This window comes from Clostridium folliculivorans, assembly GCF_024341905.1.
GTDB classification, from domain to species: domain Bacteria; phylum Bacillota; class Clostridia; order Clostridiales; family Clostridiaceae; genus Clostridium_AR; species Clostridium_AR folliculivorans.
Genome location: NZ_BQXY01000002.1, coordinates 57,672 through 115,342, shown reverse-complemented (window position 1 = coordinate 115,342; position 57,671 = coordinate 57,672). Strand labels below are relative to the sequence as shown.

General features: G+C 30.5%; 49 protein-coding genes and 2 pseudogenes (2 of these 51 cut by a window edge). 13 read left to right on the top strand and 38 right to left on the bottom strand.

Annotation, left to right across the window (positions count from 1 at the left end; genetic code table 11):
- The 6 genes from OCU55_RS06935 to OCU55_RS06910 form a co-directional block, all read right to left on the bottom strand.
- Positions 1-92: the 5' portion of a phage replisome organizer N-terminal domain-containing protein gene (locus tag OCU55_RS06935; protein ID WP_261851598.1), read on the bottom strand. The gene continues 676 nt to the left of window position 1, outside the view; the window shows 92 of its 768 coding nt (coding positions 1-92); its start codon is at positions 90-92; its stop codon lies off the left edge, out of view.
- Positions 93-758: 666 nt separating this feature from the next.
- Complete coding sequence (gene uppS, locus OCU55_RS06930) at positions 759-1,481, bottom strand: polyprenyl diphosphate synthase (protein WP_261851597.1); 723 nt, start codon at positions 1,479-1,481, stop codon at positions 759-761.
- Between the two features lie 169 nt (positions 1,482-1,650).
- The gene (locus tag OCU55_RS06925) at positions 1,651-1,992 is read right to left on the bottom strand and encodes a hydrogenase maturation nickel metallochaperone HypA/HybF (protein WP_261851596.1); all 342 of its coding nucleotides are present in this window, start codon (positions 1,990-1,992) and stop codon (positions 1,651-1,653) included.
- A gap of 13 nt (positions 1,993-2,005) precedes the next feature.
- On the bottom strand, positions 2,006-4,693 hold the full coding sequence (locus OCU55_RS06920) for an FAD-dependent oxidoreductase (RefSeq protein ID WP_261851595.1): 2,688 nt from the start codon (positions 4,691-4,693) through the stop codon (positions 2,006-2,008).
- Positions 4,694-4,727: 34 nt separating this feature from the next.
- On the bottom strand, positions 4,728-5,399 hold the full coding sequence (hypB, locus tag OCU55_RS06915) for a hydrogenase nickel incorporation protein HypB (protein WP_261851594.1): 672 nt from the start codon (positions 5,397-5,399) through the stop codon (positions 4,728-4,730).
- Between the two features lie 493 nt (positions 5,400-5,892).
- Entirely contained in the window at positions 5,893-6,873 is a 981-nt protein-coding gene (locus OCU55_RS06910) for a DUF5692 family protein (protein ID WP_261851593.1), read from the bottom strand.
- 526 nt (positions 6,874-7,399) lie between these two features.
- On the opposite strand from OCU55_RS06910, the gene OCU55_RS06905 reads away from it, so the two are divergent.
- The gene (locus OCU55_RS06905; protein WP_261851592.1) at positions 7,400-8,854 is read left to right on the top strand and encodes an FTR1 family iron permease; all 1,455 of its coding nucleotides are present in this window, start codon (positions 7,400-7,402) and stop codon (positions 8,852-8,854) included.
- 31 nt (positions 8,855-8,885) lie between these two features.
- Entirely contained in the window at positions 8,886-9,902 is a 1,017-nt protein-coding gene (locus OCU55_RS06900; RefSeq protein ID WP_261851591.1) for a hypothetical protein, read from the top strand.
- 165 nt (positions 9,903-10,067) lie between these two features.
- Here the strand turns inward: OCU55_RS06900 and OCU55_RS06895 are convergent, their stop codons facing one another.
- The 5 genes and pseudogenes from OCU55_RS06895 to OCU55_RS06875 all read right to left on the bottom strand — a co-directional run bounded on the left by OCU55_RS06895 (position 10,068) and on the right by OCU55_RS06875 (position 14,385).
- Positions 10,068-10,223, bottom strand: coding sequence for a hypothetical protein (locus OCU55_RS06895; RefSeq protein ID WP_261851590.1), 156 nt, complete (start codon positions 10,221-10,223; stop codon positions 10,068-10,070).
- 255 nt (positions 10,224-10,478) lie between these two features.
- Positions 10,479-11,546: a DMT family transporter gene (locus OCU55_RS06890; protein ID WP_261851589.1), complete on the bottom strand. Its 1,068-nt coding sequence runs from the start codon at positions 11,544-11,546 to the stop codon at positions 10,479-10,481.
- 494 nt (positions 11,547-12,040) lie between these two features.
- A complete protein-coding gene (locus tag OCU55_RS06885) occupies positions 12,041-12,337 on the bottom strand; it encodes a hypothetical protein (protein ID WP_183277219.1) in 297 nt (98 codons plus the stop codon).
- Positions 12,338-12,559: 222 nt separating this feature from the next.
- Positions 12,560-12,676: pseudogene (locus OCU55_RS06880) on the bottom strand (YVTN family beta-propeller repeat-containing protein); the annotation flags it as partial.
- A gap of 266 nt (positions 12,677-12,942) precedes the next feature.
- Positions 12,943-14,385, bottom strand: coding sequence for a multicopper oxidase family protein (locus OCU55_RS06875; RefSeq protein WP_261851588.1), 1,443 nt, complete (start codon positions 14,383-14,385; stop codon positions 12,943-12,945).
- Between the two features lie 200 nt (positions 14,386-14,585).
- On the opposite strand from OCU55_RS06875, the gene OCU55_RS06870 reads away from it, so the two are divergent.
- The 5 genes from OCU55_RS06870 to OCU55_RS06850 all read left to right on the top strand — a co-directional run bounded on the left by OCU55_RS06870 (position 14,586) and on the right by OCU55_RS06850 (position 19,492).
- Complete coding sequence (locus tag OCU55_RS06870; protein ID WP_261851587.1) at positions 14,586-15,299, top strand: cytochrome c biogenesis CcdA family protein; 714 nt, start codon at positions 14,586-14,588, stop codon at positions 15,297-15,299.
- Between the two features lie 12 nt (positions 15,300-15,311).
- Complete coding sequence (locus OCU55_RS06865; RefSeq protein ID WP_261851586.1) at positions 15,312-15,923, top strand: TlpA family protein disulfide reductase; 612 nt, start codon at positions 15,312-15,314, stop codon at positions 15,921-15,923.
- A 204-nt stretch (positions 15,924-16,127) separates the two neighbouring features.
- Complete coding sequence (locus tag OCU55_RS06860; RefSeq protein ID WP_261851585.1) at positions 16,128-16,286, top strand: hypothetical protein; 159 nt, start codon at positions 16,128-16,130, stop codon at positions 16,284-16,286.
- Between the two features lie 585 nt (positions 16,287-16,871).
- On the top strand, positions 16,872-18,689 hold the full coding sequence (locus OCU55_RS06855; RefSeq protein ID WP_261851584.1) for an urease accessory protein UreH domain-containing protein: 1,818 nt from the start codon (positions 16,872-16,874) through the stop codon (positions 18,687-18,689).
- 317 nt (positions 18,690-19,006) lie between these two features.
- Complete coding sequence (locus OCU55_RS06850) at positions 19,007-19,492, top strand: DUF6803 family protein (protein ID WP_183277213.1); 486 nt, start codon at positions 19,007-19,009, stop codon at positions 19,490-19,492.
- A gap of 118 nt (positions 19,493-19,610) precedes the next feature.
- On the opposite strand, the gene OCU55_RS06845 is transcribed toward OCU55_RS06850, so the two are convergent.
- Positions 19,611-20,984, bottom strand: coding sequence for a sensor histidine kinase (locus tag OCU55_RS06845; RefSeq protein ID WP_261851583.1), 1,374 nt, complete (start codon positions 20,982-20,984; stop codon positions 19,611-19,613).
- Positions 20,984-21,673, bottom strand: a complete 690-nt coding sequence (locus OCU55_RS06840) for a response regulator transcription factor (protein WP_261851582.1) — start codon at positions 21,671-21,673, stop codon at positions 20,984-20,986. Before OCU55_RS06840 ends, OCU55_RS06845 begins: the two co-directional genes overlap by 1 nt.
- Positions 21,674-22,126: 453 nt before the next feature.
- On the opposite strand from OCU55_RS06840, the pseudogene OCU55_RS06835 reads away from it, so the two are divergent.
- Positions 22,127-22,442: pseudogene (locus OCU55_RS06835) on the top strand (four-helix bundle copper-binding protein).
- A 51-nt stretch (positions 22,443-22,493) separates the two neighbouring features.
- On the opposite strand, the gene ubiE reads toward OCU55_RS06835, so the two are convergent.
- From ubiE to glmS, 9 genes are all read right to left on the bottom strand, one after another.
- The gene (ubiE, locus tag OCU55_RS06830) at positions 22,494-23,195 is read right to left on the bottom strand and encodes a bifunctional demethylmenaquinone methyltransferase/2-methoxy-6-polyprenyl-1,4-benzoquinol methylase UbiE (RefSeq protein ID WP_261851581.1); all 702 of its coding nucleotides are present in this window, start codon (positions 23,193-23,195) and stop codon (positions 22,494-22,496) included.
- Between the two features lie 18 nt (positions 23,196-23,213).
- Positions 23,214-23,846, bottom strand: a complete 633-nt coding sequence (locus OCU55_RS06825) for a CPBP family intramembrane glutamic endopeptidase (RefSeq protein WP_261851580.1) — start codon at positions 23,844-23,846, stop codon at positions 23,214-23,216.
- A 15-nt stretch (positions 23,847-23,861) separates the two neighbouring features.
- Positions 23,862-24,743, bottom strand: coding sequence for a 1,4-dihydroxy-2-naphthoate octaprenyltransferase (menA, locus tag OCU55_RS06820; protein ID WP_261851579.1), 882 nt, complete (start codon positions 24,741-24,743; stop codon positions 23,862-23,864).
- Between the two features lie 39 nt (positions 24,744-24,782).
- A complete protein-coding gene (locus OCU55_RS06815; protein ID WP_261851578.1) occupies positions 24,783-26,174 on the bottom strand; it encodes a 4Fe-4S binding protein in 1,392 nt (463 codons plus the stop codon).
- Positions 26,175-26,209: 35 nt separating this feature from the next.
- Positions 26,210-26,731, bottom strand: coding sequence for a FixH family protein (locus OCU55_RS06810; RefSeq protein ID WP_261851577.1), 522 nt, complete (start codon positions 26,729-26,731; stop codon positions 26,210-26,212).
- Positions 26,732-26,844: 113 nt separating this feature from the next.
- Entirely contained in the window at positions 26,845-27,345 is a 501-nt protein-coding gene (locus OCU55_RS06805; protein WP_261851576.1) for a DoxX family membrane protein, read from the bottom strand.
- A gap of 41 nt (positions 27,346-27,386) precedes the next feature.
- Positions 27,387-28,214 carry a polyprenyl synthetase family protein gene (locus OCU55_RS06800; RefSeq protein ID WP_261851575.1) on the bottom strand — a complete coding sequence of 276 codons (828 nt, stop codon included), beginning with the start codon at positions 28,212-28,214 and terminating at the stop codon, positions 27,387-27,389.
- 587 nt (positions 28,215-28,801) lie between these two features.
- Positions 28,802-30,517 (bottom strand): methyl-accepting chemotaxis protein, encoded by a 1,716-nt coding sequence (locus OCU55_RS06795; RefSeq protein WP_261851574.1) that lies wholly within the window; start codon positions 30,515-30,517, stop codon positions 28,802-28,804.
- A 468-nt stretch (positions 30,518-30,985) separates the two neighbouring features.
- Entirely contained in the window at positions 30,986-32,818 is a 1,833-nt protein-coding gene (gene glmS, locus OCU55_RS06790) for a glutamine--fructose-6-phosphate transaminase (isomerizing) (protein WP_261851573.1), read from the bottom strand.
- An 817-nt stretch (positions 32,819-33,635) separates the two neighbouring features.
- Here glmS and OCU55_RS06785 point away from each other — a divergent pair.
- Positions 33,636-33,782, top strand: a complete 147-nt coding sequence (locus tag OCU55_RS06785) for a hypothetical protein (RefSeq protein WP_261851572.1) — start codon at positions 33,636-33,638, stop codon at positions 33,780-33,782.
- 79 nt (positions 33,783-33,861) lie between these two features.
- Here the strand turns inward: OCU55_RS06785 and OCU55_RS06780 are convergent, their stop codons facing one another.
- From OCU55_RS06780 to OCU55_RS06765, 4 genes are read right to left on the bottom strand one after another with little or no spacing between them, the layout of a single operon-like run.
- A complete protein-coding gene (locus OCU55_RS06780; protein ID WP_261851571.1) occupies positions 33,862-35,019 on the bottom strand; it encodes a mannitol-1-phosphate 5-dehydrogenase in 1,158 nt (385 codons plus the stop codon).
- Positions 35,019-35,462: a PTS mannitol transporter subunit IIA gene (locus OCU55_RS06775; protein WP_261851570.1), complete on the bottom strand. Its 444-nt coding sequence runs from the start codon at positions 35,460-35,462 to the stop codon at positions 35,019-35,021. The genes OCU55_RS06780 and OCU55_RS06775 overlap by 1 nt, the downstream gene beginning before the upstream one ends.
- Positions 35,463-37,517: a BglG family transcription antiterminator gene (locus tag OCU55_RS06770; RefSeq protein ID WP_261851569.1), complete on the bottom strand. Its 2,055-nt coding sequence runs from the start codon at positions 37,515-37,517 to the stop codon at positions 35,463-35,465.
- 24 nt (positions 37,518-37,541) lie between these two features.
- The gene (locus tag OCU55_RS06765; RefSeq protein ID WP_261851568.1) at positions 37,542-38,930 is read right to left on the bottom strand and encodes a PTS mannitol transporter subunit IIBC; all 1,389 of its coding nucleotides are present in this window, start codon (positions 38,928-38,930) and stop codon (positions 37,542-37,544) included.
- A gap of 561 nt (positions 38,931-39,491) precedes the next feature.
- Here OCU55_RS06765 and OCU55_RS06760 point away from each other — a divergent pair.
- Complete coding sequence (locus OCU55_RS06760; RefSeq protein WP_261851567.1) at positions 39,492-42,626, top strand: DEAD/DEAH box helicase; 3,135 nt, start codon at positions 39,492-39,494, stop codon at positions 42,624-42,626.
- Positions 42,627-42,790: 164 nt separating this feature from the next.
- Here the strand turns inward: OCU55_RS06760 and OCU55_RS06755 are convergent, their stop codons facing one another.
- The 11 genes from OCU55_RS06755 to OCU55_RS06705 form a co-directional block, all read right to left on the bottom strand.
- Positions 42,791-43,522, bottom strand: a complete 732-nt coding sequence (locus OCU55_RS06755) for a hypothetical protein (protein ID WP_261851566.1) — start codon at positions 43,520-43,522, stop codon at positions 42,791-42,793.
- 141 nt (positions 43,523-43,663) lie between these two features.
- The gene (locus OCU55_RS06750; protein ID WP_261851565.1) at positions 43,664-44,236 is read right to left on the bottom strand and encodes a nitroreductase family protein; all 573 of its coding nucleotides are present in this window, start codon (positions 44,234-44,236) and stop codon (positions 43,664-43,666) included.
- Between the two features lie 255 nt (positions 44,237-44,491).
- Positions 44,492-44,698, bottom strand: a complete 207-nt coding sequence (locus tag OCU55_RS06745) for a hypothetical protein (RefSeq protein WP_261851564.1) — start codon at positions 44,696-44,698, stop codon at positions 44,492-44,494.
- Positions 44,699-44,723: 25 nt separating this feature from the next.
- Positions 44,724-45,467 carry a hypothetical protein gene (locus tag OCU55_RS06740; RefSeq protein WP_261851563.1) on the bottom strand — a complete coding sequence of 248 codons (744 nt, stop codon included), beginning with the start codon at positions 45,465-45,467 and terminating at the stop codon, positions 44,724-44,726.
- Between the two features lie 202 nt (positions 45,468-45,669).
- Positions 45,670-46,668 (bottom strand): LCP family protein, encoded by a 999-nt coding sequence (locus OCU55_RS06735; RefSeq protein WP_261851562.1) that lies wholly within the window; start codon positions 46,666-46,668, stop codon positions 45,670-45,672.
- A 394-nt stretch (positions 46,669-47,062) separates the two neighbouring features.
- Positions 47,063-47,803: an amino acid ABC transporter ATP-binding protein gene (locus OCU55_RS06730; RefSeq protein ID WP_261851561.1), complete on the bottom strand. Its 741-nt coding sequence runs from the start codon at positions 47,801-47,803 to the stop codon at positions 47,063-47,065.
- 12 nt (positions 47,804-47,815) lie between these two features.
- Positions 47,816-48,499, bottom strand: a complete 684-nt coding sequence (locus OCU55_RS06725) for an amino acid ABC transporter permease (RefSeq protein WP_261851560.1) — start codon at positions 48,497-48,499, stop codon at positions 47,816-47,818.
- Between the two features lie 8 nt (positions 48,500-48,507).
- Positions 48,508-49,305: an amino acid ABC transporter substrate-binding protein gene (locus OCU55_RS06720; RefSeq protein ID WP_261851559.1), complete on the bottom strand. Its 798-nt coding sequence runs from the start codon at positions 49,303-49,305 to the stop codon at positions 48,508-48,510.
- 418 nt (positions 49,306-49,723) lie between these two features.
- Positions 49,724-50,830, bottom strand: coding sequence for a DEAD/DEAH box helicase (locus tag OCU55_RS06715; RefSeq protein ID WP_261851558.1), 1,107 nt, complete (start codon positions 50,828-50,830; stop codon positions 49,724-49,726).
- Positions 50,831-52,114: 1,284 nt separating this feature from the next.
- The gene (locus OCU55_RS06710; protein WP_261851557.1) at positions 52,115-52,969 is read right to left on the bottom strand and encodes a YjjW family glycine radical enzyme activase; all 855 of its coding nucleotides are present in this window, start codon (positions 52,967-52,969) and stop codon (positions 52,115-52,117) included.
- On the bottom strand, positions 52,959-54,485 hold the full coding sequence (locus OCU55_RS06705) for a YjjI family glycine radical enzyme (RefSeq protein ID WP_261851556.1): 1,527 nt from the start codon (positions 54,483-54,485) through the stop codon (positions 52,959-52,961). The genes OCU55_RS06710 and OCU55_RS06705 overlap by 11 nt, the downstream gene beginning before the upstream one ends.
- Before the next feature lie 378 nt (positions 54,486-54,863).
- On the opposite strand from OCU55_RS06705, the gene OCU55_RS06700 reads away from it, so the two are divergent.
- The 3 genes from OCU55_RS06700 (at position 54,864) to OCU55_RS06690 (ending at position 56,613) form a co-directional block, all read left to right on the top strand.
- The gene (locus OCU55_RS06700; protein WP_261851555.1) at positions 54,864-55,118 is read left to right on the top strand and encodes a hypothetical protein; all 255 of its coding nucleotides are present in this window, start codon (positions 54,864-54,866) and stop codon (positions 55,116-55,118) included.
- 297 nt (positions 55,119-55,415) lie between these two features.
- Positions 55,416-56,171, top strand: coding sequence for a threonine/serine exporter family protein (locus tag OCU55_RS06695; protein ID WP_261851554.1), 756 nt, complete (start codon positions 55,416-55,418; stop codon positions 56,169-56,171).
- A gap of 4 nt (positions 56,172-56,175) precedes the next feature.
- Positions 56,176-56,613, top strand: a complete 438-nt coding sequence (locus OCU55_RS06690) for a threonine/serine exporter family protein (RefSeq protein WP_261851553.1) — start codon at positions 56,176-56,178, stop codon at positions 56,611-56,613.
- 653 nt (positions 56,614-57,266) lie between these two features.
- On the opposite strand, the gene OCU55_RS06685 is transcribed toward OCU55_RS06690, so the two are convergent.
- Positions 57,267-57,671, bottom strand: partial view of a glycoside hydrolase family 95 protein gene (locus tag OCU55_RS06685; protein WP_261851552.1) — the final stretch only. The gene runs 1,875 nt beyond the window's last position; 405 of the gene's 2,280 nt are visible here — the last part of the coding sequence; its start codon lies beyond the right edge, outside the window; the stop codon is at positions 57,267-57,269.

Here is a 57,671-nt window from a genome sequence, read left to right as displayed (position 1 = left end):
ATTGTATCTCTTTCTGGCTTCATATCTATTATTTTAAATTTAGTATCCTCATACATATCAACCCTGAATTTTACATATTTTCTTTCTCTCATATATCTCATTCTCCTTAACAATTTATTTTTAAAGAGTTCCTATGTCGAAACTTAATCTATACCTGTTTGAAAATCCCGGCTCCTGGGGATTTTCAGGCATGTATAAATTAATAGTTGAGCTAGGAACTATATGGATGTACCACTTCGTAATAAAACTTATTATTTTTAAATTCTCTCACCAGAAGCCGTGAGAGTTTTAAAAATAGATTTAGGTTCGAAGTGGTACATCTATATTTTGTTTTCTAATAGATATATATGCCGTAGTAAGAAAATTTTAGGGTTAATTATATATTTTTTATCATAATTAAACAACAAAAAGGATTGAGTTAATTATTTTTAACTCAATCCTTTTTGTTTTTAATATTAAGAAATTTAGATCAGCCATTAGTTTCAGCATCTAATCAAACTCAATAAAACTAATAGTTTCTCCAGTTCTTTTACCTACCAAAATAACTAATTTGCTTTGTTTTCAAAAAAACTGCTAAGGAGTCCGAAGCTGAATACACTTCTTTATACACTAACAAATATATTTTATCTTTATGACTTATTGGATCTTTTGGGATTATCTTATCTTCGTCCGTTATATAATATTTAAAACCCTTTAAGATTTCGTTGTAATATTAGGACATTTACTAATTAAATCATTTGTTACAGTATTAACACCTTTTAATGAAGTGAAGGAATTGTAATTTTATTATAATATTTAATGGCATCTATTAAATGGTTATGGTTAAAATCAGGCCAAAAATCATTAGTAAACCATAGCCTTGCTTCAGCAGATTGCCAAAGTAGGAAGTTGCTTATCCTCTTTTCTCCACTTGTTCTTATGATCAAATCAACGTCAGGCAACCCTGCAGTATACATATAATTGCTAATTAAAGCTTCATCTATTTTATCAGCATTAAGTGTTCCCTCATTAATATCTTGCATCATTCCTTGCATAGCATCTACTATTTCTAAACGTCCTCCGTAATTTAATGCTATATTTAGAACTAACCCAGAATTATTTTCAGATGCCTTTTCTGTTTTTTTAATTTCATTTAGCAATTCTTTAGAAAGATTATTCTTACTACCGATATGACGTACATTAATATTTTCTCCTACCTCATTACGCAACTTAGCAAAGAATTCTACGAAGAGTTTCATTAAAAATGCAACTTCTTCATTAGATCTATTCCAATTTTCACTAGAGAAAACATAAAACGTAAGTACCTCAACCCCTAGTTCAAAGCATTCTTTAATTGTGTTTTCAATTGGTTTTGTACCAGCTCTATGGCCCAAAGTTCTAGGAAGACCTTTTTTTCTAGCCCATCTTCCGTTTCCGTCACAAACTACTGCTATATGTCTTGGTATACTATATTTTTCTTTATCTATTTGATTTTTCAACATTAGACTCATTTCCTGCCTTTTTTCGAATATAAATATTTTATTCTATTATTGCCCAACAGGAATATATTGTCAACTTTCTAAAATGCAAAAGAAAGCAAAAAAAAAGGATTGAGTTATTTTATTATTTAAGAATTTATAACTCAATCCTTTTTCATCAATGAGAGCCTTTTTAGCAAGCAACAATTTCCTTAATCATAAACTCTTTTCCACATAAGATCTCCCATTCTCTACCTCCACACTTAGGACACTTATTATTATTCTCGATGAGATTAAAAACCTTATTACATTTCTTGCAAATAGCATTGCCAGGTAATATATCTATTTTCAATTCAGTCTCCTGTAATAAGGTTCCTTCCACTGCAGCTGGATAACAAGCTTCTAAATATCTCGGGATCATGGATGAAAGCTCCCCAATTTGGATAACCAATTTATCTATTTTGGTTAATCCATTTTCTTTTGCGAAATTTTCCACAGTTTTTACCACTTCAATCATAACTCCCACTTCATGCAAAAAAATCACCTCTTTATTCTTTCTTCGAAAAAATTGATCCTAAGGATTTTTTTGCTTTTTTCACAGCAATTCTGCCTTGACGTTTTATCGCATGTTTAATAACTATTGGCTTCATTTCATTGAGTTCTGCACCAGCGCTATCATATTTTCTTGAAAGTGAAATTGCATCAAATTTACACTTTGTAGTGCAAACACCGCATCCCACACACTGATATTGATCCACAACTACAGCTCCACAACCAAGACACCTTTCTGTTTCCTTCTTTATTTGTTCTTCAGTAAAAGTATTACGTAAATCTTTAAATGTTTCTTTTGTTTTACTTCCATCTACATGAAGTGCTCTTTGTCTAGGCAGACTATCATAACCATCCATATTTAAATTTTCTTTATCTAAAGCATGATATTCTCTTTCTCGACTTATGGACAGGTTATCACCATGTACATAACGATGAATTGAAATAGATCCTTGTTTTCCTAAAGCAATAGCATCAATAGCAAACTTAGGTCCTGTCACTGCATCTCCACCAGCAAATACATCCTTATCTCCAGTTTGGAAGGTAAGTGGATCAGCTTTTACAGTTTTATTAGGTTTTAGTTCCATCATAGAATCCTTTAATAATTGCCCCCAGTCTATTCCTTGCCCTACTGAAATTAGCACATGATTCGCTTTAACAATCTTAGTTTCTTCTTCATTGAACTTAGGATTAAACCTTCCATTTTCATCAAAGACAGAAATACACTTTTTAAATTCTACTCCTGTAACCTGCCCATTTTCATGAAGAATTGCTTTTGGTCCCCAAGAATTGTTGATGTCAATGCCTTCAGATAATGCTTCTTCTATTTCTTCCTCTAGTGCAGGCATTTCTTTTCGACTTTCTAAACAATACATATCTATCTTCGAAGCTCCAACTCTCTCAGCGGTTCTAGCTACATCAATAGCCACATTTCCACCACCGATTACAACTGCTGAACCTTCCATTTTTAGTTCTTCTCCTAGATTCACCTTTCTTAAAAAGTCCACACCAGTTATTACTCCCTCAGCTTCTTCACCCTCGAGTCCAAGTTTTCTGCCACCTTGAGCACCAATTGCTACATAAAATGCTTTGTAGCCAAAGTTTCTAAGTCCATTAAGAGTAACATCTTTACCAACTTCAATACCTGTTTTAAACTCCACACCTAACTCTTTTAAAACTTGTATTTCTGAATTTACTATTTCTTTTCCTAATCTAAAGGATGGAATTCCAAGTGTTAACATACCTCCAAGCACTTTTTGCTTTTCAAAAACTGTTACTTGATATCCTTCCACTGCTAGGAAATAAGCGCAAGAAAGTCCAGCTGGGCCTGCACCTATTACAGCTATTTTTTCTTGTCTTTGTACCTTTTTTTCAGGTACAAACCTATGTTCAGCTTTCAAGTCCTGATCAGCAATGAATTTTTTAATTTCGTCTACTGCCAGTGGTTCATCCACTCCTGCTCTTGTGCAAGCAGATTCACACTTTCTAGGGCATATACGTCCACAAATTGCTGGAAGTGGATTTTCTTTCTTTATAAGTTCTAAAGCATCTCTATATCTGCCTTGAGAAGCCATTTTGATATATCCTTGGATAGCTATGTGAGCTGGACATTCAGTTTTACATGGGCTTGTTCCGCTCTCAGCAACAACTTTACGATGGCGATAATTAACATTCCATTTTTCTTTTCCCCATTGCGTATCGTATGGAGTATCTACTTCCTTAGGAGCTGCAATAGGTTTCTTTGTACATAAATTTTGCCCTAAAGTTAATGCATTAGCTTGGCAATTTTCTACACATTCTCCGCAAGCAACGCATTTATCTGTATCTACTTGTGCAATATAGTTTGACCTTGAAAAATCAGGATTTCTGAAAAGGGTTGTATTTCTTAAACCAAAACAAGAACATCCGCAGCAATTACAAATGGCAAGTGCTTTTCCAGGTCCTGAAAGATTAGGTATCTGGTGAACCAACCCTTCCTTTTCTGCTTTCTCGCAAATAGCAATAGCCTCTTCTCTAGTAATACTCCTACCTCTTCCTGTACGAATATAGTAATCTGCAGCTGGTCCTAGCTGAATACACATTTCCTCAACTGTATGTCCACACCCTTCACCTTTAACTCTCATAGATGTACGACAGGCACAATCAGCAACAGAAAAAATTTCGTGGGTATTAAGTAGATATGCTATTTCTTCATAGGAAGCTTTTCTTGTATCTCCTTCAATAGCACTTTCAATTGGAATAACTCTCATTACTCCCATTCCCACAGGAAGGTTTCCTGCCATCAGTCCACTTAATCTTCTTGTATATTCTTCAAAACATTCAGCGATTACTGGATATTTTTCTACATTTTCCTTATTTGCAACCATATATTCCATGACTCCAGGAACAAAAAGTTCAAGGAAGTATTTATTAGCACCATTTTCACGTTCAAATTTAATTGAACCATCAACAGCCATTTTATCTAGAACTTTTTCTACTTCCTCTTCAGACTTGCCACAAAGAGCAGCAATTTCCTTTAAGCTTTTAGGTTTACGTACCTCTAAGTGAAGTGCTACTTCTGCCATTTCATTTGTAGTAACTGGCTCAAGAATTCTATACTCTGGATCTGTCGGTTTTACTTTTACTATTCCACCAGTAATCCCTGCAGCAATCTTATTTGCCAGTTGAAGCACTTTTTGCTTGACCATATAATTACCTCCCAAATTAAATATAATTAATTTTCTATTTAGATTGCCAATCCTTTACTTCTGTACGTAGCCATTCAGCCCACTCTTTAATTCCTTCTCCTGTTTTAGCTGAGATTGGAATAACCTTAATATTAGGATTTAATTTCCTTACTCGATCCTTTACCGCCTCGAAATCAAAATCAAAATTAGCTATTGCATCTATCTTGTTAATTAATAAAACATCAACAATGGTAAACATTAATGGATATTTAAGCGGTTTATCATCACCCTCTGGCACACTCAAAATCATTGCATTTTTTGATGCTCCAGTATCAAATTCTGCTGGACATACCAAATTCCCCACATTTTCTAAGATAACAAGATCAACATCTTCAGTGCCAAGCCCTAGTAGTCCTTGCTTAGTCATACCAGCATCAAGATGACACATTCCACCAGTGTGTAGTTGTATTACCTTTGCCCCAGTTTTTGCAACAGTACTCGCATCAACCTCTGAATCAATATCCGCCTCTAAAACACCAATTCTCATTTGATCTTTCAAAGCCTCTATTGTCCTTAAAACAGTTGTTGTTTTACCTGAACCAGGCGAAGACATTAAATTCAACAAAAAGGTTTCGTCTTTTTTCAATTCTTCTCTAAGTAAATCTGCTTGTCGGTCGTTATTTTCGAAAACACTTTTCTTAATTTCAAGAACTTTATATGCATCCATATTATTTACCCTCTCATTTTCTTAATTTTTTTACTTTATATTTACTTTAAAAATATAATAAATTAACTTTTAACTTATGCTATAGTAAGCTAGTTTAAAATATAATCTAACTAGGTAATTAAGGTACAATTAATAATTAATAGAATAATCAACAAGGTTTTGTAGAATAGAACTGGGATATCTATCCCACTTAAACAGATAAACTACTTCAGTCCTTGAACTCAAACTAAAGATTTTGAAGAATCTACGAATCCTTATTTTGATAAATTTAAATATGAAGTAGTTTATTTATAGATTTCCTTATATGTTTTAATGCAGTTTCAATTATTTTTATTGAAATTTTCTTTAAAGCAATATTTTAAAAGCTAAACAAATGTCACTTTAATTTCATTGCTGTAACCTTCTGTAAAATAATTCCAAATCGCTTTATGATTCTATTATAAAATGTTTTCAAAGTATATCAATAGACAAAAATGCATGTTTGTCTAAATATCTATTCAGCAAGTACTTTAATTTCTTTGTATTCTTTTAAATCTGTATAAAGTTCCCCAAGATAAGGATTTCTTTTTGTTTTAACAACTTTATAAATCATGTAAACAAATACTGCTATATTAGCAACTAATGCTGCAAAGCTAAATCCAAATAGTGGTACTGTATTATAAGATGAGGAAACAGCGAATGCTCCCTTATCAATGAAATATGGAAAGGTCTGTGCAAACATACACCATATTGCTAAAGTTTGTGCACGATGTTGTAGCCATGCTCCTTTTCCCACAGTAAAGGAACAAATTGTTGGAGCTAATAGCAAAGCAAATCCACAATACCAAGCATGCCCTGGAAGACAGTTATAGGTATAAGCAAAATTCCATAAATCATAAGCTATTATCCAAAACCATAGCATATCAGGCCACAACATATCTCTGCTTCCGTCTTTATCAGTCTGTTTTTTTATGCAAATGCCAAGCCAACCGGTTATAGTTATAATGTTTAAAATACCTGCTACACCATTCATGAAATTCCAGGAGCCACCAAGTACATACATAGCTTCATCAGCTAATCTACCTCCTCCGGCATATTGAATACCAACTTGAAAATCACGAGATACTGCCTCCAAAATATTTATAGCAAGAATAAGTGGAGGAAAACATAATGCCCACTTTTTATCTGATAATCTCCATTCCTTACCTGTGGATTTATTCTTCCATTTAACATGTCTTATACACCAAAATCCAATGCATCCTGCTGTAGACGAATACACCTTTGCTAAATGAAACCAATCTGTATAAGTTGTATCACTTAATAGTGTAAACCATAATATTGAAAGTGCTATTGGTAAGACAATAAAACAAAAAAATCCAACATATTTCCATCTACGAGCTATTTCATTAAAGCTAAAAAGTGCAATAAAAACTATTATCCAAACTCCCCATACACTTAATGCAGACGCACCATCTGCATAGTTAAAAACAAACACAATACCTTCCCCCCTAATATATATTTAATTTTATAGAGATCCATACTCAAACATTAATTTATACATGCCCGAAAATCCCTAGAAGCCGAGATTTTCTAACATAAATTAAGTTTTGATATAACAACTCCTTAGTAAAATCTATTTCACACCTCAAGCAATTATTCTTCAATAAAAATAAAAATGAAAACGTCAACATATGACACTTTCAAAAATTGAATAGTCATCTAACTCTACAAACCTTTTTATCTCATTCTACATTTTTAACAACCAACATTGTTTAAAAATTAACCATTGAACTCTAGAATATTCTAGTATATAATGAAAAAGTATTTTAATTGATAGCAATTCGCATTTTCTTCGTATCAATGTACCTTACCAAGCTTTTTAAAAAATAATTTCAATATTTTATGACCTGCTACTGGATGTAATCTTCCTGGAAGATTACCTAAATCATGTTTTTTAATTCACAAAATTAATTTATTCTATGTGAATACTTAAAGTACTAACGATAAAGGGGGCGCAAGATTTGCGTAAATTATTTGTATTATTATTATCATTATTTTTAATATTTCCACTATTCTCTGTTAAAGCATTTGCTGCTGATACAAAGACTGAATTTTCAAAAGGAAATAAACTAATAGAAAGCTCTATTGAAGCCGTTAAAGCTGGAGATCTTTCTAAGGGAAAAGATCTTTATGATCAATTTAATGATACATGGGTTGAATTTGAAGATGGCGTAAAAGAACAATCAAAGCAAGCTTATGGCGATATTGAAGAAAAAATGGGCATGGTTCGTTTTCTATTCACACAAGACCCAATTCAAAAGGACAAGGTTCTAACAGCACTTGAAGATTTAGAGAAAACAAATACTGCATTTCTTCAAGATGGATATAAAAATAGTGATTCAAAAACTAAAGGTAAATCTGCCACAGTTAAAGACTTAGTTAGTCTTTTAGAAACCTCGAAAAATCAAATTCAAGATGGTGATATTACTTCTGCTATTGAAACCATGAACACATTCAGTTCTTCTTGGCTTGATGTTGAAGGCATAGTTCTTACTCAATCCAAAAAAGTTTATGACGATGCTGAAAAGGATATGGTAAGTGTTAAGGCATATCTTACAGTAAGCCCTGTTGATAAAGATAAAGCGTTAAAGATAATCGATAGAATGCATGGATATCTGTCCTTACTTTCTGGTGATACTTCATATGGAATAGTAGATGTAATTACTATTATCCTACGTGAAGGACTGGAAGCCATTTTAGTTGTAATTGCTTTATTAGGATTTTTAAATAAATCAGGTCAAGAAAGCAAGAAAGTATGGGTTTATGGTGGTGTTGGCGTTGGTCTTATAGTAAGTATTGTACTAGCTGCATTAGTTAAACTTCTATTTACATCAGGGACCTTTGGGAATAATAACTTCTTAATCTCAGGCTGGACAGGAGTATTTGCGGCCGTAATGCTTATTTACGTAAGTTATTGGCTGCATAGTAAATCCAATATAGCATCACGTAAAAATGAACTTAAAGATAACAGTTATAAAACATTAAAAAATGGAAGTTTACTTTCCTTAGGCTTCTTAGCGTTTCTAGCCGTATTCAGAGAAGGAACAGAAACTGTTTTATTCTACATAGGGATGGCTTCATCTATAAAATTATCTACTTTATTTTTAGGGATTCTGATTGGATTTGCTATTCTTATATTACTATCAGTACTCATAATTAAAGTTGGTTTAAAAATTCCAATGAAGCCATTTTTCCTAGTTTCTAGTCTATTAGTCTTCTATTTAGGATTAAAGTTTACAGGCATGGGGATTAATGGACTTCAACTTGCAGGTTTATTGCCAGCAACAACAAGTGATACTCTACCAACAATCTCTGCTCTTGGTGTATATCCTACTTGGGAAGGATTTATACCTCAAATACTGTTAGTAGTAATTGCAATAGTAGTAAGTCTATTTAATAAATTTAAAAAACAATAAATTTAGCAAACGAAAGACGGAGGATTTATTTATGAAATCAGCAAAAAAATTATTATTATTAATTGCATTGGGAAGTTCTATAGCATTACTTGGATGCACAGCTCAAAAATCACAAACTAAAGATTCTGTGCCAAAGCCTCAAGTGACTGCAACTGCTAATCAGGAACTTTCAGTTGATAAAGCAGCAAGCGATATGAGAGATATTATTAAAAATATGAAAGCTGAAATTACAAATAAAGAAGAAGATAAAGTAGCTGAATCTTCCTCAAAGTTACAAGATTCTTGGAAAACCTTTGAGGATAAGTTCGAAGAAGATCTTAAAGACAAATACCTAGATTTATACGTTAAAATTGAAGACCCATTAGGAATTATTGATGCTGGTTCCAAGATAAAACCATTAGATACAAAGGTCTTAAATAAATCATTAGATAATCTAGATACTCAGTTAGCAAAGTTACAAAGTGAAAATGCTACTACTATAGGTCTTGAAAATATGAGATCAATTTTAAAAGAACTTAGTGGTGAACTTACTAATAAAGAGGATACTAAGCTAGTCAAGACTTCTGAGGGTTTAGAAAAAAATTGGAGTTCATTTGAAGATGGAATAAAGGAAAACTATCCTTCAATCTATGAAAAAATTGAACAACCATTAGGAACAATTCAAGCTGCTGTAAAAGTAACTCCACTTGATGCAAAAGTTCTAAATACATCAATTGTAGAATTAGATAAAGTTCTAGAACAGCTTCAAAAATCAATTGCATTCTCATCTGGCCCACAAGACATGAAAACTGCTTTAACTAAAATTAAAAAATTTATTTCTCCATTAAACGAAGAAAAAGTTACTAAATACACTGAGAGATTAGAAAAATATTGGAGTAGCTTTGAAGATGAAGTTAAAGCAAAGAACCAACCACTATACGAGAAAGTAGAAGCTCCTTTAGGAACGATCCAAGCAGGAGTAAAAGTAAAACCATTAGATGAAAAAACTATAAATTCTGCTATTGAATCTTTAGATAAGACTTTAACTGAAATAAAAAATATGAAGTAATATAATAACTTTGATTAGTATTATATAAATTTCGGCCTATTAAAAATGTAAAGAAAAGCATACAATGATTACTTATAATCTTTGTATGCTTTATTTAATCTAAAAATCAGCATATGGCAAATTTATTGATATCCTTGTTATACCGTTTCATTGATTCTGTTCATTTTAAACTACTTCTTTAGGATAGTTCACTCCTACTTGTGCAGCACTTAACCACGTCATGAATATTATTCCCCCACCAATAAGCATAGCGATTAAGATTCCGCTATGAGCTTCAGCAGTTGCTGATCCTAATGTGGTAAATATTCCTGTACCAACCATCATTCCAGAAGTAAGAAGTAGTGCTGTATTTCATTTTGATTAACAAAAAATCTTTACTTCGATATCTTTAAACTAAAATCATCAATCATCTTTTATAAAAAAATAAGAGCCATGCAAGACTGCTAGGTAAATTTCGCAGTATTACATGACCGTATAAATTGTTTATTTAAACTAAATATTGTTTTATAAATTAAACTAAGTTTATATTGTTTTATTTAGAAACTCAATAATATCGCTTTCTAACTTAGATAATTATTAGTGTATATGTCTATGATGAATATCCGGTACATGCGGATGCTCATGTTTAAGTTCTTCATGTTCATGAGCATGTGAATGATATCCACTTTCTGGCACCTCGCCTGGAAGATGTATATGATTATGATGTTCATCATTATGACAGTGCCTATGCTCGTGTAAAATATGCTCATGCGTATGTTTGTGGTTGTGATCTTCTTTTAGTAAAAAGAATGTACCTAATATCATAACTGGTAATGCAACATAAAACATAGCATTAGGTATATCATGATTAAATAAAAATGCTAAAATCACTCCAATAAATGGTGCCGTTCCAAAGAAAGCACTTGTTCGTGCACTTCCAAGATTCCTCATGGCAAAAACAAACAACACAATGCTGAGCCCATAGCTAAAGCACCCAAGTATCATAGCCAGTAAAACAACTTTTAATTGAGGAATGTGATACTTTAATAAAAATGTTAGAAATAATGAAAATAAACCTGCTCCAAATCCTTTAAGTATAACTATTGTATAAGGATTTTTCGCTGAAATGTTTCTAGTAAAATTATTATCAATTCCCCAGCATACACAAGCTCCAACTACTCCTAAAGCCCCGAGTGAAAATCCCCATTGATTGCTGAAGTCCCATGAGAGGGCAATGCTAGCAATTGTAATACATATAACTGCAATCCACACCCTCTTGCCTATACTTTCTTTAAAGAAAAATAAGGCAATCAGAGTTGTAGCCACTCCTTCAAAATTAAGCAATAATGCTGCAGTTGATGCTGGAGTAACCTTTAAGCTCGTCATTAATATTATTGGTGCGATAACTCCACCGAAGGTTATAGCTCCTAAAAGCCAAGGAAGCTCTTTTTTTGAAAGTGGTGCTTCACTTTTTTTATCTTTGCTTATTAAATTGAGTACTATTTGATATATTAATAATCCTGTTCCACTACCTAAATAAAGAAAAGCAGCCAGTGGTATCGGATCTATTTGTCCTAGAAGTATTTTTGCCAGAGGTGCACTAGCACCAAACAAAAGTGCAGCAAGCAAAGACTGAACTATTGGAAAAACTTTTGCTTTATTCATAAAATAAATAGCCTCCCATTTTAAGTTCTACTAAAAATATTTATATATTGCATCATTTAGTCTTTTTATCCCCCCAAGGGGGATATGTTTATTATATCACTTATGATTGTATAATTAAACAATTAACCAGATACTAATTTAGTAACTTCTTAATAAAGTGTCGAATATATTAAAAAAGGATATTTATTACTTAATAAGAGCAAAAGTTTATGATAATTTATAAGGTTCTATATGGGGATACACTGTACTCTATAGCTCATAATTTCAGAAATTCCCTTTACAACAACGTTATTATGCTACTGTTCAAAATGGTTAATCAAATTTATATGAATAAATCGACAATCAGGAAAATGAATTAATAAAAAACATTAAAGTATACAACTTAGAAAACCAACAAACAAATTTTCTACCTATTTAATATGTAAAGAAAAGCATACAAAGATTGCTAATATCTTTGCATGCTTTTCTTAATCTAAAATAAACAAATTGCAAATTTATTCTATAGTTTTCTTAATATCAACAGCTTCTTTATCACTGTCATTTGAACAACAACTTTTCTTTTTGTGGTTTCCCATCATCATCGGCATCATTGCAAGCATCATTATCGGACATAAGAATGGAGCTATCTTACCAAGTACTCCAGCAATGCTAGGGCTTAAACTTGCAATAAAAGGTAACATGAATATTATTACTATAGGCAACCCACAGCAAATAATCATATGGAGTAAATGTTTATTACCTCCGTGCTTATGATTCGATTTATTTTCATTACCTGTATTGTGACAACTCATAGTAATCCATCCAAAATTTAAATTATTAACTATTCTTAATATACTTATATTTTAACGTATCATTATAAAGATTTTATGAAGAAACAAAAGTTTACTTTCAGCATGAACGTAGTATAATACCCAAAATAAAAAGACTAACTAATTTAGTTAATCTTTTTATTTGTAAACCATCCTATTAGATTAATAGCGTAAACTGGCACTTTCTGAAAATCTCTCTTAAAATTACTTTTTAAAAGTTATTCCATTTGGTTCCGAATCAACTGAAACATTGGTAATTACTTTATTCGATGCATTATCTATTATACTTACACTATTATCATACATATTGGTTACATATACATATTTATTATCTGCGCTTACAACTACACCATGTGATCCTTTTCAAGTCTCAATGGTAGCCACTACCTGCTTAGTTGCCAAATTAATCTTTGTACAAAAATTCTTAACCTTGCTGTACATCTATTAAGAAGCTTGCAATATACCTCACTTTCGCTTTATTTTATAAAATAATTTACAGAAATATACTGCTATGATTAATACTAAATCTCTTTTTGTATGTACATAAAAAGATAAGGCTTTATTTATAGCCTTACCTTCAAAAGATATTATTCTACTTTAATTTGTCCCATCATTCCAGACTCTTCATGCTCTAATATGTGGCAGTGGTACATGAAGGTTCCTTTATTATTAAATTTAACTATAATGCTCACTTTTTCATTTGGTTTTATATAAACTGTATCTTTCCAACCTGTTTCACCTTCATCTGGTTCTTTTCCATCTCTCGATAGTATTTGAAATTGCACACCGTGGATATGAAACGGATGTCCCATATTATGCATCATTGCCTCTTCACTAGTTATATTCCATATTTCAGTATCACCTTGTTTTACAGTTTCATCAATTCTATTCATATCAAACTTTTGACCATTTATTGATACCATATTTCCCATACCTTGAAGGTCGAAGTTTCTCACCTTTGTAGCTTGTGATTTTTCAATCTTATTGACTTTTGTTAAAACATCAGGGATTTCTGTTGTATCATTTCCATCTTCCTTAACATTAAAACTCAATATTTCAGTTTTATCATTTATAAGTGATACTTTGGTTCCTTTATCATATTTAGAAAAATCAATAATTATTTCTGCTCTTTCACCAGGAGCTAGAAAAAGACTTTTTTGCCTTACTGGACTTTCTAAAAATCCTCCATCAGATGCGATCTGGTAAAAATCATCTTTATTGTCCAAATTTAAATTGAAGTTACTAGCATTAGATCCGTTTACTATTCTAAGTCTAATTTTAACTTTCTTTACATCTAGGTACGGTTTCACTGCTCCATTAACAATAACATTATTCCCAGTTGCTCCATCCATCATATTAGTATCGTATTTAAAACTTCCATCTTTGTTAAAGCTTCTATCTTGAATCACTAAAGGAATATCGTTTATTCCATAATCCTTAGGTATATTTAAACTTTTAGATACTTCATCATCTACATAGAATAGTCCAGCTAATCCACTATATACCTGTGTAGCTGTGGTACCGCTAAAATGTGGATGATACCATAATGTTGCAGCCTGTTGATTTATAGTAAAGCTAGGATTCCAAGTTGTTCCTGGTTTTATGGCTTGATCTGGACCACCATCATTTTCACCATTAACCTCTACCCCATGCCAATGTACAGTTGTAGCTTCATTTAGTTTATTATTTACATGAATATTTACTTGATCTCCTTTATTCACCCGGATTACTGGGCCAAGAAAATTTCCATTATACCCCATAGTTTTAGTTTGAGTTCCTGCTATAAATGATGTTAATCCTTGCTGTGGCTCTAGAGTAAAATCGTCTATCTTAGGGTCAGGGTTCTTATCTTCTAAAAGTGCAGGAATAGGAAGGCTATTATTAATTTTAGCTTTTTTGTTTATATTATTAATTTCAGTAGTACTCATTTCTTTATTTTTATTAATCGGATTTGCAAATATAATAAAACCTGCAGCAGCCACCCCAGCAACTACCGCAGCAACCGTGGATATATTTTTTGTCTTAATCATATTAACCCCCTCAAGTAATTATAATTTCTATTTAATAATTATTATAAATTAATCTTATGAAGGAATTATGAAGATATAATTAACTAATAATATAATTTAATATATTAAAAAATACAATCAATTGAAAAACATTCTTCATACAATCTTCACAGCAATCAACTATAATAAATTGTTATTATTACTAAAAGGAGTTGAAGCGCTTGAACGAAATACCATTATTCTTAGCTTTTTCTGCAGGCTTACTATCTTTTCTTTCACCATGCGTCTTGCCATTAGTACCTGCCTATATAAGTTATATGACTGGAACATCAATCAACGATGTTACTATAAATACTAATAAGTATAAAACAACAAGATTTTATAAAATCTTTGGCTTTGTATTGGGCTTTTCAATAATCTTCGTTATTATGGGGGCATCAGCAACAACCTTGGGAAACTTATTGATACGGAATCAGAGCTTATTTAGAAAAATAGGCGGTTTCTTGATGATAATCTTTGGTCTACATACAATAGGAATAATAAAGATTAAATTTTTCTATTATGAGAAAAGACTTCTGTCACTTTTTTCATTTGGCAGAAATTTTAGTTCTATACTAATGGGAATGGCTTTTGCTGCTGGATGGACCCCATGCGTTGGCCCCATATTATCATCAATATTGATTTATTCAAGTAATCTTAATACCGTCTATCAAGGGATAGTTCTGCTAAGCGTATACTCTTTAGGTCTATCAATCCCATTTATATTAACTGCTATTGCTATTGATAAGTTTATGAAACTAAAAAATAAGCTCTTAAAATTCACTCCAATTATATCAATAATAAGTGGCTTATTACTTATAGTTATGGGCATTTTGGTATATACAAATAATTTAAACACGCTTAGCAAATATTTAAACTTTATTAATTTTTATTAAAGGAGCCTAAAAATGAAAAAATTACTTTTTCCTCTATCTATAGTTGTACTTTTTAGTTTAAGTCTATATACAGTAATTAATTATAATAAGAATAATTCTGCTAAATCTAATTCTTATAGTATAGTTGATAATCAGAAAACTTCTGATAATAACAACAATTCTATATCTAAAACTCCTAGCACAAACTCTACTAATGGAATTTTTAAAGATCCAAATGGTGATAAGGCAATTGACTTTAAATTGAAGACTCTTGAAGGAAAAGAGGTTTCTCTGAGTGATCTTAAGGGTAAAAATGTTTTTATTAATTTTTGGGCAACATGGTGTCCTTACTGTGTACAAGAGATGCCCGAAATAGAAAAGCTCTATCAAGAGACAAAGAACTCTGATTTAATTATTTTAGGAATAGACATTGGCGAAGATAATGATACTGTCAGAGATTTTCTAAACAAAAACAAGTTAAATTTTAATATATTATTTGACTATGACGAATCTGTTGCTACAAACTATAATATTACAGCGTTACCAACTTCTCTTTTTATAGATAAAAATGGCAACATAATAAAAAAGAAAATTGGCCCGATGACACTTGAGGAAATGAAATCATATGTTAATTTATTAAAATAATGATTAATATTTTTAATACTAAACGTGAATAATTTAGCACTCAACAAACAATCATGTTACTTAAGTTTACTTTTTACGTAAAGTATTATTATTTTAAACAATACTTTCTTATCTTCATATTATCTTTATATTCTCTTCATACTCTCTTTATAAGAATCGAGTATTATTGTCTTAAGTCATTACAGTTATGAGGAGGAGAAAGAGATGGGTTTTTTAAAATTTCTATTTATCAAAAAATATAGAAAAGATTATTCTATAAAGTTAGTTGAGAGAATTAACTTTGAAGAGCAATCCATAATAAATACTTATAATAATCTTTATATAGAATCCAATAATAAAAATGTAGAAATAAAAGCTTCGTAATTATTGCTTTATTCTAATATAGATAAAGTTATACACCACTTACCATAAATTTATCTATATTATTATATTATATCTTATAGGGACATCCCCGTGTCTCCTATAAGGCATTTTATTTTTAACACGTCACAAAATCTGCCATTTAACTTCACACTTCAAATTCTAACAATCCGTTTGAGGCTTAAAATTATTCATTACTTATCTACCACATCCATATTAACTTTTTTATGAAAAAATTTATGAATGGTGTATTCATTCGTCAACAAAATACTTTTCATATCATATACCCTCTTACTATTACTATTTAAAATAATGTTCATAAGGTGTCACCTCGCAATCATATTCTATTAATTAACTACCTTATCATAGCTTTTTATTGTTGAATTTTAAATCACAATTAACATTTTATTTACAATTAAGTAATTATATAGATTTCATCTTCATAAAAAACACATATTAATTTTGTATACTTGAATTATATTTTTTAATAACTACTTATACATTAATTAAATTTATCAAGTGGTTAAATTTAATTAATGTAATAAGTAAGTTAGTTTAATCTCTAATAAACCAATTAGGAGGATTTTAATGAGTACTAGGCGTGAGAAAATTAAAGTTTATGAAATGACTTGTACATCTTGTGAACATAGGGTTGAAAAGGCCATCAAAAAATTAGACGGTATTATAAGCGTAAAAGCTAATTATAGCGGAGAATTCGCAATTGTAGAATACGAAGAAAATCTTTGTACACTGTCGCAAATTAAAGCTTCAATAAAAAAAGCAGGATATGGAACGGAAAAATCAAATGATTATAAGTTTATAGGAACAGTGATAATAGTGGCTGCAATAGCTTTTCTTGGGGTAAGAACTAGCGGCTTCGATATGGATTCTAAGCTTGCTAATGCTTCTTATACAGTTTTATTTCTAGTTGGCATTCTTACCTCTATACATTGCGTTGGAATGTGCGGAGGAATTATGCTTTCTCAGAGTATAAAAAATGATAGCGAAAGCAAGTTTGATGCTATAAAACCTGCTCTTCTATATAACATGGGAAGGGTTGCTTCTTATACTATATTAGGTGGAATAATTGGAGCTTTAGGTTCAATATTCTCACTTTCTATTACAGCTAAAGCTATGATGCAAATAATTGCCGGTGCATTTATGATAATGATGGGCTTTAACATGGCTGGTTTTAAATTTTTTAGATCCTTCCAGATAAAATTGCCTCATACAGCATGCAAAATAAAAAATAAGTCTGGTTCACCTTTTATAGTGGGATTATTAAATGGCCTTATGCCTTGTGGTCCACTTCAAACAATGCAGCTTTTTGCACTAGGTACAGGAAGTGCCTTTAAAGGGGCTCTATCTATGTTAATCTTCTCATTAGGTACAGTGCCTTTAATGCTTACTTTTGGTGCCTTATCTGGATTATTAAGTAAAGGTTATACAAAGAAAATTCTTAAACTTAGCGGTGTATTGATTATAGTACTTGGCTTAATTATGGGAAATAGAGGATTTATCTTAGCTGGTATAAACATTAATCCTTTGACAGCACTATCAGGAGGCACTGCCACTTTATTAGGAGGAAGCTCTAAAGATTCATCTAATTCAAATGTTGCGAAAGCAACGATAAAAGACGGGGTTCAAACTATAAATATGACTGCAAATACTAACGGTTACACTCCTAATGCATTTTATGTACAAAAAGGAATTCCAGTTAAGTGGGTAATAGATGGAAAAGAACTTAACTCTTGTAATAATTCAGTTGTTGCACAATCATTAAATGTTGAAAAGAAATTAAAAAGCGGAGAAAATGTTATTGAGTTTACCCCTGGTGATAAAGATATAAACTTTAGCTGCTGGATGGGTATGATAAGAGGTGTCATTAAGGTTGTAGATAAACTAGATACTGTTGATACATCGAAATCAGATCCTTCACTACCACCTCCAAGCACCGGTCCTAGCTGCTGCGCTGGTCCTGTAACTGATGGCTCAGCTGCTCAAAGTAGTAGTATATATGGTAATGATTTAACTAAAGTACCTACAGAAACATTAATTAATAAAGCATCAGGAACTGGCAAAAACCTAAGTGCTAAATTTAATGGGATTGGTTATGAATTAAAGCCTGCAATATTAGTAACTAGCAGTAATTCAACAACTAAACTTACCTTTGATATGACTAAATTTGATAATCCAGAAGGAACATACGAAATTTTAGATACGGTAACAGGTAAAAAATTAAGTGAATTTACATTCAAGAAAGGAATAAATGTAGTTGAATTTGTTCCTAACGCAACTACTAGCTATGCTATTCTTAAAGATAATCAGTTCATAGGAATAATAGAAGTAGTTGATGATCTTAAGAATAAAAATCTAGAAGAAATTAGAAGTAAATATTTTAATTAGTCTATAATTTAAACTAGTTTTGTAAAAGAATGCCGTAACAAGGCATTCTTTTTTCTTTAATAACAAGATATTAAAGAAATTAGGTTTTGTTTAAATATAAACAACACTGCTATTTTTAACATTTGTTTTCTTAACTCTTTCATATTAACCCTCTAGATATAAAATAACTACCACTACATATTAATTTAAATATCAAAGATAATTTTGTAAAATATGCAATATTTCCCACAATAAACTATATATTAACTATTTTCTTCATAACTTCTTTATAATTTTATGTTAACATGTTCTCATAGAATATTTAGGAGGTATAAATTATGAATATGACTCATTACATGTCCTTATTAGCTGACAATCAGCCTTGGAATCTATTAATTTTTATGGCTGTACCTGTAATATGTGCTGAAACTCTTACAATAACAGAGTTTTTCATCATATTTAATAGGATACAAAGTGGTGGTATAAGAACTTTAAACAAAGTTGTTTCAATTTTCGATGGATTTTATTTTACCGGAATCTTTATTTATCTTTTTATAAACGCAGTAATTCCATTAACCCAAACAGGTGGATGGCATACATGGGTAGACGTAGTTGCCGTTGGTTTTTACTTAAGCGGTGTTGTCTTCCTATTACCTTTAGCTCTTTTAGAACTAGGATTAATATTTAAAAATAAATCTGATAACGAAAAGATGAAAATACATTTCATACTAGTAGGTGGATTCCTAGTTGTTGCACATATAGCAATGATATTTGGTATGGTTAATCCAGAGATCATTAGTAAAATGAGCCAAATGAAAATGTAATATAAACTAATCCCCTATTATATAAAAACCGGTTTAATACCGGTTTTTTGTATTATTTTATTTTCTTCAATAAGTATGTTTATTTCTTTCTAACAAATATGTACATTAAACTTTATTTTTAAATACTAAGTTTATCAAAATAAATACTAAATTTAGTTCCCTGATTTTCTACACTCTCTACTTCTATGTTTGCAAAATGAAGATCTAAAATATTTTTAACTATGGTTAGACCTATGCCGCTACCTTCAATTTCGTTTCTACTCTTATCACCTCTGTATAATCTTTCAAATATAAAGGGTAAGTCCTCTGCTTTTATCCCAATTCCATTATCAAAAATCTCTATGATGGCTTTTTTATCTCTTGTGTACATATTTACATCTATATTTCCATTATCCTTAGAAAATTTAATAGCATTTGAAATAATGTTTATAAATACCTGTCTTAACTTATCTTTATCTCCAGTTATATAATACTCTTGATTTTTCTGAATAGTATATTGAAGTTCAATTCCTTGATTTTTTGCTTTCATATAAAAGTCTTCACATACACTTTTTAATAATTGATGCAGATCTACAGTTTCAAAATTAATTTTTGTACTCTCAGCCTCGAATTTCTTTAGCAAATCTAGGTTATTTAAAAGTTTACCAAATCTAATAACTTCATCATTTAAATACCTAAGCCTATCATCTGTAACTTCAAAAACTCCATCAATCATGGCTTCTAAATTGTTTTGCAGTACATTTAGCGGGGTTCTTATTTCATGAGATATGTCAGATACAAGCCTTTTTCTAAGCATATCTTGTTGCTTCAACTTTTCTGCTAATATATTCACGCTACTTCTTAAGTTCTCTAATTCCTTTATATTACTCTTTGTGACATACTTGGTATCAAAATTCCCCTTAGATAAACTCACAGACATGTTTGAAACTTCCTTAATAGGTTTTGAAAACTGCTTTGAAAAGTAGAGACTTATCACAATTATTATTATCAAGGTTATTAAACCACTAACGATAATACTTTGATTTATTGATAGCTTGAAATTAACATCTTCTTCTGATAAGAGAACCGATGAATATTGACCTATGTCTACATATCCTACTACCTTACTATTTACCTTTATTGGAAATCTCTTGGATGTATAAACACCAGAATCCTTTACGAGCATAGTATTTAAATGTAAATTATTTTTAATATCATTAGCATTCATTCCCCATACAGTTTTTTCGTTATTATCAAGAAGGGTTAGGCAATAATTGCCCATAAAAGCTTCGTGCATCATTTCAACGCCTGAGTCTTCATCCCACTTTCCCTCTCTCTTATATACTTCTTGGAAGTATGCTACAATTCTTTCATATCTTTTATTTTGGGTATCTACCATGTAGTCATCGAACTTTTTGGTTATAGTTAAATTCACAAACATTGTTATTAATAATATTGCTGCAAGTGAACAGATAAAAAACATAATACTAAGTTTTCTTCTTATACTTTTCACTAATTATCACCACCAAACTTGTATCCAACCTTAACTACAGTTATGATATATTTAGGTTTTTTTGTATCTTCCTCAATCTTTTTACGTATATTTTTTATATGAACATCTATTGTTCTGTCATATCCTTCAAAGTCTATACCACCAATTTTCTGAATTAACTGTTCTCTTGACAATACCTTTCCTTTATTAATAATTAGTGCATACAGTATATCAAATTCATTTGATGTTAGTGGAACTTCCTGCTCATTCAGCTTTACTAATCTTTTTTCATAATCAACAATTAAATTTCCATCACTATAACACAAACCGGATTCGTTATCTTCATAGGCGATTCTTCTAAAAAGAGCATTTATCCTTGCAGTTAGTTCTCTTGGACTAAAAGGTTTTACTAGATATTCATCTGCTCCTATCTCTAATCCATCAATTTTATTATCTAAGCTACCTTTAGCAGTAAGCATAAATATATGTATGTTTGAAGTTTCTCTTATTCTTCTACAGACTTCCTCACCACTTATATCAGGTAACATTAAATCAAGAATTATCAATTTAAAGTCATTCGATTTAAACAATTCAATCCCTTTCAAACCTCTTGTAGTTCCATAAACATTATATCCTGCCTTTTCTAGATAGGCTTTTAAAACATTCAATACATTTTCTTCATCTTCAATAATTAAAATATTATTATTCATCGTCTAACCTCGTATAATTTGTTATTATTATATGTTCATAATTTAGCATAAACTTATGAATTTCATGTGAAAATACTTAATTTTCTTTTTAAGATTAAAGCCCTCCAAACTTGGAGAGCTCCAATAAATACATATGAATATTAAGAAAAAAAGGTTTTTGAAATCTCCATCACCAAATTTTTTAATTGAGTTGGATAAATTCCAAATATAACAAGTTCTATCATAGATAGCGTTAATACTACTTTTGTACTTACAGTTACTTTAATTGATTCAAAACTTCTGGATTCATCTCCAAAGTACATTACTTTTACAATTTTAAGATAATATTATACCGATACTACACTCATTCCAATACTAAAAAAAGCACCCATAATTGTTCCTTTTCGTATAAAAATTGTTATTTAAAGCACAATACTTTTGTATATAAATTAAATTTAAAGGAGTGTATTTAAAATGGCAGTATCAACATTGGTAACAAACAACTACCAAAAGTGTATTGATGAATGTAGTAAATGTGCTCAAGCATGTTATGAATGTTTTGATGCATGTATAATGAGCCTGACTTAAACGCAAGAAGAAGTTGCGTAAAGCTTCTTGTAGAATGTGCGAAATGTCAGTAGGACTTATGTTTATTAATGGACAATTTGCAAAAGATCATTGTAAAATGTGTGCTACAATTTGCGATGCATGTGCAAAAGAGTGTTCTATATTTAAAGATGAGCACTGTCAAAAATGTGCTGATGAATGTAGGAGAATGGCTGGTATGTAATAATTCATAAATAGGATAGTTAGGAACTTAACCATGTTCCTAACTATCTTTTTATTTAATCCCATAATGTATAGATGAAATTCCAAGTGATAAAGACTTATAGCCAGTATTTTTAAAGCCATTATTCTGAAACTGCAACTTAAGCTGTTCTTTTGTCATAAAATTATTTACAGAATCTCTAAGGTAGTAATATGCTTTTTTGTCACCTGTCCCTATATACCCTATCACTGGTAGTACATTATTAAAATACAAGCTGTATACCTTATTTAAAATCAATCTATTGGGTTTTGAAAGCTCTAAGCATATTACTTTGCCATTTGGCTTTAAAACTCTATACATTTCTGATAATGCCTTGTTTGTGTCCTGAATATTTCTAAGTCCAAAGGCAATAGTTATACAATCAACAGTGTTATCTTCAAAAGGCAATTCTAAAATACTTCCTTTTATTAACTCAAACATGTAATCCTTAGCTAGATATTCAAGTCTTTCCTTTCCTACGTCAAGCATTTCCTGACTAAAATCTATCCCTATAACAGAAGTATTTTTACCTACTGCTTTACATTCATAATCTATCATTTGACCTGTTCCACAGCACAAATCTAGTACTTTATCATCTTTTTTTATTCCGCTTAATTTTATAGCTTTTTTTCTCCATAACTTATCAATATTCAAAGTTAATATAGAATTTAGCATATCGTATCTTTTAGCAATAGATGAAAATATGCCTTGAACATCTGCTTTAATTTCAGCCATAATCCTACTCCTTTCTCTCTACATTAAAGGCAATAAAACAAATATGATTAAATCCCAAAGTGCATGAGATATTATAATAGTTGCAATATTTCTTTCCTTCTTATAAATCCATCCCCAAAACATCCCGCATACTAAAGCTGCGACAACAAGCATGAAATTAAATGTTATTATATGTACACCAGCATATAGTAATGTTGCAATTACATATCCCTTATTTTCTCCAAACTTTTTTGAGAGAGTATTTTGTATAAAACCCCTCCAGTATATTTCTTCTCCTGGCCCAATGATAAATAGTAACAAAAATCCAATAAAAACTGAACTTCCTTGAGATCTATTACTGTAAACAGATGTTATTTGTGCATCTTTAAAAGGAAATAAATATCCTGAAACAATATTACCAACATAGAAAATAAAATACAGAATTATAGCTGAACCTATTCCTACGAGAATATTTCGAAGAGTCAATTTTTTCAGTGACAGTGACAATAGCTTTCTATCTGCAACTACAGCAATACTACCTAAGAAGAGAATTGCTATACTCATTTCTCCCCAGAAGTTGAATGGCTTAACCACAAATATTACAAACCATACTAACGGAACAATAATTAATGAACTTATGGCCAGCTTTTCGCTTCTTTTGAGTTCTCCCATAATATCTCCACCTTTCTATAGTATTGCAATCGAAACTAACATAGATAAAATTAAAAGCACTCCAAATTGGCTTTGAAGCTTTGCTGTTTCTTTATCAAGATCTGCAATTATTTTATTTTCATTATTACTTGATGTTAACTTTTTAATATTTTTAGCTGCCTTAGGTATTGTTAACAAACAAATTAAACTTAAATAAGGAATATAATTATAAAAACTTATTAGTGGAATAGAAATATAAGCAAATACAATTAAACTAATATATATCCTATCTGCATTTTTTCTTCCAACTACAATTGACAAGGTCTTAATACCAGCTTTGCTATCATTTCTTATGTCTCTAATATCATTGGCATGTAATATAGCAGTAGTTAGTAATCCTACAGGAATTGAAATCAACAAAGGCTTTAAACCTAGTTCTTGTGCCTGAACGTAATATGATCCCAATGTCATCAATGGTCCAAAAATTACAAAAACTAATGGTGCACCTAATCCTCTATATTTTAAGGCCAATGGTTTTCCAGTGTAGAAATACCCACAAATAGCACCTACTAGTCCAATAATCAGAATCATGCTGCCCCTAAAATAGCCTAAAAGCAAACCTACTATGCATCCTAATACTAAAGCAATAATACCTGCTTTTTTTACCTCATTAGCCGTTATAAGTCCCTCAACAACTACCCCGCTAGAGCAATATGAGTCTTTTGTATCTACTTTGTTTATAAAGTCGTCATGATCATTTAATAAATTTATAGATGCCTGTAATAATATAATTCCAATAACTGAAAAAATAAAATATACTATGCTAAACTTAGATTGGTGAATAGCAAGCATTGCACCTAAAGTTACTGGAATTACTGAGCCTGTTAAAGAAAAAGGCCTTGCAGCCCTAATCAACATTTTAGACTTTGTATTTATGACATTCACTCCTTTAATTAATTACATACGCATCGCCATAGGCAATGAGAATAGTAATATATTAGCTATTGCAAGTAATATCAACAGAACAGTATATACTACTGTAACGCTTGTCTTCTTTTCTTTATAATTGTTCTTTGCAATTTTATATGCAGTGTATATGGAGCCTAAGGTTCCAATTGCTATCAATATAAATTGCAATGCTTGTATTGTTAGATTGTCAAGAATTGCAGTTGATGCATCATGCATCTCAACTCCGAATAACCCCATGAATGTATATCCTATAGATTTTCCTTCAGCTAATAGATGGAATAAGTTATGAGCTATATGTGCTGCTAAATCTAAAGGTATTAGGGCATAACCAAATTTAGTGAAATTAGCTTTAACTGAGTCACCATTAAACAATTTAGCTATATAACCTGCTAATGCTAATAAAAGTATTGGTATAGCCATAGCAACTATGAAAGTTATAGTAAAGGTCACAAAATAACTTTGTGTCCCTGTAACCTTTTCTAACCATGTTAACATGCCATCCCATATCTTAAGCATAGTAACATTTTGTACGAAAACAATACCCATGATTACAACAGCTAAGAATGAAACTTCTAATTGAGGTTTTCTTATGAACCACAATTCTTGAGTCGGCTTTCTAAAGGATATCTTAATAGAATTATTAGGACAATTTTTAACACAGTTACCACAGATGTTGCAATTAGAGTTACTCTCCATAGTCTTAGGAAATTCAAACATTGGACATCCTGGTGCCTTATCAGTACCTTTGTAGCAAGCTGCTACTGTACATTTTGAACATTTCTCTTTAGTTCCTCTAAGTTGTAATATTCCTGCTCTAGAATAGTTTGAAGATAACCCACCTAGGAAACAAAGATATCTACACCAGGTTCTACGTTCAAAGAATGCTCCACAAAATACAACTCCTAAAGTTATTAATAATAACAGCGTTCCAGAACCTCTAGGATTCTCAACTATACCGAATACGTGGTCACTCCAAGTAATAGCTAAGAACATTGCATCTATTAACCATACTCCGTATTTTTTTAAAAATTTAGGTATTGGTTTTTTACTTCCAACAAATTTTTGAACAACATCACTTAATGCTCCAAACGGACATATTGCACACCAAAACCTTCCTGTAAGGAACAACAATATAGGAAGTATTGGCCACCATAATACCCAAGTTCCTGCTGTTCCGAAATTATCATGAGCTTTATCTGGACCAACTAATAGCTCAAATACAATAAATGCAAACACTGCTCCTACCAAGAGCTGAAATATACCTGGATACCACTTGCTCCTAATGAATTTAGCAAACCTCTTATTATCTAATAAATTCTTCCCTTCATGTTCAGGTGAAGATTTCTCCTTCTCATTAGTAGCTTTATTTACATTATTCATAGCACTACCTCTTTTCTCCTACTTCTACTTCAAAACTATTTTGCCTGCTTCTTTTTTATAGCTGCAACAATTATTATTAATGCAATTGCTCCTAAAAATCCACCTATAATAATCCAGTTAGGTCCACCACTAACTACATTAATATCAAAATCAATGGTTTTCTTTTCGCCTTGTACTGTAATTTCAGTAGTTACAGTCCACTTACCTTTATCGGTGAAGTTTATATCTCCCATGTACTGACCTTTTTCATTTTTCTCTAACTTAACTGTTATTGGTTCATTACTATTCATTTTCATTGAATCATCTTGTGGCATCTTAGCAATTATAGTTACATCTGCATTATCAATCTCTTTATCATTACTATCATGCAGAGTAATCATTATTTGATCTTTACCAGTCTTTGCTTCTTCACCTTTAAAAGAAAGCTCCGCAGTTATCCCATCGGTACTTTTAGACGTACCCTTTCCCATATTCATTTCATCTGCCAAAGCAGCTGTAGAAGAAACTAGTACAAAAATTAAACTAAATACTAAACCTCTTATTGTCTTCTTTCTCATTATTATTTGACTCCTCTCCCATATACAAGCAAACTAATTAATTTATCTATCTATTAACTAAAAACAGCTCATATTTATTCAATTATAATTTACTTAATATGTTTATAACTTATTTATACAACTCGCTTTGTAAACTTTTGTTTTACATATGGAACAATAAAGCGATCAAGACCTATTAAGTATGCATTAGCCCCAACAGCTATAAGAATAATAGCCACTGTATAAAGAATTGGATTTGTGCTAGTTGTACCTGCCAATAGATAATTTAGATTCATAAAGGCACCAGCAAATAATCCTATGATAGTAGCAGCACCTAATATTAAGCTAACTCCTACAAGAAGCTCACCAACTGGTACTAAATATGAAAAAACTTGCGCATTCGGTAGAGCTACGTTTTGCACAAATGCAGCGTACCAGCCTTGTACTGCTGGATGTTCTCCAGTTGATTTTGCTACAGCGCCCTTTAAAAATCCTGTTATAGCCACACCAGATTTGCTACCTACCCAAGTTGGGTCTTTAAGCTTTTCAATAGCTGGAACTATCCATTGAATTCCAAGCCAAACACGTAAAATAGTCCATACAATTGTAAAATATTTATTTTTTAAAAATTTCATTATTACTCACTCCTCAAAAATATTATTTATAAAAATTTTTACTAAGCTTTTTTTACTTTTGAATCATAAGATTCAATAACGTAATATAAAAGATTTGTTAATCCTTCTTTATATATTGATGATTCTATGCCTTCAACATCCAACTCAGCTTTCACAACAAATTCTTTAGCATTATCTATTGTTATATTATTTCTAATAGCATTGGGATCTCCATCTAAGCAATCATCCGTAATTTGATATACCATTCCTAAGTTTAAGCCATACTTTTCTAAAGCTATAACATCTTCTTTTTCAGCATTAGCTACAAGCGCCCCTAACTTACAACAAGCACTCATAAAGACTGCCGTTTTTCCTTCAATTATCCTAAGGTACTCTTCTCTAGAACCTTCGCTATATTGAGCTTGTTCAATTTCTGCAACACACATTTTTTCTACAACTTGTGTCATCACCTGTTCTCCATCTCTGGTTGTCATACTAGCTAAAATGTTGAAAGCTTTTGCAAATAAAGCATCTCCAGCTAGAACAGCTATTTTTCTTCCATACACTCCATTAAGGGTTTTCTGACCTCGTCGGAATAAGTCATTATCGATTATGTCATCATGTATCAAGCTGGCACTATGAATGAGTTCAACAGCTACACATAAATTAATTAACTGTACTCTCTGCTCTATAGTCATATCTCGTTTTATAGCTTTAGCAGAAAGTAATATAAGCATTGGACGAAGGTACTTGCCAGAATTTTTAAAAAAATATTCAAAAACTTCTTTTGATGCTCCTTTTATAATGTCCTCGTCTATATTTTTTAAAATATTCTCTACTTCATTTAGCTCTTTCCTTACTGCATTACTTGCTTCAATAAACCTTAACACGACTTCATCACCTCTCTTTATAATTTAAACTCTATTACATTTAGGGATATCTTAAAGTTTTACTATAATTAATATTTCTCTGAAAGTATAACTTGCATGTATGTAGATAGTATGTAGATGTTATGAAGATGTTGTAAAGATGAACTAAATGTATAAAAAATATATACATTTGTGTAAAAGAAAAAATCCTAGACTGATTGATTCAGTCTAGGACTTTTCTTTTTCCGTAGATTATGCAAAAAACTATTAATAATTAGTGATTAAAAGTTGTTTTACTAAATTTCAATAGTTGCTTTTAAATAAAACATCATTTTTATGTAATTTACTACTTACAGCATCCACATGATGATTTCTTCTTAAATTTTTTATATATGGTGAACGTAGAAAAACTTACTACTCCAATAGTAACTAAAACTTCAACAACCAATGATGTCACCTCCAAATGATATTATTTATTTTTAGATATTATTTTTGTTTAAGTATCTAAATTAATCTTTATAAAATACATCTTACTATTTTTTTATAAAGATAATATGAAGAATTTATCCAAGATATATCTAATGTGCTCTAATTATTTGTATTTGCTTCTAAATTTTAAATCTTTGAACTAGAGATTTAAGCTCATCAGATAGAAGAACCTGTTTTTGAACTGAACTTAAAACATCTTGAGTCGCATGATTTGTCTCATCAACGCTACTTAGTATCCCTTCTGAATTTTCTGCGGATTGTTGAGCGGTTGCAGATACAGCTTCAATAGCATTACTAGTTTGTTCGATTGAGCTTAGTATATTGGATACACCAGTAGCAATTTCTTCCGACATAGCTTTAATAAAAGCGGAATCATTTTCGTACTTCAATGCAGTCTCTAAGAATAATTCATAGTCTGGGTTTACATTGTTATCAATAAATTTTAATATATCCTCAACATTACTTGAAAGATTGTTAAAGGCATTATTAACTTGACTTATTACCTTTTGTATATTTGAAACATTCTCCGACGATTGTTCTGCAAGAATTCTGATCTCATCAGCAACTACAGCAAATCCTTTGCCAAGATCACCAGCTCTTGCTGACTCAATAGCTGCATTTAAAGCTAGGAGATTAGTCTGAGATGCTATACTTGCTATTGAGTCTGCCATAACCTTAATTTCTTCAACAACCTTTCCATCTTCTATTGCTCTTAGTATGTTTATCTGTTTCTCTTGATATATCTTTTTTGACATATCTATTGCTTTCAATCCTTTGTCTTTTATCTGTACCGCACGAACTTGAATTTGTTTTGAAGCATTATCTCCTTCTTTGGCCTTTTGAGAGAGTTCAATTGAATTTGAAGCTATCTCTTCAATTGAAGCATTTACTTGTTGGGCAGTTGAACTTAGAGCTTCAGTACCTCGTGATATGTCTTTTGTCGATCCATTTATGTTATTTATTTTTTTAGATACTCCTCCTATTGTAGTATAAATCTCCTCACTTAAATTATTTATATTATCCGAGCTCAATATTATCGCTGAAATTAGGTTGCGTGTATTTTCAGCTGCCTTATTTAAAGCAATAGATATCTTTCCTATTTCATCTTTTGAATTAATATCTATCCTTTTTGTTAAATCTCCACTTCCTAGTGAATCTGCAAATATTAACACTTTGTTTATTTGCTTAGATAGTAATGTTGATATTAGCAAACCAAGTGCTAATGCAGATATAAATCCAAATACTACAATACCAATCATTAAATTGAATGAATTTTTAAATATTGAGTTATTTGAGTTATTTGCGTTTTTAGCTTCTTTAAGATTAGTATCAATTATTGCATTAATACTATCAAATGTTTTATTCCTTAATTCCGTTACCATATCGAAAGCCATCTGTGCTTCGTCGTACTTATCAGAATCAATCAATTCTATAAATTTTTTACGCTCCATCATATAATCTTCATGATACTGATTAAATGTTGTTATCATTTCTTTCTCATCATTAGTTAATCCATCTTCATTCTTAAACTTCTCAGATAGAGCCATATCTTCTTCTGTCAACTCTTCAATTTCTTGTTTAATTTTTGATTTCTTCTCTAAATCTTTAGTTGTTAAAAGAGATATTAAGTCTGAATGTATTTGCAAAAAATTCTCTTTTAGTTCATCTATAGATCTTAAATGAATTAAATTGTCTTCATACATAGAAGTCGAATTAGAGTTTATTTTCTTTATTTGTGATATTCCTATCCCACCAAGTACTCCCATAATAATTGAAATTAATAAAAAACAACTTATAAGTTTCTGTCTTATCTTCAAGTTCTTCAATAAATTCATATAATATCCTCCCTGTCGTATTTTCACGCTTGTCCTAACTCATCTCATATAATTACGACTTGATTTTATCACTTTACTATGAAGAAATTGTAAATATTTCACGATTTCATGCAAAAACTACAAATAAATAGAAAAAGACTTAGGTAAATGTTTTACTAATTATTCCTAAATTCCTTATTTTTTAAGCAACTGCTAATCATTCATTTCTAGCATTTTAGTATAACTCTAAGCCCTTATTCGATTTCCGCATAATATGATTGAGTTACAAAAATAACTTAAAATCTATAATTTATTCTAAGTTCATATAAAAGTAGGCCATAGCTTAAATATAGTATAACTACATTAAGCTATGGCCTTAAGATTTTTATTATTTATTTAAGCAATACAACAATCTTTAATTTAACGACTTAGTTTCATTTTTAACGACTTTCTTTCAGTTAAACAATTCATGGGTCTTCATATTATCTATTACTCAACAGTAACTGATTTTGCTAAGTTTCTTGGCTTATCAACATCGCAGCCCTTTTGAACAGCTGTGTAGTAAGCTAATATTTGTAGTGGTATAACTGAAAGTACTGGTGCAAGTATTGACATAACCTTTGGAATGTAGATTGTTTGGTCTACAGTCTTTTCGATTTCTGTTTGTCCTTCCATTGCTATTCCTAGTACGTTTGCCCCTCTTGTCTTAACTTCTCTTATATTACTGATTTGTTTGTCATATAACTCACTTTGAGTTGCAAGAGCTATTACTGAAGTGCCTTCTTCTATTAAAGCTATTGTTCCATGCTTTAATTCCCCACCTGCATATGCTTCTGAATGGATGTATGATATTTCCTTAAGCTTTAATGATCCTTCCATTGCTACTGCGTAGTCAAGACCTCTTCCTAAGTAGTATACATCGTTCTTGCTGTATAAATGATCAACGAATGATTTGATTGTATCTACATCGTTTAATATTTCAGCAGTTTTTTCAGAAAGATTTAATAAACCATCTTTAATCTTTTCTATTTCAGTCTCTCTTACAGTGTTCTTAGCTTCAGCCATGTATAAAGCTATTATATAAAGAGCTATAAGCATAGTTATATAAGCTTTTGTTGAAGCAACAGCTATTTCAGGACCAGCCCATGTATAGAATACATCGTCTGCTTCTCTTGAAATTGAACTTCCTACAACGTTTGTTATAGCTATTATTCTAGCACCTTCTTCTTTAGCAAGTCTTAATGCTGCTAAAGTATCTGCTGTTTCACCTGATTGGCTGATGCAGATCATAAGAGTTCTGTCTGTTATAAGTGGATTTCTGTATCTGAATTCAGACGCAACATCTATTTCTACTGGTATCTTTGCTAATCTTTCGATTACGTACTTACCAACAACACCTGAATGATAAGCTGTTCCACAAGCTATTATATAAACTCTATCAAAGTTTTCTATTTGTTCTTTTGTTAAATGAATACCATCAAGCTTAATCTTTTCTCCCTTAACAACTCTTGAAGTTAAAGTATCTTTTATAGCCTTTGGTTGTTCATATATTTCTTTAAGCATGAAGTGGTCATATCCACCTTTTTCAGCAGCATCTATATCCCAAGTTACGTGGAATATTTGTTTTTCTACTTTATTCTTGCTTTCATCATATATTGTTATTCCATCTTTAGTCATAACAACGAATTCTTTATCTTCTAAAAGATAAACGTCTCTTGTCATATTTAATACAGCTGGAATATCTGAAGCTATGAAGCTTTCTTTTCCGTCTTCACCTACACCAATTACTAGTGGACTATCTTTTCTTACAGCTACTATTTTACCAGGATCGTTCTTAGCAACAACTCCTAATGCATAGCTTCCTTCCATTCTCTTAGTTGCTTTTATTACAGCATCTTCTAAGTTTCCATCAAAGTAGTAATCAACTAAGTGAGGTATAACTTCTGTATCTGTTTCTGATACAAACTTGTATCCTTCTGATATTAACCATTCTCTAAGAACTATATAGTTTTCGATAATTCCGTTATGAACAACTGCTATAGTTCCGTCCTTATTGCTATGAGGATGTGAGTTAACATCAGATGGTTCTCCGTGAGTTGCCCATCTTGTATGACCTATACCAATGCTACCAGAATACTCTTTGTCTGCAACTTTGTCTTTAAGGTTAGAAAGTCTTCCTCTGCACTTTTCGATCTTTATTTCTCCATCTTCAATAACAGCTATTCCTGATGAATCATAACCTCTATATTCAAGCTTGCTTAATCCTTCAACTAATATTGGTGTTGCTTTCTTTTCTCCTAAATATCCTACTATTCCACACATAAAAAAATCTTCCTTTCATATCAATTATTCGTTTAATACAACCATAATTATATGAGTTATTTTATCCATGGAAGGCTTAATATATTTAATATTTCAGCTCAACCTTAGAAGCAAAATTTTAATATTTAATTTTTTAAAAATTAGGCTTTTCTAAAGCTGAAGCTAAGGATTCCTATATCGAAACTTAAGTTGTACTTGTTTGATAATCCCGGCTTTTGGGGATTATCGGACACGTATAACTTATATAGTTGAGTTAGGAATTCTATATAAAGATATATTTAAATATCTTGATACCTGACTGGATTTGTTCTAAAAATCACTTTTTAGGTTTACCAGGCTTTAACGGTAGTATCATACCGTGAGGCACCCGCTGAATATCCGATACTCCTCATCCTCGTCTGGTTAAACACTGCACGTCCCAAATGTTTAACCCCAAGCGCTTAATTTAATACTTAATTAAATTTCTATCCTCCTTTTTAATGTATTTCTATAATTATGGTCTCTTCAGCCTTCACAATTTTATATATTATACTATATAGTATTTAAAGTCAATTTCTTTGTTACATTTTAAACAAGCCTCTATGTATTATTATAAATTTATCATTTTTTTGTACTATAAATAAAAATAGGCCATCCATTTTACACCAAAAAATTCTTGATTGATAAACAAAATTTCACTGGTATAGTCAACTATAATTATATATAATCACAACAAATTCACTCATTTTTTGTGCAAAATAACTTAATTTTCAATCATAATATTCAATATAGTTTTAATATCATTGTTGAAATTAAGTGGTTATGTAGGAGATTCTATATGAGCGAGCTATTAGAATTAAATGATTTTTTTAGGATAACTAACCGCTTAATTTCAACACAGTGTTCACCCCTTGTGTTGAAAGAAGTAACAAATAGACCTACAGGAACTATAAATATAGTTTCTGTAGGTCTATTAATGATATAGTAGATTAGAAATCTATAGTATCTAACTAAAGATATTATGGATATACGTCTATATCTATATATAATTATTCATTATTTAACTACTTTTTTAATTTCTTTAATTCTTCGTACTTCTTTGCGATTAAATCAACTAGTGGATTATCTACTTCTAAACCAGTAAATTGAACAATAGCTTCTTTCACACCCTTAGTGTTTATAACATTTTGAATCTCTTGTGCTTTATCATCATCTTTAGCATCAAATAAAAGACCAGCTGCTACACCAGTAACTATATTGCCACACTCTAAATTTAACTCATAGCAAAGCTTTAATGGAGTTATTAATCTATCGTTAGCTGATAACTTTCTTATTGGATCACGTCCTACACGGAAAACTTCGTCTTGAAGATAATGATTTTCAAATCTTCCAACAAGCTTTTTAGAATACTCAGTAAGTGCATTGAAATCCATTTTATGTTTTTCACTTAAAGCTTTTACTGCTTCCTTATGGAAGTCTACAATTACAGATCTTATATACTCATCTTTTATAGCTTCATGTATGAAGTTATATCCCATTAAATATCCTAAATATGCTGTAGTTGCATGAGCTCCATTTAAAAGGAATAATTTTCTTTCAAGATATGGTGCTAGATTTTCAACGTATTCAGCACCTTCTACTGATCCATTTACCTTTACCTTACCTTTTTCAATATCCCATTCATAGAAATCTTCAACTGCAACGTCTATAGGTAGTTCCTTTTCGATATTTACATTAGGAACGATTCTATCAACAGCACTGTTCGGGAAGCCTACATAAGTATCTAAATACTTAACTAATTCTTCACTAGCATCTTCAAGTATAGCATTCTTAATCATGTCAGTAGCCATTATTGCATTTTCACAAGCAATTATGTCAACTTTCTTATCAGTTGTTGCCATTCTCTTTTCTAATAAGCCTTTTAAAAGCTTTCCAGTGCTACCTAGGTTGTTAGCGCCTATTGAAGTAGTGATCAGATCTGCTTCTACTACAGCCTTTTCTAAGTTTTCAAGATCTTTAAGATGTATTGCATCTACACCATTAATCTTTTCTTTATTTTCTGAAGTACTTAAAGTAATTACTGTATATTCTTTATGTTTATTTATTTCGTCAACTAAAAAGTCTGAAATATCCACGAAGGTTACTTGATAATCTGATTTTGATAATAGGTATCCTATAAAACCTCTACCTATATTTCCAGCACCAAAATGTACAGCTTTCATTACATTTCACCTTCTTCTTTTATTATCTCCATTATTGCTTGTGGAGTTTTAGCTTCTTTTAGTTTTTCTACATTTTCTTCATATTGTATAGTTAATGCTATTTGGGAAAGTATAGCCATATGTTCATCACCAACACCTGCTATTCCTATTACCATATATGCAGTATTTCCATCACCAAAATCAACACCATTTGGGTATTGTAATATAACTATTCCTGAGTTTAATATTTGTTTTTTGTATTCGTTCATTCCATGTGGAATAGCTACTCCATTTCCCATGAATGTTGAAACTTCATCTTCTCTTTCTCTCATTCCTTGGATATAATTTTCATTAACATATCCGTTCGCTACTAGTAATCTTCCTGCTCTTTCTATCGCCTCATATTTACCTTCTGATGGGAGATTTAATACAATATTTTCTTCGACTAAAACGTTTTTGTTCATTCAAATGTCCTCCTCTTTATTCACGATATTAACTAGATAGTTTCTTATATCAGCTATTCCACCTAGTTTTAATATATTTACAAAATTTTTATCTTCTATTAATGCAACGCTTATCTTACCTAAAAGTTGTAGGATATAATTGCTTTCATCTTTTCTAGCTATAAGTACAATAAAAGTACCTGTCTGTTCTGTAGCAAAACCAATACTGGTCATGCTTAATGGTTCTGTAATTCTATATACGCCTACAAAAGGCCTTATCATTTTATCACTTCTTGTGTGAAGCAATGCGATATTGCTTCCTGGTACAACAACATTTCCTTTTTCTTCCCTCTTCATTATACCAAATTTTATTGCTTGTTTATCATTAGTAAGTTCACTTTTATATACATCATCTGAAATAAAATCTATTAGTTCAATAATATTATCAGCGTTTGTTTTATTCAACCTAAAGTTCTTCAGAAGATCATCTGCAAGTTCATAATCTAAGCTTGTGACTTCCTCTTTTTTTAAAGAACTTGAAAGTGTTGAAGTTCTTTGCTCCCCATTTACCTTAAAATCAAATATAAAATTACTTATTTTCTCAATATCTGTTTTTGACATAAATGGTGATACAACAATAACTTTCCCTTTAGAATGAGAATTAATAGCTACTGTAGATATGATTAAATCATATAAATCCTCTTCAATTTTATTATTCATATTATTTATAGATGAAACAGTGAGTTCTCCTATATCAGGAAAAAGTGAGTTCACCTTGCTGGAAAGTATCCTAGCTGTAGCTATTCCGCCAGGACATACTATTAAGGCATTTATCTTCCTAGAGGCTTCTTGCTTCCTTTGAAGTGCAACATCTATATGCATAGCAATATATCCGACTTCATCAGAAGGAATTTTCAAGTTATATCTTGAAAAAATGAGCTTACACCTATTTTTTATTATCTTAAATAGCTCACTATAGTGCTCCTTTATTTCATTTACTAACGGATTTATTACCACAAGACCTATATTAAGCATGTAAAAAGTTTGCTTAAAATGCTGTGATAAATCCTTTATTAGTTGTGTATCTCCGGTAATATCCGCTTGTATTTTCTTTGATACATCAGCTACTAACTCTAAAGCAATATCTTCGTAATTAACATCTGATTGCATAAAATTATTACTATTATTTAGAAAATAATTATATTCACTTAAATACAAAGTTAAATAAACCAGTTCTTCCTCAGGTAAAGTTATTCCATTTTCTCCTAAAGCTTCATCAATAATTTTTATTTTTTCATATGCTTCCGAGTTAATTATTTCATTTTTCATTTTCTCTGGCAGTTTAATACTGTCACCAGATTCTGTTCTTCTTATTGCCAAAAGCAACTGTATAAACAATGTGAAATACTTCACATCATTTACTCTTATATAACTAAACTTAGAACCATTGAATATTGATTTCACAAGATTTATAAGCTTAGTTCCAAATATTATCTCGAAGAAAGCTTGAACTGTTTGATCAACCTCTTCATCATATAATATTGCTAAAAGATCTTCATATGGCTTAAGTTCTAATAAAAACTCAACTAGCGCTATTCTTATATTCCATTCAGATCCTTCAATACTTATGCCTTGATTTCTTCTTCTTAATAAACATAAATTTTTACTAAGCAATAACTTCTCAATATTATCTAAATCTAAACTTATACTTCCCATAACAACATTGAATTTATGACTAAAATAACTTGCTTTTAATGGCTCCTTTGTTATAAGAAGTTCACAAGCCATTATTATCTGCCTTTGTTCTTTACTAAATAGCCATTGCATAGGAACTTGATTTAAAGATATTTTCAATTCTTCAATACTCTTCTTATTACCTGAAATAGATAATTCCATATCTTCATGCGAAAATATGGTAACACTGTACTTCTTCAGTTCCTTATTTATCGCTGTGATCTCTCTTAGAATTGTTCTCGTGCTGACATCTAATTGTTTAAGAAGGCTCTTTATATTTAAAGAGCCTTCATTTAAAATTCTACTTAATATAAACTGCTGTCTAGGGGTGAAATTTTCCATTAATTTAAACACCTAGTTTTTAGTTTATTTCTTTAACTGACTTATAAATTCATCATATCTAGCACGATCTAAGAAATTTTTCACAGTTAGGATTCTATCAGTTTTAGCTGACTTTTTAGCTCTTTCGTATAAGTTTTCCTGAGTAAATACTACATCAGCATTTCCTGGAATACTGTCTACAGGTGAGTGACTAACATCAACACCAGTTATTCCTGCATCTTTTAATGCTTTCTTAAGTATTGATTCACCCATTGCTGAAGATCCCATACCAGCATCACAAGCAAATACTATTAACTTAACGTCGCCAGTTGTTGCTTCTGCTATTGTTTGACCTTTGCTTTCAGCTTTCATACCTTTAACTTTAGCTTGAGCTTCTTCGATGTCTTCACCTTGTGGATCTCTCTTTATTATTACAGAAGCCACTAAGAATGATACTGCTGTTGCTACTGCAACACCTGCTAATACTGGTAATTGTCCACCTTTTGGAGACATTGCCATTAAGGAAATTATACTTCCTGGTGATGGAGCTGCTACAAGACCAGCATGTAATACTACAAATGTTAAGTCTCCAGCGATTCCACCAGCTATTACAGCTAATAATAAAAGTGGTTTCATTAATACATATGGGAAGTAAATTTCATGTATACCACCTAAGAAGTGGATTATGATAGCACCAGGTGCTGATTGTTTTGCAGTTCCCTTAGCATATAACCAGAATGCTAGAAGTATACCAAGTCCTGGACCTGGGTTTGGTTCCAATAAGAAGAATATTGATTTTCCTGCTGATGCAGCTTGTTGAATTCCTAAAGGAGATAATACTCCGTGGTTGATAGCGTTGTTTAAGAATAATATCTTAGCTGGTTCAACAACTATTGCTATTAAAGGAAGTAAGCCAGCGTTTGTGATTCCTTGAGCTATATTACCTAGACCAGTTGAAACTCCTGCAACAAGTGGTTCTATGTAAGTGAAAGCTAATAATGAAAGTCCTCCACCTAATATACCAGATGAGAAGTTGTTAACTAACATTTCAAAACCAGTTGGAACTTTTCCATCTACTAGTTTATCAAACTTCTTGATTAACCATCCACCTAGTGGACCCATTACCATTGCTCCTAAGAACATTGGGATTGATGCTCCTACTACAACACCTGCTGTAGCTATAGCACCTACTACTCCTCCTCTTGTATCATACACAAGTTTACCACCTTGGTAACCTATTAGTATTGGAAGTAAGTAAGTAATCATTGGACCAACCAATTTTGCAAAGTATGCATTTGGCATCCAACCTGTTGGGATAAATAATGCTGTGATTAAACCCCATGCAATAAATGCTCCGATGTTTGGTAAAACCATTGAACTAAGGAAGTTACCAAATCTTTGAACTTTGGCTTTTGCTGATGAATTATTTGCCATTATGAGACCTCCTATAAAATAATTTTTAATAATTTTTATTAATGTTTGATTGCTATGTACTTATAATAAAACATTAAGAAGTCGTTTTCAATTTAATTAACTTCAATTTTGTGATACGTTTTCAATGACAATTTTAAAATTGCGAAAACTGGCTTAAACACTTGCCTCACAGGATGTGTCTCTATTTTTATATTTTTTTGACAAAGAACATTTACGACAAATTTGAAACCTAAATTAAATAAACTTATATTTTTTATGTATAGTTTAGTTACTATTATATATAGTTTACATAAGCCTTAAGATATAAACTGACATATAGTGGATAAAGTTGCACCAATCTGACTTTATTGACTAGATTTAATGAACCATATTTGATTTTATTGGCTTTCAATAAAATCATAAAAAGCTTTTTGATTACTATATGTATATCTTTATATCCATAAAATCCATAAAAATATGTTATAATATTACCTGCTTCATAGAACTACGTATGCACAGATATTAATAATATCACATAATTGCTAAGGATGCCAAAAATACTCTGCAAAATGAGGTGAGAGAATGGATATTATGACTTTAAAACAAATAATTTTCAAACCTTCTTCTAATTTAATGAAAACCAAAGGAAATGAAATATTCAAAAAAGATTTTGTCAAAAAAGTTAGAGGAAAAAGAATAGATTCTATTTATCATATATATGGTGATATAAAAAATAAGGATAATGCAACTGAATTTAGTACGCATATAAAAATAGATTTAGCAAAAGGAACTGTAATAAATACAAGATGCAACTGCAGTCTTTTTAAGGATTTTTCTCAAAACAAACCACTGTTTATGTGTGATCATTTAACTGCTACAGCATATAAATTTATAGACTCTCTAAAAAAACGAAATGAATCACATACTTATTCTGATAAGCAAACTGATATAGATACTAAGGAAAAGTCGATTCTCACAATGCAGATTTCACTTATTTCTAAATCATTTAAAGAATACTCAACATACGAGGCTGAGTTTCGTATTGGGTTAAAACATAAATATTTAATTACTAATTTGAATCAATTTATTTCATCTATACTTAATAAAAATTATATCTATATAGATGATCATCTCAAATATGACCTCAAAGAATATGAGATTAATCAAAATCATAGAAAGCTTTTACACTTTTTAAAACAGAAACTACAAAATTCATCCGTTTCACTTAATGGGCGGTCTATTTTATTAGATTCGTCTGAATTAAAAGATTTTTTTAAGGCTTTAGTCAATGAAAAAATACAATTTAAATACAAAAGCATAGAGTACTCCCCTACTATATTTAATGAAGATTTGCCCCTAAGCTTCACTTTGAAAGATGATAATGCACATTTTATATTGACAACCCATAAAAAGTTGCCAACTATGCTTGATACTAAAGCTAATGTATTTTTCTTTAATGGCAATATATATTTGCCTAGCAAAAATCAAACTTGCAATTATTTACCTTTTTACAATAGATTTATCGAAGAAGATAGTTTAACCTTTGTTAAAACTGAAGAAAACTACGACATGCTAATTTTAAAAATCACTAGTATATCAAAAGATATAAGTTTAAGTGAAGGAGTCAAGAACTTTAGCTTAAATTATCTAAAATTTGAATTTCTCATTTTCAAAGCTAATGCAACTATATGTTGCAAAGTTTACGGTCTATATTTTGATAATAAAATTGATATACTTGTTGATAAGAAAAATAGTTTAAGCAACATACGGGATTATGCTAAGGAAAATAAAGTTTTAATGAAGCTAGAAGCCCTACGATTTATATGCAAAGAAGATAAGTTATTATTTATAGGTAATGATCCTGATCTCTTTGATTTATTAGCCAACACAGAAAATAATATTCATAAACTTGGTAAAGTTACGTTCGGTAAAGGTTTTGAAACGGTTAAAATATACAATTCAACTAATGTAAAGATTGACTTCTATGATGAAAATTCTTATATAAAAATAGTATATCAAATTGGAGATATGTCTGTATCAGAACTTAATTCTGCCCATGAGGCATATAAATCCGGCGACAACTTCTACAAAGATAGCAATAATAATTTTCTAGATTTTAGAGATGAAGGAATTTTAAGATTTTTCAATTTGCTTGATTTGCTATCAAATGATAAAACTTCCTATGACGGAACCTTATATATAGATAAAGATAAACTTCCATATGCAAATCATCTACTTAATAACAGCAACTATGTGATGAACAATTTTTCAAAACAGTTGCAAAACATAGAACAGAATTTATTTGATTTTAAAAATAACACAGTGCTTGTACCTAGAGAACTTAAGGCTTCATTGAGAGATTATCAAATTAAAGGTTTCAAGTGGCTTAGGGATCTATCTAACTTAGGATTTGGCGGTATTTTAGCGGATGAAATGGGACTAGGTAAAACTGTGCAAACCATAGCTTTTATAACTTCAGAAATAAACAAAAAGTTTCTGATTGTTACCCCTACTTCTCTAATATATAACTGGAAGGATGAGCTAGAGAGATTTTCTCCTGATATTAAGTTTGAGATAATACATGGAAATAAAAACAAAACTGAAAACTTATCTGAACTAATAGAAAATAATACAGTGATTTTGACTACCTATGGTACTCTAAAAAATAATGTTCAGAGCTATATAGACTCTTACTTTGACTACTGCATAATCGATGAAGCTCAAAATATAAAAAATTCAGCTTCAAAAACCAAGTTAGCAATTAAAAGTATTAAAGCAAAGGTTCATTTTGCTTTAACTGGAACTCCTTTAGAAAATACTTTAACAGAACTTTGGTCTATCTTCGATTTTGTAATGCCAAATTATCTTCTTTCCAAAGAAAGTTTTGAAAAGAAGTTTTCAGCTAATGATTATGAAAGCATTGAACTTCTAAAAACACTTATCAGTCCTTTTATCCTAAGAAGAACTAAACAAGAGGTTATAGATGAATTGCCTGATAAGGTAGAAAAAACACTGATTATAGAAATGACTTCAATGCAGAAATCAATATATAGTTCTTATATAAAGGATATAAGAAAAAGTCTAAGAGATGCTTCAAAAGGAAAGATTGAAATATTCTCATATTTAACGAAGCTTCGACAGATTTGCTTAGATCCTTCACTACTAATACCTAATTATTCAGGAGGCAGTAGTAAATTAGAAGCAGCTATTTCAATTATTGAAGACCAAATCGAATCTAATGGTAAGGTTCTTCTATTTTCGCAATTCACCTCTGCTCTAGCAAAGATAGCTGATGATCTTGAGAAACAAAATATAGCTTACTACTATATAGATGGCTCAACTCCTGCAAAGGAGAGACTGAGACTAGTGAATGAATTTAATCAAAGTGATAATGTTAGTGTATTTTTAATTTCTTTAAAAGCTGGCGGAACTGGACTAAATTTAACTTCCGCAAACCTAGTTATTCATTTTGATCCCTGGTGGAATCCTGCAGTAGAAGATCAAGCCACAGATAGAGCACATCGAATAGGACAGAAAAATATTGTTGAAGTTATTAAATTAGTTGCTAAAGGGACTATAGAAGAAAACATACTAACTCTTCAGCATAATAAAAAGCAATTGATAGACTCAATATTAACTGGAGAATTAAAAGATAGTGATTCTTTTGATAGATTGAGTAAAGAAGATTTATTAAGTCTTTTCGATAGAACTGAGTAGAAAATAAATCGTAATTAAATTCAAAACAGGATGTACCACTTCGAACCGAAATCTATTTTTAAAACCCTCACGGCTTTTGATGAGAGAATTTAAAAACAATAAATTTTAATAAGAAGTGGTACATCCATATATGTTATAAATAGAGTAAAAATTCGTAATTACACTTACTGACTGCAGTCTGTGATTTTCTCTTCTTTTTTACCAAAAGTGAGGATTCCCATACTAATCAATTTAATCTTATTCTCATATAGAGAAAGAAAACTCTCAATAATTGCAAAGACATCATCATTATCAATTCCTAAGACATTTTGTTTAATTATTATACTATATGTGTCGTCATAAATTGATTTCACTGGATCTATGTCTATAACTGGAGATATCGCCGGAGCAACATTTTCTTTTACTTTACCTGTTGAGTCAAACAATAGATCTAAATATTCTTTGGATCTTCCAGAAATATCAATTATATATTTTTCTTTTAATGGCAGACTTATAACTTCTATTTTATAGTTATCTAGATATCTAGTCTTAAATAAATAACTACTTGTAAATATTTCATGATCAAATATCTTTTCCAAATAGCCGTTTGAATAAGTGTAAATTACACCGATTGCATATCCCCTTACTTCTAAGAAACTCCCCCTCACTAGTATTTCATCTCTTCCATCACCATTAAAGTCGCCTAAAAATATCTGAAAGTAATATCCGCTAAAAGGTATCTTAACTAAAGATGGCCGCTTTTTTCCGCGTGGTTGTACTATTAACTCTATATTATTTGTAAATGTTGTTTCTACATAGGGACATTCACCGGTTAATATAATTTTGTCCCTCGAAAAATACCATGTAACATCACCTTCTTTTATTGCAATTATTTGTCTGCTTCCAAAATCGTTCATAGGTTACCACCTTAATATTTGTATATTATATATTAATATATTTACATTAATAGGTTACTAAATTTCTCCTATTTATCTAACTACTATAATATATTCAATACAAAATTAATCAAATCGAATCCCAATCCTTCTTTACACATTCTACTTCTCAATCCATTTTGTAAGATCTTTGCCGCTTTTCCTAGATGTTGGTTTCTTATCCATATCAGCATATCCAATATATATGAGTGCAACCACCTCATCTTTTGGCTCTAAGTCGAAAAACTCCTTCATTTTGCTGTCATAACAAGCCTTTCCTGTTTTCCAATAAGCTGCTACACCTAAGGCATGTGCAGCTAAAAGCATATTTTCTACCGCAGCATATGTTGCACCAAGCTCTTCAGTCCTTAATGCTTTTCCGTTTTCAGTTACTTCTGTAGCAACAGCTATAATTACTGGAGCTCTAAAAGGTTTATTTATTTCTTTCTCTAGTTTTTTCTTTCCAACTTCACTTTGTATATCTACACCTGAAGATAGTACAATATCTTCCATTACCTTTGAAAGTGCTTTCCTTCCATCTCCGCTTATAACAAAAAATCTCCAAGGTTGAGTTAGATATCTATTTGGAGCATGTGTCCCAGCTTCAATTATATTTTCTATTACCTCCCTTGGTACACTTTCTTCCCTCATTTTGCCTATAGAGGTCCTTGTCTTTATTGCTTCCATTACATCCATCTATTATACCTCCAATTAAATTTAATAAATTTATATTTAAGCTTTACTAATACAATCATTTCTTAATAATTATCATCAATACATTTTACTAAGTTTAAATTTTCATTATACTGATTTTTTAAAAATAATATATTATTTAATAACTGATGTACTTTATAATTCCAGCTTAAGAGTCTTAGCATTAAACACAAAAAACTGCTCATCACTTTAAGCAGTTTTTTACCATAATTATATTTGATAACAAAATTATAATTTTTAATCAAGTGACTTCTTACCAAAAACTTTATAAAGCACCTTATCATACACTTCTAATTTTTCTGCAAGCATATGCCAATTCTTATGTTCCGCATTAGCAACTTGAATCTGATTTTTTTCTATAGCAGCCACTCTTTCCTTTACATCTTTCACTTCCGCAAGCAATTGCTTCAATAATTCTTTTACTTCATCTTGATTCTGTTCCATAATATTTTCCTCCTAAAATCTTATTCTAATCATATTGTTCGCTTTGTTGAAAAGTAAAATCTTTAGAAACAGCTGTTACATCCTTACATACCACAGCTTTCAACTTTTCTTCAACACTATCTACAATATGTTTTAAAAGCTCATTCTCATCTACTAATTCATCTTTTGCTATGCTTAATATTAATGTATCTAGCATATCTTTTATAGCTCCATTTAAATTCACTCTTAAAGAATAGTTTCCTAGATACTCTGTGTCATAACCACCTTTTTCAAGATTTGACCTTTCACTTTCAGTTCCAATAGTAAGATTTATATCAATAGCTTCGGAGTCATAAAAGAATAATAACCCCATAGTATAAATATTTTCTTTATTATAGTTCAAATTTATATTTTTAATAAAAAAATCACTTATAGCTTTAATTAACTCTTGCATATCTTGCTTTATTTTTAACAGATCATATCTAATATAAACAGGAATATACTCCTTATTTAAATCAGATATTATTCCAAACTCACTTAAGATTCCATCTTTGTCATAAAAGGTCTTTATATTACTTAAATCATCATGTATCTTTACATCATATAAATGTCTATAACCATTGTTCAATATTTCATAATCAGGTGAATAGCAAAAGATTAAATTTTGTTTTTCAGTTTCATTATCAAATTCAAACTTATTTTCTACTAAAACTTTTGCTTTACCTTTCACATTTTTATTAATCAATATAATTTTATCAGAATCTGTATATACATTGTATAGCTTTTCCATCCAAATACTCCACTTCATTTTAAAATTATCTCTTAAATTATACCAGTAACCAGTTAAATATCCAATATATCTATGTATTTTATACTATTGAGTACGAATAAGTAAAAAATCAGCATAGTGTTTTCAAGCTAATTAACTTAAATCATATAAGAAAAGTCCTAATATAGAGATAATTCTATATTAGGACTTTATTTTTTATATACTATTGATTCTTAGCATCTTTATCTTCAAATACATAGTTTTGTATTCTCTTCTTTAGTGCATCTTTATCATATTTAAAGTAGAATGTTCCAGTAGTAGTTCCTACGCAATTATCTAGCCCTTCTATAGGGAATATTTGCTGTTGTATATTACCAATACCACTCTTTAATACTCCAGTTCCTAAATTAAGTATATCTGATACTCCAAGGCTTGTTTCTAGATATGGTGATATTTTTTTTATTACTCCAGGTAACTCAGTTGGGCTTATTGTTTTCACCTTATTGAACATTGCTACTAATACATCTCTTTGTCTATCTGTTCTGGCAAAATCACTATCAGTATATCTTATTCTACAATAGCCAACAGCTTGTACACCAGTTAAACGTTGCATTCCTGGTGCTGTAAGAGTCTTTCCAGGTTTGTTAGCTTCTCTCATTACTGACTCAATATACTTATTAGTTTCAGTAAATTCACTTTGCTTTACATTAATATCTACACCACCAAGTGCATCAATTATATCTGCTAATTCCCCAAAATCAACAACTACATAATCTGTGATATTAAGTCCAAAGTTTTGATTTATAGTTTTTATTGATAATGCACCACCACCATATGCAAATGCAGCATTTAACTTGTCCATGCCATGCCCATCAATACTAACATAACTATCTCTCATAATCGAAGTAAGTTTAAGCTTATTATGCTTCTTATCAACAGTTAGGACCATAGTTGCATCTGATCTTCCTGTATCTCCTTTTCTTCTATCAACACCAAGTAAAGCTATATTTATTATACTATCATCATACTTTTCTTTTACATCCTTGTCTATGCTTCCTTCAATATCTGATTTTGAAATTGTATCTTTCTTTATACCTGAGAAGGTACTATAAAAATACACTGCACCAAAACCTATTGCAAATAGCAAAATAGCTGTTATAGTTATTAAAGTTATTTTTGTAGATTTTTTCATCCTCTTCTTTTTCTTTTCTCTCTTTGCCATCTTTATTCCTCCAATTATACTGTTATTGTCAAATTCTCATAATTATTTATGGACGTCAAAGCTCACATACAGTATTCTATCACAAATTTATTTATTTTTCACAAAAATAATACTATTTCTGATTAAATAGTACATGTTTTTCACTTAAACTACCACAATTGCTTGCTTTGATTATGTTATTAAATTATTATGAACATTTATCTTTGAATAATCAAAAGATTTTTGCGTTCACTATTATAATTTATACTAAAACTCTATTATAGTATTAACAAAATGGTTAAATACTTTAATTTTATATTTCCAAATTTGCATATTCTAGATAAAGATGTACCAATAACACAAACCAAAAAAGCATCATGAAATATATTTTCACAATGCTTTTTTACTTAGAACTTTAAGTCAAAATATTTAAAAATCTATTCATTCTTTCGTTCTTAGGATTTTTGAAAATTTCTTCTGGATTTCCCTCCTGAAGTATTTTCCCCTCTTCCATAAACACAACTTTATGTGCAACTTCTTTTGCAAAATTCATATTATGAGTTACAACTACCATTGTCATACCTTCTACAGCTAGTTCCTTCATTACTTTAAGTACTTCTGCTTCCAATTCTGGATCTAAAGCTGAGGTTGGTTCATCAAAAAGTATAATCTTAGGATCCATTGCCATAGCTCTGGCGATTGCAACCCTCTGTTGCTGACCACCTGATAATTCATATGGATAACTGTTTTCTTTTTCACTCAATCCTACCTTTGCCAAAAGCTTCCTAGACTTTTCTTTTGATTCTTCTTTAGAACGCTTTAAAACAGTTACTTGTCCTTCCATTACGTTTTGCAACACATTCATATGTGGAAATAAGTTAAATCCTTGAAAAACCATCCCGGTTTGCTTCCTAAATGAAATTATTTCCTTTTCAGAAAGCTTGGCATCCTTCCGAAAAACCATAGTCATATCCCCTAACGTAATTTCACCTTCATTGGGAATCTCTAATAGATTCAAACATCTAAGCAATGTTGTTTTTCCTGATCCTGAAGGACCTATAACAGCAGTAGTTTTGCCTTCTTCAATATTCAAATTGATAGATTTCAATATATGATTATTTCCTATAATCTTATCTAAATTTTTTATATCAATCATTGTACTCCTCCATTACTTAGCAACATATTTTTCAAGTCTTACTTCTATTCTTCTTTGAATTGCAGAGAGTACAGTACAGAATATCAGATAAACTACAGCAGCCTCAGTATAAAGCCATAATGGCTCATAAGTCGTTGCAGTAACTCTTTGAGCAATCTGAAACATTTCTGTTAAAGTTATAGTTGCTGCCAAAGAAGTATCCTTTACTAAACTTATAAAAGAGTTAAATAGTGGCGGCACCGAAACTCTAGTTGCCTGTGGCAAAATTATTCTTCTAAGAGCCTTATTCCTACTCATTCCAAGTGAAAATGCTGATTCCCATTGTCCCTTCGGAATTGATAATATTGCTGCTCTTATTACTTCCGAGTTATATGCTCCTACGCTTAAAGTAAACGCAATAATAGCTGAAGGTAATGGATCTAATACAACACCTATTTTCGGCAATCCATAGAAGATTATAAATAATTGCACTAATAAAGGAGTTCCTCTTATTATCCAAACGTAGAATTTTGCTATACCATTTAAAATTTTTGAATTTGATAATCTACAAAGAGCAGTAAGAAGCGCTACAATTAAGCCTAATATAAAAGATATGATGGTAACAGGCATGGTAAAAACCAAGCCTGCTTTTAATATTGGCCAAAATGCATCTAACAGAATATTAATTATTCTCGTAGTACTTTCGTCAAAAACCATTTTATATCCTACTTAGATACATCTGTATTAAAGTATTTGTTTGATATTTTTAGATAAGTACCATCACTCTTCATATCTGCTAAAGCTTTATTTATTGCATCTACTAACTCTTTATTACCTTTATTTATAAGTATAGCATTTTGATCTGCATCTTTCTTTTCTGCAGCTATCTTTACTGCAATATCAGGTTTTTGCTTCTTTAAATCATAGAAAGATAAACTATCATTTATAGTTGCATCTGCTCTTCCAGCAAGTATCAAATCGATTGATTGATTAAAACCATCTGAAGTAACTATTTCAGCACCATTTTCTTTTGCTAGCTTTCCTAAGTTACTTGTTAAAGTTTGTGCAGCTTTTTTACCCTTAAGATCTTCAAAAGTTTTTATAGTAGTGTTGTCACTCTTAACTATAAGTACAGCTCTTGAAGTTACATATGGATCAGAGAAGTCATATTTTTGCTTTCTCTCTTCATTTATTCCTACTTGATTTACAACAATATCAAATCTCTTTGCATCTAAACCAGCAAGCATTCCATCCCATTTTGTTTCAACAAACTCTGACTTTACTCCTAATCTTTTAGCAACCTCTTCTGCAATTTCAACGTCAAATCCTACTAACTTTCCAGTACTATCATGAAAAGTATAAGGTGCATAAGTACCTTCAGTTCCTATTTTAATTGTTCCTTGTTTCTTTATACTTTCTAATAAATTGGTAGTTTTAGTTGTATCGTTACTCTTTGTTGTACACCCAACTAATCCTACTGTTGCAATTAGTAAAGCGCCCATAAGCAATGCTATCTTTTTCATTCTTCTCCCTCAATTCCTAGTATTATTATCAATTTAGTATGTTATAGGTATAGTATCATTTTATCTATAATATGTCAACTTATATTATGTGTTGCTTTAACTTATATTTATAAGGTTATTTTTATAAATTTCATTAATCTTTCTTTATAGTATTCCTAATTAATTCATATAATATTATGCATACATAAAAATATATAAAAATAGAAAAATATCATCTTACAAAAAGTATAATTATACAAATAATAGAAGTATGTGTATAATGATAATTCGTTTCATGTTAAAATATAATAAAATGAAAGACCTAATACAATCACTTAATATGATTGTATTAGGTCCTTATATTTTACTGCATAGGATAGTATTAAATTTTTATACCTTCTAGCTGAACCTAGATATTTCAGTAGCTTCAGCGATCTCTTTATAAACTTCTTCTTGGTATATTATATTTTATAGCTCTTTCTATTTCTTCTAAATCTCTCTTATTCTTTGGATCTATGAAAAGACAAGTATAGCCTTCTTCACCTGCTCTACCAGTTCTTCCTATACGATGAATATACCCTTCTGCATTCTCTGGTATATCATAATTATATATATGTCCTACTCCAGTTACATCTAGACCCCTTGCTGCAACATCAGTAGCTATTAAATACTGAATTTCAGCATTTCTAAATGCTTTCATAACTTTTTCACGCTTAGACTGAATCAAATCACCATGAAGCTTTTCGCAGTTGTACCCACGTTTATGAAGAGCTTCTTCTAAGTCATCAACTCTTCTTTTAGTTCTGCAGAATATCATAGCCATAAAAGGATTATCTTCGTCTAGTACTTTACAAAGAGAATCTTGCTTATTTCTATCAGTAGTTTCAACAACTTCTTGTTTAATATTGTCTAGAGTTATATCTTGAGATTTCTTTACTGAAACCACTACTGGGTCCTTCATATATCTATAGGCTAACTTCTTAACCTGTGAATCCATTGTTGCTGAAAAGCAAAGAATCTGTCTTTTCTTTGAAGTTTCTTTCATTATAGCTTCTACTTCATTTTTAAATCCCATAAGAAGCATTTGGTCCGCTTCGTCTAAAACAAAAGTCTTTAGCCTTGATAGATCAACAGCTTTTCTTTTTATATGATCTAATAGTCTTCCTGGAGTTGCTATTATTAAATGTATGTTACCCTTAAGTTTTCTAAGCTGCCCATCAATATCTTTACCGCCATATGCAGCTAGTATATTAATATCCTTAGCTTCTTTCAATTTGTTTGCTTGTTCTGTTATCTGGATAGCTAGCTCCCTAGTTGGAGTCAATATCAAAGCTTGCACAGTATCAGTTTTAGCCCAAAGGTTTTCAAAAATAGGCAGTAAAAATGCTAAAGTCTTTCCTGTTCCAGTCTGAGCTTCTGCTATAACATCTCTACCAGATTTTACAAACTGGATACTCTCTTGTTGTACTTGAGTAGGAGTTGTAATCCCTGACTTCTTTAATACTTTTATTATTTCTTCATTAATTCCAAGTTCTTTAAAATTCATTATAATTACCTTTCTTCTTTATATAGTTTACCTTTATACACTTACATAAGATATATCACTTTAATACTTATTTTGCTTTATATATCGACATACTACTTCAAATTTAAATTTATCAAAATACTGCTTCGTAAGACCATCGAAAGCATTATTTTGAGTCTAATAATTGAAATAGTATGTTAGTTTAGAGGAATAGATATCCCATTTCCACGATCTAAAAACATACCAATAATCTATTTAACTATTAATGGTATTTCACTTAATAAATACATTTAATTGGAACTGGTATATCTATATATGAACCTCTTCACACTTAAATTTATATTTTAAAATTGCCTAACTAACTTAAATAATTTCTTTAATAAATTTGCTAACAATAATACCAATTTACTATCATCAATATTATTATAATTCAAAATAAAAGAATAGTTTAGCTACAGGTCCACTAAAGAAACTTAATTTATCTTACTCGAAAATATTTGCATCCCAGTACTTTCGATAATGCATAAATTAACAACTAGTGTCGGAACGCCATAGATAAGATATATCTCATAAATTTATAACTGCATTTTATGTAACAACTAATAATACCATATAGTTTTAATTATAGATAGAAGCTTTATTCCTTATTTATATAAATTATTTCTATATCAAACTTTTAATAATCTTTTTTTAAGTTAATTGATGAAAAAGTACTCTAAATATATGAAGATATATCTAGAGTACTTTTTATATAAATCATTCTGCTTATTATAAGGCATTACTAAAGATGTATCTTTTGATTTAGGCTATGTTTAAGAATATTGTTGAAATTGATTGGTTATACAGGAGATGCTATATGAGCGAGCAACTAGAATTAAATGATTTTTTCAGATGGAATGGCTCTAAAAAATCGCTAATCGTTCTTTATTAGTGATTTTTTTACGCATCTGCCTTTTCTGAACGTATGTGAAGAAATTCTGGCAGGCGATATATTTTTACTTTTTACTTTTTAATCAAATAACCTTTTTATTTTTTTAAATTTAAGAGATGAAAGATTTATAAAAAAGTATGGATTATTAAAAAGTAAAACTGTACTGTTCGAACGTAGTGAGTTTACAGTTTTAGCCATGGAATATGACAAAATCATATTAATTCTTTGCGTAAGCTCATTAAGGATGAACAACTCTACTCCTAAAAATATAAATTCAATTATAGAGTTGTTCATCTAAAGAGCGTCGGATGATTAACCAATCAATTTCAACACGGTGCTTTAACAGCGCCTTAATTTAAAATCAATTTTCCAAGCTAAATTATTGGTGTATCAATAATTTCAACTTTTTTCACTCCAATTTCTTTTACAAGATTTTCAATATAGTTCATTCTCGCTTTTGTTGGAATTTTATCTTTTATTTTTTCCTTTTGAGCTTCTTTCAAGCCTTCAGTATGAACTCTTATGAGTTTATATATAACTTCAGGATAATTTTTAAGAACATTAGCTACAGTAACAACTGTATTATCTAAATCCATCAAATCTTCAATCAATACGGTTCTTACCTCATATACTTTATCAATACTCAAAAGATACTTTAGATTATCTAAATTATTTTTCATCTTTGTATCACACAAAGATTCCAACTTATCTATAGCTTTTATATCAACCATAAACTTATCTGTGACTTCTATAAGCTCCGAGATACTATCTCTATCAAAAAAGCCATTGGTATCTACGAAACAAGTTAGACCTAGCTTCTTAACTTTCCTAAAAAGCTCAGTTATAAAGGATGCTTTTAATGTTGGCTCACCACCTGAAACAGTTATACCTCTTATAAAAAGCTTGTATTCCTCGATTATTTCAACTAACTCATCTACACTGTAGTTTTTTGTTCTTGGCGAAGACTTAGTTTTACATGTCTTTATACACTTATCACATTCAACACATAATTTATCATCAAAAAACACTCTTCCATCTATCTCTTTAATAGCTTTTACAGGGCATCCTGGAACACACAATTTACAATTGGAACAAAGATTTATAGTCTCAGGATTATGGCAATAGACACAACTAATATTACAACCTTGAAAAAATATAGCCAATCTATTGCCTGGACCATCTACATTTGAGAAAGGTATAATTTTATTTACAGGAACTTTATTTTCCATCTTTTCTTACTCTTCTATCAAGAACATGTGCCATAGTATTTGAGCCAGAGCCTAAGATATCTGTATCTCTAAGCACTGCTTCACCTTCTCTTACTTTCATTATCTCACTTTTCTTAACAAGATAACCAGTAACTCTTATTAAATCAGTATTGTGAAGGTAAGTAGTTAGATATCTTCCACCAGCAGCAAATGCTCCATCAATAATATCTAATACAGCATCTAGCTTATTTAAATACGTTTGATCCAAAGCAAACAAATCACCAGTGCCAGAAGTAAAATAAACATGGAAAGGCATTGCTTGCTTTATATGAACCGGAAGAATTGGTTCTTCTCCAACTGGCACTCTATGAGCTGGAGTGTTGTTGTGATCTTCTTCACTTAGGCTTGCACCAACTTGTGCATGAAGAAGATATTTATTATCAGTTCTCTCGCAATAAACAGCTTCATGTTCATTTGCAATCTTTTCAATAAGCTTCAATATACTATGAGCTATTTCATCCCCTCTTTTAGAAGTCCCAAATCTTTCTTCTGATCCTTCAAGGTTTAAAACATAATTAACTGCATCAGCAAGCCCAACTATACCAAACATTGCAGAAAAATTCTCTCTTCTAAGAAAACCTTCTTTCACTAAGAAAGAACTTTCAAAGAAATTTGATTTTTCCACTAGAAACTTTATTCTTTTATCCATCATTGTTGCCATGGCTTTTGTTACTTTAGGTAGCTTTTCATTTAAAAGCTCTTCAAGAGAATTTATTCCTTTAACTATAGTTCCAAGTCGAAGTCTTGGAAGAGTATACGCCCCTCCACCGTTTGGTAGTGCATTATAACAGCTTACTATTCTATGATCACCAACATCCTCTGTATATTTTTTATTGTTACTAAAAGATGGCTTGGATACTTTCAAACAAGCTTCTGCTGCTTTTAAAGCAAAGTCTCTTGGAGTAATATCTTTATCATATCTTATAGACATATTAGGTGTTGGATTTTGAAGTTCAACTATAGCTCTTAATATTAATTCTCCTGCTCTAGTTTTTTCTGGACCTATATCAGCATGGCAGAAAGAATCTACAATAGTTTTATCAACGTGGTTTAAAAATCTCTTTATCTTTTTATAATCACTTTCTTCATCTGTTATAAAAGGTTCCATAAGCTTATCCAAATCTCCAATATATACAGGGAAAGAAGTTATAGATGGTATATGAACATATAATATTAATAAACTATCAAGTAGCTCGTCTAAATCAGTTGGAGCTTTTAAATCTAAAAACTCACAGCCTTTTTCTAGTAAGACAGAATAATCAGGCACTATATATCTTGGTCTGTAGATTGCATAGCCTTCATTAAGGTCACAAATCATTTCATCCTCTATATATTTCATCTCATCTTCTGTATATCCTAGAATATCACGTGGATCTAAAAGTCTTTCTGCAACATTAGCTAAATTGTAAAGCTTTTGTTGGTAAGTTAAACTTTTACTTGTCGCTATATCATAAATATCGCTAATCTTAGATATCATAAAAGTACCTCCTAATTTATATATATTTCTTAAATTTTTTATCGTATTAATTATCTTTACATAAGTTTGATAAGTATAGCTTTACTTAATAGTTATTAAACTTACTCCACGTGAGCAAAATCTCTAAAATATAAGATTAATTCTTAAAACTTAAGTAATGCTTTTCTTATATTACATATTTGATTATAACCCATTTTATCGACATTTTAAATAAACATGTGCTTATAGACATCAAATTACTATTTTTTCTTTAATTGATATTTATTATTACAAAATCCATTACTAATTAGGACATCCTTCTATACTTTTAATGAAAACGATATTATAATATACTTATAAGCAATAGAATTTTATTTTTTGCGGAGAGGAGCATTGCTCATGGAAAAATCAAAAAAGGTTTCAATTACTTTTTACGGTATTATAATAGGTCTATTTCTTATTACAGGTGTTATAAATATAAATAAAAGCTGGGGTGGTCCAACCTTTATTTTCTTAGCATTTTTATTTATGATGTTTGCTGCAATGGACTTTCTTTCAAGAGGAAAACTAAAGAAAAATGTTGTAGTTAATAATGCTGTTCCTAAGAATAATATTAAAAGAAACACAAAAAAGAAAAAGAATAAAAAAAGATAGACTATTACATAAGGAATGTATATCCTTAGAGAATTATTCAATGTAAGCTTACCCTAGAAATAAGAACTTTTAAACCTTAAGCCACACAATTATTTACTTTGATTGTGTGGCTTTATTCATCTTGCATTAAAATACCATTCTTGATACCATATAAAAGGAATTAAAGTTATAAAGATGTACCACTTCAAACCGAAATCTATTTTTAAAACTCTCACGGCTTCTGGTGAGAGAATTTAAAAATAATAAGTTTTATTACGAAGTAGTACATCCATAGTATTGGTTTAAAGGAGATTTTTTATGACTGTAGAAAATGTTAGTGAAATTGCTCTTATGGCAGGCAGCATACTATTAGAAAATGGTGCTGAAACCCATAGAATAGAGGGAACTGTTTCATCTATTTGTCAATCCTATGGGCTAAATGCTGAGTGCTTGTCAATGTCCAATGGTATATTATTATCAACACAGGATTCTGAGAGCAAAAAGATTACATCAATGAAAAAGGTGTGTCCTAAGCAAGTTGATTTATATAGAATAGAACTTATAAATTCTTTTTCAAGAAAGCTTAAAAATAATAAGGTGTCTTATGTAGATGCAATAAAAACACTGGAATCTATACAGAATTCTCCCACTTTCACTTTTCCTGTCCGTATTTTTGCTTCTTGTATGACTGGATTTGTTTACTCATTGTTTTTTAATGGTTCACTTATTGATGGAATAGCTTCAATATTTGTATGTCTTATTACTTATTTAATTACTGAAAAGATTTCAAACTTTGGGATCTCTCAATTTTTCAAGTATTATTTAGCTGGTTTTATTATTGGTGGAACAAGCTTGCTATCACACATACTACTTCCTTCTATAAAAGAGAATAACGTAATAACTGGATCAATTATGATTCTACTTCCTGGAGTAGTCCTCACAAATGGAATAAAGGATGTTATTTTCGGTTATTTCTCTGCTGGTATAGCTAAATTCTGTGAAGCATTAATAATTATAACAGCTGTAAGCGCAGGAGTAGGTACTGCTCTACTTATTGGAATGAAAGGATTCTAGTGATATGTCGATAAAAATGATAACTTTAGCCTTTGTAGGAAGTATATTTCCTGTAATATTATTTAACATTGATAGAAAAAAGATCATCTTTGCAGGAATAGGAGGAGCCCTTGGTTGGATTGTATATAGTATTGTTTTAAATAAGACAAGCAGTGAAGTGTTAGGTTCATTTTTTGGAGCTTTAGTTGTAAATGCATATAGTGAACTAATGGCGCGAATTATAAAAACTCCAGCTTCCATGTTTTATGTACCTGGTATCTTTCCTTTAGTCCCAGGAATTACAGCCTACAGTACTATAACCTACCTTGTTCAAAGTAATTTCACTGCTGCACAAAATAGCGGAGTACTAATGCTTGGAATTGCTGGAGCTATTGCCTTTGGAATTATGCTATCCTCAACATTTTTTGGATTTATATCAAAGATATATAAAAATTATATTTAATCATATTTTTTTACTACTCATGATTATCTTACAAAAAAATGAGGGAACCTATATAGGTTCCCTCTAAATATTTACGTGTAAACAATAATTTTAATTTTAAAAAAATAAGAAACATAGTGATGTGGTTAGCACTAATAAAGATAATTTATCACCTAAGTACAATCTTTCGACTATAAAAAAGCACATCACTACCAAATATTAATGGTTCACTCGACCTTATTAGATATTTACACAACTATATATAACCTTTCGGCTATATATAACCATTACAACACCTAATAAAATCTTATCTCGACCTTATATGATAAGTTGGAACCTTATTATGATCAAAAAGATGACCATAATAAAGCTTTTCCTAACCATATAAAATCTACTATATCTGAACAAAAGCAGTTCCAGGCTGCAACCATTCAGAATCACTTATAATGTTAGTATAAACTAGTTTCATAAGCATTGCCTTATCACTATGTTCCTTACGATATTAATATAACCTTTATACAGAATTTAATACGCGTATTTTTAAAAATTTTTTAAAATTTTTAAACACAGTATTTCTAAGAATTTTGTAATTTCATTAAAGAACACTTTTCTAGCCTTCAAGCCTATTATTAATGTTATACAATTAATTTAATCATCTTAATTTAAAGCCTTCTTTAACTCCTAATAACTTCATATGTTTCTCCAACTTTTGTTTCAAAAGTAATTATAGATTTTTCTTCATCGTAGTTTGCAACAGACTTATTATTACACAATACTGTTATATTTTCTTTTGAATATATATTACACAGTTGTCCAGCTTTAGAAAAAATAGTCGCTTTAACTAGATTACAATTACTCCATATAATATCAACTTCAAAACCACCACGTGCACATAATCCTTTTAGTTCTCCATTGCTCCAGGCTTTAGGTAATGCTGGAAGGAATTTTATCCATCCTGCATGGCTTTGCATTAACATTTCTGCTATACCTGAGCTTCCTCCAAAATTTCCGTCAATTTGAAAAGGAGGATGATTGTCCAATAAATTTGGCAAAGTAGATTTTATTAGCAAAGCCTCTAT

Coding starts and splice junctions, on each gene's coding strand:
- uppS (WP_261851597.1), bottom strand. CDS start 1,481: ATGTTGAAAAATCAAATAGATAAAGAAAAATATAGTATACCAAGACAT.
- OCU55_RS06920 (WP_261851595.1), bottom strand. CDS start 4,693: ATGGTCAAGCAAAAAGTGCTTCAACTGGCAAATAAGATTGCTGCAGGG.
- hypB (WP_261851594.1), bottom strand. CDS start 5,399: ATGGATGCATATAAAGTTCTTGAAATTAAGAAAAGTGTTTTCGAAAAT.
- OCU55_RS06900 (WP_261851591.1), top strand. CDS start 8,886: ATGAAATCAGCAAAAAAATTATTATTATTAATTGCATTGGGAAGTTCT.
- OCU55_RS06895 (WP_261851590.1), bottom strand. CDS start 10,223: ATGGTTGGTACAGGAATATTTACCACATTAGGATCAGCAACTGCTGAA.
- OCU55_RS06890 (WP_261851589.1), bottom strand. CDS start 11,546: ATGAATAAAGCAAAAGTTTTTCCAATAGTTCAGTCTTTGCTTGCTGCA.
- OCU55_RS06885 (WP_183277219.1), bottom strand. CDS start 12,337: ATGAGTTGTCACAATACAGGTAATGAAAATAAATCGAATCATAAGCAC.
- OCU55_RS06875 (WP_261851588.1), bottom strand. CDS start 14,385: ATGATTAAGACAAAAAATATATCCACGGTTGCTGCGGTAGTTGCTGGG.
- OCU55_RS06865 (WP_261851586.1), top strand. CDS start 15,312: ATGAAAAAATTACTTTTTCCTCTATCTATAGTTGTACTTTTTAGTTTA.
- OCU55_RS06860 (WP_261851585.1), top strand. CDS start 16,128: ATGGGTTTTTTAAAATTTCTATTTATCAAAAAATATAGAAAAGATTAT.
- OCU55_RS06855 (WP_261851584.1), top strand. CDS start 16,872: ATGAGTACTAGGCGTGAGAAAATTAAAGTTTATGAAATGACTTGTACA.
- OCU55_RS06850 (WP_183277213.1), top strand. CDS start 19,007: ATGAATATGACTCATTACATGTCCTTATTAGCTGACAATCAGCCTTGG.
- OCU55_RS06840 (WP_261851582.1), bottom strand. CDS start 21,673: ATGAATAATAATATTTTAATTATTGAAGATGAAGAAAATGTATTGAAT.
- ubiE (WP_261851581.1), bottom strand. CDS start 23,195: ATGGCTGAAATTAAAGCAGATGTTCAAGGCATATTTTCATCTATTGCT.
- OCU55_RS06825 (WP_261851580.1), bottom strand. CDS start 23,846: ATGGGAGAACTCAAAAGAAGCGAAAAGCTGGCCATAAGTTCATTAATT.
- menA (WP_261851579.1), bottom strand. CDS start 24,743: ATGTTGATTAGGGCTGCAAGGCCTTTTTCTTTAACAGGCTCAGTAATT.
- OCU55_RS06815 (WP_261851578.1), bottom strand. CDS start 26,174: ATGAATAATGTAAATAAAGCTACTAATGAGAAGGAGAAATCTTCACCT.
- OCU55_RS06810 (WP_261851577.1), bottom strand. CDS start 26,731: ATGAGAAAGAAGACAATAAGAGGTTTAGTATTTAGTTTAATTTTTGTA.
- OCU55_RS06805 (WP_261851576.1), bottom strand. CDS start 27,345: ATGAAATTTTTAAAAAATAAATATTTTACAATTGTATGGACTATTTTA.
- OCU55_RS06795 (WP_261851574.1), bottom strand. CDS start 30,517: ATGAATTTATTGAAGAACTTGAAGATAAGACAGAAACTTATAAGTTGT.
- glmS (WP_261851573.1), bottom strand. CDS start 32,818: ATGTGTGGAATAGTAGGATATTTAGGAGAAAAGAAAGCAACACCAATA.
- OCU55_RS06785 (WP_261851572.1), top strand. CDS start 33,636: ATGAGCGAGCTATTAGAATTAAATGATTTTTTTAGGATAACTAACCGC.
- OCU55_RS06780 (WP_261851571.1), bottom strand. CDS start 35,019: ATGAAAGCTGTACATTTTGGTGCTGGAAATATAGGTAGAGGTTTTATA.
- OCU55_RS06775 (WP_261851570.1), bottom strand. CDS start 35,462: ATGAACAAAAACGTTTTAGTCGAAGAAAATATTGTATTAAATCTCCCA.
- OCU55_RS06770 (WP_261851569.1), bottom strand. CDS start 37,517: ATGGAAAATTTCACCCCTAGACAGCAGTTTATATTAAGTAGAATTTTA.
- OCU55_RS06765 (WP_261851568.1), bottom strand. CDS start 38,930: ATGGCAAATAATTCATCAGCAAAAGCCAAAGTTCAAAGATTTGGTAAC.
- OCU55_RS06760 (WP_261851567.1), top strand. CDS start 39,492: ATGGATATTATGACTTTAAAACAAATAATTTTCAAACCTTCTTCTAAT.
- OCU55_RS06755 (WP_261851566.1), bottom strand. CDS start 43,522: ATGAACGATTTTGGAAGCAGACAAATAATTGCAATAAAAGAAGGTGAT.
- OCU55_RS06750 (WP_261851565.1), bottom strand. CDS start 44,236: ATGGATGTAATGGAAGCAATAAAGACAAGGACCTCTATAGGCAAAATG.
- OCU55_RS06745 (WP_261851564.1), bottom strand. CDS start 44,698: ATGGAACAGAATCAAGATGAAGTAAAAGAATTATTGAAGCAATTGCTT.
- OCU55_RS06740 (WP_261851563.1), bottom strand. CDS start 45,467: ATGGAAAAGCTATACAATGTATATACAGATTCTGATAAAATTATATTG.
- OCU55_RS06735 (WP_261851562.1), bottom strand. CDS start 46,668: ATGGCAAAGAGAGAAAAGAAAAAGAAGAGGATGAAAAAATCTACAAAA.
- OCU55_RS06730 (WP_261851561.1), bottom strand. CDS start 47,803: ATGATTGATATAAAAAATTTAGATAAGATTATAGGAAATAATCATATA.
- OCU55_RS06725 (WP_261851560.1), bottom strand. CDS start 48,499: ATGGTTTTTGACGAAAGTACTACGAGAATAATTAATATTCTGTTAGAT.
- OCU55_RS06720 (WP_261851559.1), bottom strand. CDS start 49,305: ATGAAAAAGATAGCATTGCTTATGGGCGCTTTACTAATTGCAACAGTA.
- OCU55_RS06715 (WP_261851558.1), bottom strand. CDS start 50,830: ATGAATTTTAAAGAACTTGGAATTAATGAAGAAATAATAAAAGTATTA.
- OCU55_RS06710 (WP_261851557.1), bottom strand. CDS start 52,969: ATGGAAAATAAAGTTCCTGTAAATAAAATTATACCTTTCTCAAATGTA.
- OCU55_RS06705 (WP_261851556.1), bottom strand. CDS start 54,485: ATGATATCTAAGATTAGCGATATTTATGATATAGCGACAAGTAAAAGT.
- OCU55_RS06700 (WP_261851555.1), top strand. CDS start 54,864: ATGGAAAAATCAAAAAAGGTTTCAATTACTTTTTACGGTATTATAATA.
- OCU55_RS06695 (WP_261851554.1), top strand. CDS start 55,416: ATGACTGTAGAAAATGTTAGTGAAATTGCTCTTATGGCAGGCAGCATA.
- OCU55_RS06690 (WP_261851553.1), top strand. CDS start 56,176: ATGTCGATAAAAATGATAACTTTAGCCTTTGTAGGAAGTATATTTCCT.